Below are 57671 nucleotides of genomic sequence, written 5' to 3'. Positions count from 1 at the left end.
TCAACCTGCCGACCCACCTGCTGAACAGCCATGACCTGGCCGACCGCCTGCTGGAATTCGTCCTGCATCACCAGGGGGTGCCCGGCAAGCTCTGCTTCGAGTTGATGGAATGCTCCATTCCCGAACAGCTGAGCAACTTCTACGCGGGCGCCTGCCGGCTGCGCATGAAAGGTTTCGGCCTGTCCCAAGACGACTTCGGCAAAGGCTACAGCTCTTACATGAGCCTGGTCTCGACACCCTTCACCGAGCTCAAGATCGACCGGGCGCTGGTGCAGCGATGCGATGAAAGCGAGAGCCTGGCCTCGGCCCTGGCCAGCATCGTCGCCCTGGGCCGCAAACTGGGCCTCACCGTGGTGGCCGAAGGGGTCGAGACACCGGAGGAGCTCGAACTGCTGCGCAAGGTCGATTGCAACCAGGTACAGGGCTTTCTGATTTCCCATGCCGTGTCGGCGGAACAGTTCCAGCGCCTGCTGCACAGCGACGGCCCGCCCTCGGCCTACTGACTCGCTGTAACTCACGGCGCCGGCCGGGCATCCAAGGTAATCTACATTGGCTATCGATGCCCCCTCGGCCTTGCGGACCCTTGCATGAAACACTACAACGCCCTGCTGGAAAACCTGGCCCGCAGCTCTCTGCGCCTGAACAAAGGCATGACCGTGCTGCTGGGCCTGGCACTGCTGCTGACAGGCTTCAGCTTGTGGTCGATCGCGCGCCTGGTCGATGAACACAGCGATACCGTCAGCATCCATTTCGCCCGCCTGATGGAAAATGTCCAGGAGCAGGAAACCTTTCTTCATACCCTCGTACAACGCAGTGCCCAGGGCCAGTTGCTCGACTTCCCTCGTACGCTGGAACCGGTGCTGATACCACTGGCCGAAGAAGGGCCGGACATTTACAAGGGCGAGGTTTTCCCGTTCTCCATGCCGTTCAGCCTCAAGCTCGACCGGCGCAATTTCGCTGACCGCGACGTGTCGCAGGTCTACACCCAGGGAGCGAACCTGGCCAGTTTCTACAGCATGTTCTGGTCAGCCTCACCCTACCGCTCGCCGCAGGTGTTCCTGTTCTCGCCCGATGGCCGTTACGACATCACGGTGCCCGCTGCAGGGCGCGGGCGCGGCAAGCCCGACGAGGAACCCTTCATCGACGTGATCCGCCAGGTCATGGCGCGTCAGCCACGCGCCGAGGATTGGCGCCCGGGAGGCGAGATCATCTGGCGCAGTTATGTCGAACAGCCGGACCAGGCCTCCCCGCCGCGCGTGCTGGCCTATGCCAATGTCATCCTGCACCCGGCCAAGGCCGACAGCCAGCGCACGCAACTGGCGTCGCTGGTGGACCTGGCGCAGATCGACGATTTTGAACGCATCATGGACTGGACGGTGTATGACCACTTCAACCTCATCGCCCCGTCCGGCGAAGTGCTCATCGGCACGCCTGCCACCCTGGAGGGCCTGCACGAGGGCCTCAACATCAAACCCGAGGGCCTCGTGTTCCGCCTCCACGAACAGGCCAACGGCGGCTGGAGCGCGGTCTACACCGTGACCTACCGGCACTTCTTCCGCTACGCGTTCTGGTCGCTGACCAGCATTGCCGTCACCTTCCTCGTGCTCATCGGGCTGGGCCGGGTGGTCATCCGCTGGTATCAGCGCCAGGTCATCCTGCCGGCACGCGCCGCCCACGAAACCATCGCCGAAAGCGAAGCCTTCAGCCGGGTGGTCATCGACACCGCCCCGACCGGCCTGTGCGTGGTGCGTAGCGGCGACCAAGCAGTGCTGCTGGAGAACCAGCGGGCACAGCAATGGCAGGGTACGCGCGAACTGGTCGGCACCCTCGCCTCGGCTGTGGGCGACGCCAACAGCGGCGAACATTACCTGCAGGTCGCCGGCCGCCACCTGCAGGTGGGTTTCGTGTCGACCCGCTACCACGGCGAAGACGTGCGCCTTTATGCATTCAACGATGTTACCCGCCACGTCGAGGACGCCCAGGCGCTGGACGAGGCGCGTCGCGCCGCCGATGCCGCCAACACCGCCAAGACCCTGTTCCTGGCGACCATGAGCCATGAGATCCGCACCCCGCTGTACGGCGTGCTGGGCACCCTCGAGCTGCTCGGCCTGACGCAGCTGGATGCCCGTCAGCAAGGCTACCTGCACACCATCCAGCGCTCCTCGGCAACCCTGTTCCAGCTGATCAGCGATGTGCTCGACGTGACCAAGATCGAGTCCGGGCAGATGGCGCTCGAACCGGTAACGTTCTGCCCGCTGGACCTGCTCGAAGACACCGTGCGCACCTATCGCGCCTTCGCCGAGCGCAAGGGCCTGTTGCTGTATGCCTGCCACGACGCCCGCCTGCCGGCCGAGGTGGTGGGCGACCCGATCCGCATCCGCCAGATCCTCAACAACCTGCTGAGCAACGCCATCAAGTTCACCGATACCGGCCGGGTAGTGCTGCGTACCCGCGTGCTGACGATCGATGCCAACCAGGTCAACCTGCAGTTCCAGGTTGCCGATACCGGCATCGGCATCTCCCAGGCGCAGCAGGCCAGGCTGTTCGAATTGTTCTACCAGGTCGCCGACGCCTCCAGCGAGAGCGGCGCAGGCCTGGGCCTGCCGATCTGCGGCTGGCTGGCTGAAATGATGGGTGGCCGGATCAAGGTGGTCAGTGAGCCGGGCCTTGGCAGCAGCTTCTCGCTGACCGTCAGCCTGCCGCTGGCCGAGGGTGGGCTCGGCGACGGCCCGAGCGTCGTGCCCGACCCGACGCCGGTGTACGTGCGTGCCCCGATACCGGAACTTGCCCAGCACGGTGTCGACTGGCTGCAGCGCCTGGGCATCGCCGCGACGCTGACGGTTCCCCCCCTGGAACAGGACAACCCCCAGGCCCTGCTGGTAGACCTGCTCGACTGCCCGGACGCTGGTACCTGGCATGGCCAGCGGATCTGCGCCTGCAGCGACGGCCCGGCGCCCGGCGCATTCATCGATGGCTGCTGGCGGGTAGACCTGCATGACCTGCGCGCCATCGCCCAGGTCATCGCCCTGGTGCGCCAGGGCGGCGTGCCCGATAGTCACTCTTGCGCGCAGCCACAACGTGCCGCCCTGCGCCTGCATGTGCTGGTGGCCGAGGACAATCCGATCAACCAGGCGATCCTTCAGGAACAACTCGAGGCGCTGGGCTGCACCACGGTCGCCGCGGCCAACGGCGAACAGGCCCTGCAACGCTGGCAGCCAGGCCTGTTCGACCTGGTCCTGACGGACGTGAACATGCCACTGATGAATGGCTACGAACTGGCCCGAACCCTGCGCCAGCACGACGCCCGGCTGCCGATCATCGGTGTCACCGCCAATGCACTGCGCGAAGAGGGCCAGCGCTGCCTCGAGGTGGGCATGAACGCCTGGATGGTCAAACCGTTGAGCCTGCAGGCCTTGCGCAGCCATCTGCTGCGCCTGTGCCGGCCGGTACTGGCCGAGGGGCCCGGCCAGGCGCCAGCAACGGACACCCACCGCACCTCGCCATGGCCTGCCACCGAGGACAGCGTGCAAGTGCCCGCCAGCATGCGCGCGCTGTTCATCAGCAGCGTGCACGAGGACATGCAGCAGTTGCGCCTGGCCCTCGAACAACGCGACCATCGGCGCCTGGGTGAACGCTTGCACAGCGTTGCCGGCGCGCTGGGCGCAGTGCAGGCCAGAGCCCTGTCCGAGCGGTGCTGCGCGCTTGAGGACGCGCTGGCCCGATCGCCGCTCGACGCCACCTTGGTCGACAAGATACGGGAAGTGCTGGACAGGCTGTCAGCCCTGCTCGACAGCCTTGCATAACGGCAACTTCAGCGCTGATATCAGCATGGAAACAACCCTCCCATCCGCACCGGTTAACGGGTCGTCATTTATGGAAAAACTCAAGGTCATCATCGCCGACGATCACCCCATCGTACTGCTCGGCGTCCGCGAACTGGTCGAACGCGACCCGCGCTTTTGCGTGGTCGGCGAAGCCGTCTGCTCACAAGGGCTGATCGAACTGCTCGAACACCAACCGGTCGACATGGTCATCTCCGACTACAACATGCCGGCAGACTCACCCTACGGTGACGGCCTGAAACTGATCGAGTATCTCAAGCGCCACTATCCCGCTATTCGCATTCTCGTGCTGACCATGATTTCCAACCCACTGATATTCACGCGGTTGCAGGAGCTGGGCGTGGACGGTGTCATCCAGAAGAGCCAACTGCACGGTGAAATCGAGAAGGCCCTCAACGCGGTGGCTCGCAACCGTACCTATCGGGCACCGGAACCGGCAAGGCATTCGGTGGTGGCCTGTAATACCGCCATTGACCAACGGGTGGAAAACCTGTCGCCCAAGGAGTTCGAAATACTGCGCCTGTTCGTGGCCGGCCTCAGTGTCAGTGAGATTGCCCGCAGCCAACACAGAAGTACCAAAACCATCAGTGCACAGAAAGTTTCCGCCATGCGCAAACTTGAAGTAAACAGCGATCAGGAATTATTGGCCTATTGCCTGGCGAGCCATATCTTCAATTAACTAAACGTGATAGGCCAGGTATTAAGATTCGTCTGATGGGCCAGGGAAACCACCGGACTTATTGTGAGCGTGCATTTAGTTGCAGCACTTACTCACTTTCACGTGGACATCAATATGAATAAATTCTCCCTGGCCGCACTCACCCTTTCGCTGATTACTGCATCAGCCGGCGCACTGGCCGCCGATCCTACCGGGCCCGTCAAAGGGGGCAGCGGCAAGATCTCCTTCACCGGCGTGATCAACAATGACGCCTGTTCGGTCGACGGCGCCAATGCCGACCGGGTAATCGCCGTGGACATGGGCACCGTCTCGATCAAGGACATGGGCACCGCCGAAAACCCGGGCGCAGGCCGCGTGACCGGCAAGGACTTCAACCTCAACGTCAACTGCAACGTCGGCACCAAGGTGGCGATGGTCTTCGACGCCAACAGCGGCGGGTCGGGCCTGGTCACCGGCAAGAAGGTCCTGGCCCTGACCAAGGGTACCGGCACCGCTGCCAACGTCGGCATCGCCCTGCTTGACCCGAACGGCAACCTCATCGACCTGAGCTCGGCGGCCACTGCCAAGATCCAGAGCGACGTGCACGGCACCGGTGCCGCAGGCGGCGACGCCACCCTGAGCTTCTCCGCAGCCTACGTGACCACCGGCGCCGCCGGCACTGCCACCGCCGGTCGTGGTGACGCCACCCTGCCGTTCATCCTGCAGTACGAGTAATCGATTCGCCGCTGCTCCCTGCGCGAGGCTGCACAGCCTCGCCACTTCTTTGCCCAGAAGGTACCCCCACCATGTTGCGTCGTTCTCTGTATCCCGTTTTCGGGTTGCTGGGCATGCTCGTCGCTGCCCAGGCAACCGCCAGCATCTCCCTGAGTGCCACGCGCGTCGTGTTCGACGGTGCTCACAAGGAAGCCAATGTCACGGTGCGCAATGGCAACCAGGAAGTCCTGGTGCAGTCCTGGGTGGATGCCGGCGACAGCGCGCAGGCGCCGTTTGCCATTACTCCCCCCTTGGCCAGGGTAATGCCCAAGCAGGAACAACTGCTGCGCATTCTCTATGAGGGCCAGGGCTTGCCCTCCGACCGCGAGTCGGTGGTCTGGCTGAATGTCCAGGAAATCCCGCAAGCCAGTACCCAGGCCAATACCTTGCAGTTGGCGGTGCGCCAACGCATCAAGATTTTCTTCCGCCCGGCCAACTTGCCCGGCAATCCCCTGTTGGCACCGGAGCAATTGGTCTGGCAAGTGACCCAGCACGCCGGCAAGGCACAGCTGACCGTGAACAACCCCGGCCTGTATCACGTGTCGATGGCCGACATCGAAGTCAAACGCGGTAAACAGAGCGTGTTCAGCGCCGACTCGAGCATGATCGCCCCCGGTGAACGAAAGACCTTCAGCTCGGCCTTTTCCCAGGCTGACGGCCCGCTGACGCTCACCTTCAAGAGCATCAACGACTATGGCGCCCAGCATGGCTATTCCGTGCTGTTGAACCGTGCCCAGCCAGGTAGCGCCAAGCCTGCCGAACCCGCCATCAGCCTGTGAACGCATAACGCCCACCTCGCGCGCCCCGGTCGTGTGCGGCCTCCCCGTGCCCAGCCCGTGCCGGGACATGAAATAGGTTCCTCGTATGTCTCTGTCCATCGCCCCCCGCTCCGTAGACGGTGCCGAGGCAGGCGCGCGCACGCTCAATGGCGGCACGCCTCGTCCAGCCTGGCAGCTCAACGCCCTGTCATTGCTGCTGTGCAGCGCGCTGCCCGGCCTCGCGACGGCGCAGGACGATCCCCAGCTGCTGGGCTTCAACACCACCTTCCTGCAAGGTGCGCAATCGGCGGTCGACCTGCAGTTACTGCTGTCGGCCAGCAGCGTGCTGCCGGGCAACTATCGGGTAGACCTCTACAGCAACGAGGTACTGGTGGGCCGGCGCGACATCGATTTCAAGCGCAACCCCCACACCGGGCGCGTGGAGCCCTGCATGACCCTGGACCTGCTCGAGCAGTTGGGCATCGACATGGACAAGCTCAGGGCACAGGGGCGCCTGGAGACCGAACAGGCCTGTCACGACCTGCCCTCGCTGATCGACCAGGCCAGCCTGAGCTACGACTCTGGGCATCTGCGCCTGTCCGCCAGCATCCCGCAAGTCGCCATGAAGCGTGGGCTGCGCGGCTATGTCGACCCGCAACTGTGGGACGCGGGGGTGCCTGCCGCGTTCGTCAACTATCAATTCAACACCAGCCGTAGCGCCAGTGATGCCGATACACGCATCAACAACAACCTGAGCCTGCGCAACGGTCTCAACCTGGGCAGCTGGCGCTTGCGCAACGAGTCGAACTTCAGCAGCGGCACCGGGCGCCCGGACAGCTTCAAGAGCAACCGCAGCTACCTGCAGCACGACGTGACTGCGCTCAAGGGCCAGTTCAGCGCCGGCGACATCTTCAGCGACAGCGACCTGTTCGACAGCGTGCGCTACCGGGGCCTGAAGCTGGCTTCGGACGAAGGCATGCGCGCCGACAGCGAGCGTGGCTACGCACCGGTGGTGCGAGGCGTGGCGCAGACCAGCGCCAGGGTCGAGATCCGCCAGAACAGCTACCTGCTGTACACCGCCAACGTACCGCCCGGCCCGTTCGAGATCAGCGACATCTACCCCAGCGGCTCCAACGGCGACCTGGAAATCACCATCATCGAGGCCGACGGTCGTCGGCGGGTCAGCGTGCAGGCGTTTTCCAGCCTGCCGCTGATGGTCCGTGGCGGCCAGGTCAAGTACAGCCTGTCCGCAGGGCGCTACAACAGCAACAGCGAAGGCCTGGCCACGCCACAGATGCTCAGCTCGACGCTGGCCTACGGCCTGACCAACACCGTGACCGGCGTCATGGGCCTGCAAGCCACCGACGACTACAAGGCGCTGGCCGTCGGCAGCGGCCTGAATACCCTGGTCGGCGCCTTTTCGCTCGATGTCACCCATTCCTCGAGCAAGGCCCAGGGCCGGACCACCCAGGGCAACAGCTTGCGGGCACTCTACGCCAAGACCTTTACCGGCACCGACACCAACTTCACCCTGGCCGCCTACCGCTACTCCACCGAGGGCTTTCGCACCCTCACCCAGCATATCGAGGACATGAGCAGCGACGCGCTCAAACGCAGCGGCAACTCCAAGACCCGCACCGACCTGACCATCAACCAGAGCCTGGGCCGCGACCGTGCACTCGGTAGCCTGTATCTGACGGCCAGCGACCAACGCTACTGGAACCGCGGCGGTTCGCAGAGCCTGTCGGCCGGCTACAGCAACAACTGGGGCGATATTTCCTACAACCTTGACATCAGCCGGACCAAGGAACTGGGAACCTCAGGCCCTTCGGGGCAGGATACCCAGCTAAACCTGTCGTTATCGTTCCCGCTCGGCAGCCGCGCCCGCGCACCGCGGGCGTTCATCACCGCCAGTACGCAAAAGGGCAACGACACCACCCAGGCCGGCATCAACGGCTACCTGTCGGAGACCAGCGACACCTTCTACTCGATCCAGGGCGGTCACAGCCGAAGCAGCGGCAGCTCGGCCTCGGCCAACCTGAACACCCGCACCTCGGTCGCCGACGTCAGCCTGGGTTATAGCCAGGGGCGCGGCTACGATTCGCAGAACCTCAACGTCGCAGGCGCCGTGGTGGCCCACCCAGGCGGCATCAACCTTGGCCAGACACTCGGCGAAACCTTCGCCCTGGCCGAAGTACCGGGTGTGCAAGGGGCAAAGATCAGCAACTACAGCGGCGTGGAAACCGGGCGCAACGGCTATGCGGTGATCCCCAGCGCCCAGCCCTATCGGGTCAACTGGATCAGCCTGGATACGCGCGACCTGGGCGGCGACATCGAGATCGACAACGCCACCCAGCAGCTGGTGCCGCGCCGCGGCGCCGTGGTGCTTGCCCGCTACACCGGCAAGAGCGGGCGTCGCGTGCAGTTCGAGCTGTTTGACGAGCGCGGCCAGTTGATACCGTTCGGTGCATCGGTGGAGACCGCCGAAGGCCGCCAGCTGGCAATTTCCGACCCGAGCGGCAAAGCCTTGGTGCTGCTGGAGCAGGACCAGGGTAGCCTGAGCATCAAGTGGGGCGAGCACCAGTGCACAGCCAGCTACGATCTGCCGGAACGGGACAAGGCGGTCAACTACGAGCGCCAGCGCCTGATGTGCCGCCCGTGACTGTCGAGCCGCAGAGAATGCGCCTAGTGCCCGGCAGCTTTGGTATGATCCGCGACACGATTGTGCAAAAACGCAGTACAACGACGAGGCAAAGCTGATGAATCCAGGGTGCACCCGGTCCTGGATCTGCGCACGGCAAGCTCATTTTTAGGTAAAAGCTGAAGTTTGATGCGAAAACTCCTGGCAAGCACCCTGGCGCTGGTGATGGCCGCCGCACTCTGTGGCTATGGTTTCTGGACCCAGCAGCGCCCGGAAGGTCACTACCTGTCCGACCTGCGCATCGAACTGGCGCTCAACCATGGCGTGCCTGGCGAGCATGGCAACCTGCTTGGCATCGAGCCGCTGCTGTTCCCGAGTGACTACCAGAACCTGCAACGGCTGCACCGCAAGCTTTCCGCCTACCTGGAACAAGCGCGCGCCCAAGGCCTGGTTGGCCCCCGCACGGTCGTGGTGCTGCCGGAACACATCGGCACCTGGCTGTGGGCACGGGGCGAGAAGAACGAGCTGTTCCAGGTCACCCGCAATCGCGACGCCGAGCAATGGCTGGAGCTGAGCAACCCGCTGCGCTATGGCCTGGCCATGCTGAGCGCCAATGGCGATGACCGGCGCGCCGATGCCCACCTGCGCATGAAGGCCCGCCAGATGGCCAGCGACTACCAGCAGCTGTTCGGCGGCCTGGCCAAGGAATTCGGTGTGACCCTGGTGGCAGGCTCGATCGTGCTGCCCGCCCCCTATGTCGAACGAGGTGTGCTGCACATTGGGCAAGGGCCGCTGTTCAACAGCAGCCTGGTGTTCGCCGCGGACGGCTTGCCGCTGGGCCAACCGCAACACCAGCAATACCCCGACAGCGAGACACGGCGCTACATCCATCACGGCCGACATTTCCCGCTGCAGGTGTTGCAGACCCCCGCCGGGCGCCTTGGCGTGCTGATCGGCAGCGACAGCTGGTACCCGGAAAACCAGCGCCAGTTGCAGCAGCAACAGGCCCAACTGATCGCCAACCCGGTCTTTCTCAGCGGCAAAAACAGTTGGGATACCCCCTGGCGCGGCAATCGCCATCAGGATGCAGCTGCCGAACTGCCCCTGCAACGCGGCGAGGTCAGCGAACAGGCCGCCTGGCAACGCCTGACCCAGGCCGCAGGTGACAGCGTCAGCAGCATGAGCGTGTTCATGCGTGGGCAATTCTGGGAACAGGGCAGCGACGGCCAAGGCTTCGCCCACCAAGCAGGTGAATTGCTGGCAGGGCCTCCCAGCCGCGGCGCACGCCTGCTGAACCTGTGGCTGTAGGCACATGAGCCGCCCCCGCGTGCGCCTGGGCGACCTTTCGGTCGGTTTCATCCAGCCCCTGGCCCAGGCCCTGCGCGAGCAAGGCCATGATCCGACACCGCTGCTGCAGCAATACGGGCTCGATGCCGAACGCCTGGCCGAAGCCGGGGCTCGGCTGTCGATTCCTCGCTATATGCACCTGGGGCATGCGGCCATCGCGCTAAGCGGCGACCCGGCGCTGGGCCTGCGCATGGGCCGGCTGAGCCGCCTGGCCCAGGCCGGGCTGGCCGGTGTCACCGCAGCCCAGGCCCCTACGCTGGGCGAGGCGGCACGTACACTGCTGCGCTTCGAGCCACTGTACGCGGCCAATTACCGCGGCCATTGCAGCTATCACGAAGACGCGCACGGCGCGTGGCTGACGTTCTACTCGATCAGCCCCTACAACGACTACAACCGCTTTGTGGTCGACTCACTGCTGGGCGGCTGGCTGGCGCAGCTTGCCGCCCTGAGCGACGTCCCCGTGCAGGCCGAGCGCCTGGAAGTGGAATTCGACGCGCCTGGCTACGCTGCGCAATACCAGCCACTGTGCAGCACACCCTTGCAGTTCGGCGCCAGCGCCAATCGTCTGCGGCTGGGCCGCCGCACGCTCGACCAGGCCAACCCACAGCATTGCCCGAGCACCTTCAGCCACCTGCTGCAATTGTGTGAGGTAGAAATGCTCCAGCGCACCCGCGTGCGCAGCCTGGGCGAGCGCATTACCCATCTCCTCGGCCCGCTGCTCAATGGCGGCCGTGAACCTGACCTCGAAGAAGTGGCGCTGCGCTTGCAACTGCCCACCTGGACGCTGCGGCGCAAGCTGGCGGAAGAAGGCACGCGCTTTCGTGATCTACTCAACGACACGCGACGCGACCTTGCCGAAGCCTACATCCGCGATACGGAGTTGGCCTTTGGCGAGATCGCTTATTTGTTGGGGTTTGCATCGGCAGAGGCCTTCCAACGCGCATTCAAGCGCTGGACGGGCCTTACGCCGGGGGAGTTTCGCCGCAGCCAGCGGCGGGCAGGTTAAAGCTCCGTGGCGTCGTCTGCCGGTTCTGGCGGATCCAGTTCGTAAGCCTGAAACTCGAGCAGCTCTTCCTGATAGTCATCCATCGTCCTGCGTCCTCTTCTCATCTGTCTTCGTTGGTCATGCCTTCAACCTAAACGGGCCGGGTGAAGGAATGATGACAAGCTTATGAGTGGAAAACATAGCAGGTGTTCAGGAAGTTATCGCCGAGCATCTGTAACAGCGAATTAAAGCGACGCCGGTGCCTCCTGCGCAGGCTGCGTATCCTGCTGCACCTGGATCGGTGCGGCCTCTGCTGGCGGTGCCACCGGTTGCGAGCCCTGGCTATCATCGACCACGGGTTTGGCCGCGGCTTCACTGGCAGGTACAGCCGCCGCAGGTGCGGGAGCGGCTTCAACCAATGGCGCAGGCGCCGGCGCTGCAACGGCCGGGGCTGCCGAGGCCTGCTCCGGCAAACCCAGGTCTGGCGCCGGCTTCTCAGGCTTTGGCGCAGGCGCTTCGACCTTGGCCTTGGCGACCTTCTTCGGTTTCGGCAGGAAACTTTCGACCAGGGCGAAGTAGCGGTCATAGAACTGCGCAGCCGTCACCGTCTCGCTGGCGACCTTGACCATCGAGTCATCGCTGGAGCCGATCGGCATGGATACCGAACCGAGCACGCCGACACCCAGGCTGGCAGAGCTGTTGGACTTCTTCAGGCTGTAACGGTCCTGCAAGGCGTTGGCGAACATGGTCGAACGCTTGTCGTCGTTGACGTCTGGCGCGCAGGTCACGTTGAAGCTGATCTGCAGGTGGTTTTCGCTGTTCTGCTGGAAGCTCTTGTTGCCCATCACCTGGTTGGCACCACTGCTGGTGATGATGTACCCCTGGCTGAGCAACGCACGGCGAGCGGCTTCGCAGGAACCGGCATCGGTCACCGGAAAGCTGCGCGAGTAAGTCCCCGAGTCGTCGAAGTTCTCGTGCTCGTAGATGGCGGCTTTTTTCGAAGAGCAACCGGTCACGCCCGCCAGCACCAGGGCCAGCCCGAGCGCACCAAAGACGGAGGATCTGGTCATTGCGAATTCCGGGTAAGTCAAAAGAGGCCTATTGTGCATCACTGCAGGCAAGCACAGGAACCGTTGATCGGTGAAGAGTGTGTCAGGTTCGTGTAAATCTACTCGCCGTAAGGGCGTTAAAACGAAAAAAGCGACCCTAAGGTCGCTTTCTTGTGGCTTCAAGGCGTTCAAGGGGCCTTGAGGCGAATATGGCGCAGCGGACGGGACTCGAACCCGCGACCCCCGGCGTGACAGGCCGGTATTCTAACCGACTGAACTACCGCTGCGTATCATTCAGGCTTGCGCCCGATTGAAACCTGGGTCTACCCTTCCGGCGCGATGGCCTCAGGGCAGGCACAAAAAAAGCGACAGATGATCGCTTCATTTGTGTTTGCTTCAAGGTGTTCTAGGGACCTCGAAACGAAGATGGCGCAGCGGACGGGACTCGAACCCGCGACCCCCGGCGTGACAGGCCGGTATTCTAACCGACTGAACTACCGCTGCGTATCGTTCAGGCTTGCGCCTGATTGAAACTGGGATCAGCCTCAGGCATTTCGCCTTCGACTCCAGACCGGTGACAGGCACCCATCTGTTACTGAAAAATGGCGCAGCGGACGGGACTCGAACCCGCGACCCCCGGCGTGACAGGCCGGTATTCTAACCGACTGAACTACCGCTGCGCAGTGCGTTTCTCTCTGGCTATCGGCTTCATCGGAAGCGTCCAGCACTAGAAACAGCCTCAGGAAGTGGTGGGTGATGACGGGATCGAACCGCCGACCCTCTGCTTGTAAGGCAGATGCTCTCCCGGCTGAGCTAATCACCCTCGCGATGTTGCTTGTTGCGTTTGCTTCGCTGAGGCCGCGAAATTTACGCAGGTGCCGATGCTAAGTCAATAGCCCCGTTGAATTTTTTTCAAAAAAGGCAAAAACGCCAAAGGGACCTTTCGGTCCCCTTCGCTTACCGCTGCCTGCTCAGGTGTAGATCATCTTGCGGGTCATGCCACCGTCGACCACGAACTCCTGGCCGGTGACGAACCCGGCCTGGCGCGACAGCAGCCAGGCGACCATGGCGGCCACATCCTCCACCGTACCCACCCTGCCCGTCGGATGCTGGGCATGGTCGGCCTCGGTCAAGGGTTCGGCACGGCGCTGGGACGGGTCACGGGCATCGATCCAGCCCGGGCTCACCGCGTTGACCCGGATCTCCGGGCCCAGGCTCATGGCCAACGCATGGGTCAAGGCCACCAGGCCACCCTTGCTCGCCGCGTAGGCCTCGGTGTCCGGTTCGGACTGCCGGGCACGCGTCGAGGTCAGGTTGACGATCGCACCGTTGTGCGCGCGCAGGTACGGCGCACAATGCTTGGCCAGTAACATCGGCCCATTGAGGTTGACCGCCAGTACCCGGTTCCATTGCGCCAGGCTCAAGCTTTCGAGGGTCTGGTTGTGCGGGTTGGCAATGGCCGCGTTGCACACCAGCGCATCCAGCCGCCCGAACTGCCCGAGCACCTCGGACACCCCGGCGCTGACCTGGGCCTCGTCGGCCACGTCCATGGTGATGAACCAGGCGTTTTCGCCCAGGGCCTTGGCCACCTTGGCACCGCGCTGACGGTCGAGGTCGCTGAGCACCACTTGCCAACCTTCGCAGATCAGCCAGGCGGCAATACCCAGGCCAATGCCGCGGGCGGCACCGGTGACCAGGGCAACCCGACCATTATGGCCCGGTACACCGCCGCGGATTTCCATCAGAGAGCCGCCAGCCCACGGGCGAGGTCCCCCTGCAGGTCAGCCACGTCTTCCAGGCCCACGGCAACCCGGATCAGGCTGTCGCGGATGCCCGCCGCTTCTCGCTCCTGCGGCGTCAGGCGGCCGTGGGAGGTGGTAGCCGGGTGGGCGATGGTGGTCTTGCTGTCACCCAGGTTGGTAGTGATCGAAATCACCCGGGTAGCGTCGATGAAGCGCCAGGCACCTTCTTTGCCACCCTTGACTTCGAAGCTGACCACCGCACCGAAGCCGCTCATCTGGCGCTTGGCCAGCTCATGCTGCGGGTGGCTTGGCAGGCCGGCGTAATGCACCTTCTCCACGCCCTCCTGTTGTTCCAGCCATTCGGCCAGGACCTGGGCACTCTCGCAGTGCGCACGCATGCGCAGCTTGAGGGTTTCCAGGCCCTTGGTGAAGATCCAGGCGTTGAACGGGCTGAGGGTCGGCCCGGCAGTGCGCAGGAAGCCCACCACTTCTTTCATCTGCTCGGCACGGCCGGCGACCACACCGCCCATGCAACGGCCCTGGCCGTCGATGAACTTGGTGGCCGAGTGGAACACGATGTCGGCACCCAGCTTGAGCGGCTGCTGCAAGGCCGGGGTGCTGAAGCAGTTGTCCACCACCAGCATGGCGCCCCGGGCGTGGGCGATTTCGGCCAGTGCGCTGATGTCGACCAGCTCGGCCAGCGGGTTGGACGGGGACTCGACGATCAGCAGCTTGGTGTTGGCCTTGATGGCCTTTTCCCAGCCCGTGAGGTCGACCAGTGGCACGTAGTCCACCTGCACACCGAAGCGCTTGAAGTACTTCTCGAACAGGCTGATGGTCGAGCCGAACACGCTCTGCGACACCAGCACGTGGTCGCCGGCACTGCACAGCGACATGACCACGGCGAGGATCGCCGCCATGCCGGTGGAGGTGCCCACGGCCTGCTCGGCGCCTTCCATGGCCGCCAGGCGCTCTTCGAAGGCACGCACGGACGGGTTGGTGTAGCGCGAGTAGACGTTGCCCGGCGTTTCGCCGGCAAAACGCGCAGCGGCATCGGCCGCCGTGCGGAACACATAGCTGGAGGTCAGGAACAGCGCTTCGCTGTGCTCGGCCTCCGGTGTACGGCTTTGACCGGCGCGCACCGCCAGGGTGTCGAAACCGACACCCTCGAGGTCACTGTCCAGTCGCCCGGCATCCCATTGATCCGTCATGCCGTCGCTCCCAAATCAGTTGTTGTAGAGGTCGATGATCGCGCTGACCGCCTGGTTCTTGACCTTGGCCAGGTCGTTACGGGCCTGCTCGATACGGTCAAGGTAGGCTTCGTCGATGTCACCGGTGACGTATTCACCGTTGAACACCGCGCAATCGAAGTGATCGATCTTGATCTTGCCGCCACCGACCGAGTCGATCAGGTCCGGCAGGTCCTGGTAGACCAGCCAGTCGGCGCCGATCAACTCGGCCACCTGTTCGGTGGTACGGTTGTGGGCGATCAGTTCGTGCACACTCGGCATGTCGATGCCGTAGACGTTGGGGTAGCGCACCGCAGGGGCTGCGGAGCAGAAGTAGACATTCTTGGCGCCGGCTTCGCGGGCCATCTGGATGATCTGCTTGCACGTGGTGCCGCGGACGATCGAGTCGTCCACCAGCATCACGTTCTTGCCGCGGAACTCCAGCTCGATGGCGTTGAGCTTCTGGCGTACCGACTTCTTGCGTGCGGCCTGGCCAGGCATGATGAAGGTACGGCCGATGTAGCGGTTCTTGACGAAGCCTTCGCGGAACTTCACGCCCAGACGGTTGGCCAGCTCCAGCGCGGCAGTACGGCTGGTGTCCGGGATCGGGATGACCACGTCGATATCGTGCTCCGGGCGCTCGCGCATGATCTTGTCGGCGAGCTTTTCACCCATGCGCAGACGGGCCTTGTACACCGAGATACCGTCGATGATCGAGTCCGGGCGGGCCAGGTAGACGTGCTCGAAGATGCACGGCTGCAGCTTCGGTGCATCGGCGCACTGCTTGGTGAACAGTTGGCCTTCCTCGGTGATGTACACCGCTTCGCCCGGCGCCAGGTCACGGATCAGGGTGAAGCCGAGCACGTCGAGGGCGACGCTTTCCGAGGCGATCATGTATTCCACGCCTTCGTCGGTGTGGCGCTGGCCGAACACCACCGGGCGGATGCCGTTCGGGTCACGGAAGCCGACGACACCGTAGCCGGTGATCATCGCAACGACCGCGTAGCCGCCGACGCAACGGCTGTGCACGTGGGAAACCGCCGCGAACACGTCTTCTTCGGTCGGCTGCAGCTTGCCACGCACGGCCAGCTCATGGGCGAACACGTTCAGCAGCACTTCCGAGTCGGAATTGGTGTTGACGTGGCGCAGGTCGGACTCGTAGATCTCCTTGGCCAGCTGCTCGACGTTGGTCAGGTTGCCGTTGTGCGCCAGGGTGATGCCATACGGCGAGTTGACGTAGAACGGCTGGGCCTCGGCCGACGTCGAGCTGCCCGCAGTCGGGTAGCGCACATGGCCGATGCCGATGTGGCCGACCAGGCGCTGCATGTGGCGCTGCTGGAAGACATCGCGCACCAGGCCATTGTCCTTGCGCAGGAACAACCGGCCGTCGTGGCTGGTCACGATACCGGCAGCGTCCTGGCCGCGGTGCTGGAGGACCGTAAGCGCGTCATACAGCGCCTGATTGACGTTCGACTTACCGACGATACCGACGATGCCACACATGCGACGCAACCCCTACTTTGATAAAACTTGAACGAACAGCACTCAGGGCTTTGCCGGCCCGAGCAACTGCTCCTTGAATGGAAGATCAGCCGGAGCGCTGATCACCCCACTTGAAGACCACTGATGGGTGAAACCCAGGATCAGGTTTTTCGACCAGTCAGCGACCAATAGAAACTGTGGTATCAGGCGAGATTCCTGCCACCAGCTGTCTTGCTGCACCGGCCCCAGGCTGAGCAGGCCGACCGCTACCACCACCAGCAAGCCCCCGCGCGCGGCACCAAAGGCCATGCCGAGGAAGCGATCGGTGCCGGACAGCCCGGTCACGCGGATCAGCTCGCCGATCAGGAAGTTGAGCATGGCGCCCACCAGCAGGGTGGCGACGAAAAGAATGGCGCAGCCGGCGATGGTGCGCATCGACGGCGTCTGGATATAGCTCTCAAGGTACACCGAAAGCGAACCACCGAACATCCAGGCGACCGCCCCCGCGACGATCCAGATGAGCAGGGACAAGGCCTCCTTGACGAAGCCGCGCTTGAGACTGATCAGTGTGGAGACGGCGATGATCGCGATGATCGCCCAATCAACCAGGGTAAAGGCCACGGTGCTGCCTGCAGACGTTTGAGGCGGCGCATTTTACCAGAGCAAAAGGCTGGGAGTAAGCGGAATGTCAGGTGGATCGGCGGGTCAGGTTTTCCGGCCTGCGCCGATCCTCTGCGGGAGCGCCGCGGTTTTAGCCTTTTTCAGGCTGGAAGCGCGTCACGAAGCCATTGAGCTTCTGCTGGCGGTTGATCACGTCTTTGAGCTTGTCTGCCTCGGCACGCTCGATCAACGGCCCGACATACACCCGGTTCATGCCACCGGCCGAACGGATGTAGGCGTTGTAGCCCTGGCTGCGCAGGGTCTTCTGCAGGTTCTCGGCGCCGGCCCGGCTGGACAGGCTGGCCAGCTGGATCGACCAGCTTACCGGCAGGCCATTGGCATCGATCTTCGACGGTGCAGGTGCAGGCGCGGGTGCAGTGGCCACTGGCGCGGCCGGCTTGGCAGCGGGTGCTGGCGTTTGCACTGCCGCCTGCGGTTTGGGCTGGGCTTGCACCTGGGTCTGCGGCGACGGCGTGATTGGCTGGCTTGGCGCCTTCACCGGCGCCGTCGACTCGCTGACCACCACTGGCGGTTGCTCGGGCTGTTCAGGCTGTTCAGGCAGCGGCTGCGGCTCCGGCACCGTCACTGGCTCAACCTTGACCTCCGGCAGGGTCGGCATGGCCGGCGCCTGGGGGGCGTCGACATGTACCTGGCGCATCTCGTCCTGGCGGGTGAACAGCATTGGCAGGAAAATCACCGCCAGCGCCACCAGCACCAACGCACCCACCATGCGCTGCTTCATCCCTTTGTCCAGCACTGCCATCTAGTCACCCCTCCAGGGCCTGCCGCTCCAGCCATTCCAGGGCCTCGGCGACACAGAAAAACGAACCGAACAGCAGAATCTGATCATCCGCCGTCGCCTGCGCGCATTGCCCTTCAAGGGCTGCGTCGACGCTGGGGTAAGACTTCACCGCGGCGCCGTGGTTCGTCAAGGCAGCGGCCAATTCGCCAGCCGGACGGCTGCGCGGGGTATGCAGCGGCGCCACCGCCCACTCGTCGACCAAGCCGTGCAACGGCGCGATGACGCCGTGCAGGTCCTTGTCGGCGAGCAGGCCGAACACTGCCAGGCGCCGCCCCTTCAATGGACGCGCAGCCAGGCGGCGGGCCAGATATTCGGCGGCGTGCGGGTTGTGCCCGACATCCAGCAACAGCTCCACGCGCCTACCCTGCCAGGTCAACTGGCGACGGTCGAGACGGCCGGTGATGCGGGTGTCGAGCAAGGCCTGACGGATCTGCCCGGCCTCCCACGGCAGGCCCATCAGCAGGTAGGCCTGCAGGGCCAGGGTCGCGTTTTCCATGGGCAGGTCGAGCAGCGGCAGGCCATGCAACGCTACCGGCTTGCCATCTGCAGTGACGCCGCGCCAGTCCCAGCCACCTTCGCTGCTTGCCAGATCGAAATCACGGCCGCGCAGGAACAGCGGCGCCGCCAGTTCGGCGGCCTTGTCCAGCAACGGCTGCGGCGGGTCGAGGTCACCGCACAGCGCCGGCCTGCCCTGGCGGAAGATGCCGGCCTTCTCGAAGGCCACCTGCTCGCGGGTATCGCCAAGGTATTCGACATGGTCGACGCCGATGCTGGTGACCAGCGCCAGGTCGGCATCCACCACGTTCACGGTGTCCAGGCGGCCACCGAGCCCCACTTCGAGCACCACGGCATCCAGCTGCGACTGGTAGAACAACCAGAACGCCGCCAGCGTGCCCATCTCGAAGTAGGTCAGGGAAATCTCGCCCCGCGCCGCCTCGACGGCGGCGAAGGCCTCGCACAGGCGCTCATCGCTGGCTTGCTGGCCGTCGATCAGCACCCGTTCGTTGTAGCGCAACAGGTGGGGCGAACTGTACACCCCCACCTTCAGCCCCTGGGCCCGCAGCAGCGAGGCCACGAAGGCGCAGGTCGAGCCCTTGCCGTTGGTGCCGGTCACGGTGACCACCCGTGGCGCCAGTTTGCCCAGCGCCAGCCGGGCAAGCACCTTCTGCGACCGCTCCAGGCCCATGTCGATGGCCGAGGGGTGCAATTGCTCGAGGTAGGCGAGCCACTCGCCCAGGGATCGTTGTTTCATCACGCGACCGCAGCGACCTCACGGGCCTGTTCCGGGGTCTGCTGGCCGGTCATTTGTGCCAGCAGGCGAGCCAGACGCGGGCGCAGTTCGCCACGGGAGATGATCAGGTCGATGGCGCCATGCTCCAGCAGGAACTCGCTGCGCTGGAAGCCTTCCGGCAGTTTTTCGCGCACGGTCTGCTCGATCACGCGTGGGCCGGCGAAGCCGATCAGGGCCTTCGGCTCACCGACGATGACGTCGCCAAGCATTGCCAGACTGGCGGAAACGCCGCCGTAGACGGGGTCGGTCAGCACCGAGATGAACGGGATGCCTTCTTCGCGCAGGCGTGCCAGCACGGCCGACGTCTTGGCCATCTGCATCAGCGAGATCAGCGCTTCCTGCATGCGCGCACCGCCGGAGGCGGAGAAGCAGACCATCGGGCAGCGGTTTTCCAGGGCGTAGTTGGCGGCACGCACGAAACGCTCACCGACGATGGCACCCATGGAGCCCCCCATGAACGAGAACTCGAAGGCGCTGACCACGATCGGCATGCCCATCAGGGTGCCGCTCATGGAGATCAGGGCGTCTTTTTCGCCGGTCTGCTTTTGCGCACCGGCCAGGCGGTCCTTGTACTTCTTGCCGTCACGGAACTTCAGGCGGTCGACCGGCTCCAGATCGGCACCGAGTTCGGCGCGGCCTTCCGGGTCGAGGAAGATGTCGATGCGGGCACGTGCGCCAATGCGCATGTGGTGGTTGCACTTGGGGCAGACATCCAGGGTCTTTTCCAGCTCCGGACGATACAGCACGGCCTCGCAGGCCGGGCACTTGTGCCACAGGCCTTCCGGCACCGAGCTCTTCTTCACCTCGGAACGCATGATCGAAGGGATCAGTTTGTCGACTAACCAGTTGCTCATGCTTTATTTCTCCAGTATTGGCGGACGGGGACCGGACTGGCCGGCCATGCCCTGCCCTTGAGCTCAAATTCTTCTATGAAACGATGACGACCCGGCCACAGGGGCTGCCTGCGCACCGCACCGTCTTCAATCTGTCGTTTGGCCACGCGGCTTGCCGCTGGCCGCCCCGCAGGGCTGCGAAACCTATGGACGATGGCGCGCCGCCAGCCGTCACATCTGCCGTCACGCCTGTTTCACCGCATGCATGAAGGCTTCGATCTTCGCGGCATCCTTGATGCCCTTGGCCTGCTCCACACCGCCACTGACATCCACCGCATACGGCCGCACCTGGGCGATTGCCTGGCCGACGTTGTCGGCCGACAGCCCGCCCGCGAGGATGATCGGCTTGCTCAGCCGCGCCGGGACCAGCGACCAGTCGAAGGCCTCGCCGGTACCGCCCGGTACACCGGCCACGTAAGTGTCAAGGAGAATGCCGCGGGCGCCGGCATAGTGCTGGCAGGCGGCCTCCAGGTCATCGCCCGGGCGCACCCGCAGCGCCTTGATCCAGGGGCGATGATAGCCCTCGCAATCAGCCGGGGTCTCATCGCCGTGGAACTGTAGCAGGTCCAGGGGCACCACCTCGACGATCTCGTTCAGCTCACAACGCGAGGCGTTGACGAACAGCCCGACCGTGGTCACGAACGGCGGCAGCTCGGCAATGATCGACCGTGCCTGGCGCACGTCCACGGCACGCGGGCTCCTGGCATAGAAGACGAAGCCGATGGCATCGGCGCCCGCTTCGGCGGCGGCCAGCGCGTCTTCGATGCGGGTAATCCCGCAGATCTTGCTGCGAACGTTGCTCATGGACAGCAAACCTTGAGTGAGTGGTGAAAGGCCCGATGGTAGCAAATGACTGCTGACGCGTCAGTCGGCCAGCGCCTCGTAACCGGTCAAAAAGTGTGGGCCGATGTAACGCTGTGGCAGCTGGAATTCTGCCGGGTACTCCACTTGCACCAGGTACAGGCCATAAGGGTGCGCGGTCACCCCGCCTTCACGGCGGTTGCGCCCCTCCAGCACTTCACGGGCCCACTCGACCGGACGCTCACCTGCACCGATGGTCATCAGCACGCCGGCGATGTTGCGCACCATGTGGTGCAGGAAAGCGGTGGCACGCACGTCCAGCACGATCATCTGGCCATGGCGGGTCACACGCAGGTGGTGGATGTGCTTGATCGGCGACTTGGCCTGGCACTGGCTGGCGCGGAAGGCGCTGAAATCATGGGTACCGAGCAGGTACTGGGCGGCCTGGGCCATGCGCTCGACGTCGAGCGGGCGGTGGTTCCAGGTCACTTCCTCGGCCAGGTGCGCGGGACGGATCGGGTCGTTGTAGATCACATAGCGGTAGCGCCGGGCGCAAGCCTTGAAGCGCGCATGGAAGTCCGCCGGCATCGGCCGCGACCAGACCACGCTGATGTCGTGGGGCAGGTTGAAATTGGTGCCCAGGGTCCAGGCACGCTCGTCACGTACGGCGCGGGTATCGAAATGCACGACCTGCCCGCAGCCGTGCACGCCGGCATCGGTGCGCCCGGCGCAGATGACGCTGATCGGCTCGTCGGCCACCTTCGACAGCGCCTGCTCCAGGGCCTGCTGGACGCTGGGTACGCCGCTGGCCTGGCGCTGCCAGCCGCGATAGCGCGAGCCTTTGTATTCCACACCCAGGGCAATGCGGGTGAAGCCTTCGGCGGCCGATTCGGAGGCGGCAGTATCGATGATGTCCAAGAGCGTGAAACCTGTGGGTGATACGGAATGGCGGGATTATAACGACAATGGCAGCCGTGCAGGGCTGCCATTGATTTTGCATGAGTTTCCAGGGCCTGTTCGCGGCTTCAGCCGCGAACAGGCCCTGGAAGGCGCACTCAGACCAGACGCGAGAGCATCTCTTCGGCTTCCTGACGCTGGCCGTCATCACCGTCCTTGACCACTTCATCGAGGATGTCACGAGCCCCTTGATGGTCGCCCATGTCGATGTAGGCACGCGCGAGGTCAAGCTTGGTCGCGACTTCGTCGGCACCGGAGAAGAAGTCGAAGTCCAGGTCATCCAGCGGCTCGGGTTCGGCTGCGGCGTCCTCGGCGGTGAAGTGTGGCTCCAGGGACGGGGACTCCAGGCTCTGCGACAGCTTGTCCAGCTCGGCGTTGACGTCGTTCAGCTCCGAGGCAAAGCTCTTGGCCGCCGGCGAGTCGTCCTCCAGTGACAACGACAGATCGAAGTCTTCCGGCAGTTCCAGTTCGGAAATCGGCTCGAATTCCGGGAGCGTGTCGAAGGCTGCCAGTTCGGCGGCGACATCCACCGGTTCTTCTTCCGCCGCAGCCGGGGCAGCCGCCTCGCCACTGTCGAGATCGAAATCGGACAGGTCGAAATCGGCCAGGTCGTCGACGCTCTGCGGCTCGGCCTGGGCTTGGGCCAGCAAGGCTTCGAAATCGGCATCGGCATCGGTTTCCGGCGCCACGGCAGCCGGCTCAGCGGGCCCCTGCGCTTCAGCCAGTGACGCCTCATCCAGCGTCGGCGGCTCAAGCTGATCATCCAACGGCAGATCATCCCCGAGGCTCAGGTCGAAGGCGCTGTCCAGGTCGTTATCATCGAGCACCGAGGTCTCGGTAAACGCCTCGGCGGCTGCTTCCAGATCAGGCTCAGTTGCCGGCTCCGGCTCGACCACCGCCTGCGGCTCAGGTTGCGCTGCAGCTGGCGCTTGCGGCTGTTCCTGCAGCAACTCCTGGACATACTGCTCGTCCATCTCCGCGGCCAGTGCCGCAGCCCCGACGCCAGCGGCGGCAGCGGCGGCAGCAAGCCCCAGCATGGCCGGGTAGCGCTCCTTGAGGCTGTTGACCTGCGCCGTGTTCGCTTCGCTGCCAGGCAGCTTGCGCTCCTGCTCGACGAAAGCGCTGTGGTCGCCCTGGCGAGCGTAAACGTCCATCAGCTTGAGGCGCAGGGTGTCATTCTCCGGCTGCGCCGCCACTGCTGCTTCCAGCAGGTCGGCCGCGTGGTTCAGGCGACCACGCGACAGGCTCAGATCCACCTCAGCCAGCAATTCGGCATTCGGGTCCTGTACCGGCTCGGGCTCGGCAACCGCGGCCGCAGGTGCGGGGGCGGCCGGTTTTTCCGCAGCCACGGCAGCGGCAGCAGAAGCCGCCACCACGGCAGGCGATAGGGTGACGCTCGGCGCGGACACTTCCAGCCCATCGAAGCTGCTCGGTGGCAGGTCGAGGTCCGGGCTGCGCTCGCCTTCCTCGGCCAGCGCGCGGGCCATGCGCAGGTGTTTTTCCGCCTCTTGCTGCGCCTTGCGCTTGCGCGCCAGCAGCAACAGCAGGAGCAACAGCACGAGGAACGCGGAGCCGGCGATCAGGCCCAGCACCACAGGATTGGCCAGCATCTCGTCGATGGCACCTGGCTGCGCAGGCGCAACCTCGTCGACGGGAGCTGCAGCCGGGGCCGTATCGACTGCTGCCGGCGCTGGCGCGACCACCGGTTCGGCCGGGGCCAAACCTGCCGCAGGTGGCTGCGCAGGGGCCGGCTCACCCGGCAACGCGCCCGCAGGCGGTGCTTCAGCGGCCGCCCCCTGGGCTTCGAGGCGCGCCAACTGGTCATTCTTCAGCTGAATCAGCTTCTGCAGCTTGTCCATCTGACTCTGCAGGTCACTCACCCGGCTTTTCAATTCTTCGTTGTCACGACGGCTGGTATCCAGGCTTTCCTGGGCCACCGCCAGCTTGTCGCTGATGGCCTTGGCACGGTTGCCGCCAGCCTGCGTCCCGGGGCTGACCAGGCGCAGGTTGTCGCCCTGGGCGATACGCTCGGGCGCGGCATCGGCGGCACCGCGGCGGGTGGCATCCAGCTGCCGTGCACGCGGCCCCAGGCGCCGGCCTTCACGCCAGGCGGCATACTGCTCGGCCACTTCACGATTGGCTTCGCCCTGAGGAATGCTCTGGACCTGCTGCTGATCGGGCAGACGCAGGACCTGGCCCACCTTCAGCTGGTTGATGTTGTTGCCGATAAAGGCATCCGGGTTGAGTGCCTGGATGGCGATCATGGTCTGCTGCACCGAGCCACCGCCCTGGGTATTGCGGGCAGCGATCTGCCACAGGGTGTCGCGGCGTTTGGTGGTGTAGCTGCCTGCGCTGCTGGTGGCCGGGTTGACATTGCCGGCAGCAGGCTGCTGGCCCTGGGCCTTGGCCTGGTCGAGCAACACGCTGTAGTCACGCAGCAGGCGGCCCTGCGGCCACATTACCTGGACCAGGAACTTGACCACCGGGCCAGGCAACGGCTGGCTGGAAGTGACCCGCAGCACGCTCTTGCCGTTGGGGTTGATCACCGGGGTGAAGGTCAGGTCTTCGAGGTAGCCTGGAAGCTCCACACCGGCCTTGCTGAACTCTTCCGGTGGCGCCAGGCTCGGCGCCACTTCGGCTGCGGTGAGGTCGCGCACATCGAGCAGTTCGATCTCGGCGTCCAGGGGCTGGTTCTGTGCCGACTTCAATGTCAGTTCACCCAACCCCAGGGCATTCGCCATGCCAGACGTCAGCGCCGAAGCTGCCGCCATGGCCAGAACCAGTTTGCGAATTCGAAGCATGACCTCTTCCCTTGTATGAATCGTCCCAAAAACCTGCGTGCGGCGTGGGACAAAAGTGCTCGCCAGTATCTTTTACACCATGTGTTTAATCAACAATTGAGCCACCTGTACGGCGTTCAAAGCAGCGCCCTTGCGCGCATTGTCGGTGGTCAACCAAAGGTTGAGCTGCTGTTTTTCGTCAATTCCATGGCGTACACGACCAACATAGACCACGTCTTGGCCGACTGCGTCACCGACCGGGGTCGGATAATCATCGTTTGCCACCAGCTCGATGCTTTCGGCCTGTTCCAGTGCCTGGTTGACCTGGCCCAGATCGACCGGGCGACGGCTCTGTACCGCTACACTGAAGCTATCGCCGAAAAACACCGGGACTTGAATGCAGCTCACGGAAATCTTCAGTTCCGGCAGGCCCAGCAGCACGCGAAGTTCACCCACCAGGCGCCGCTCTACGGCAGTATGCCCCTGCTCGTCGACGCCCCCGACCTGGGCCAGCACGTTGAAGGCCATCTGCCGATCGAAGAAGCGTGGCTCCAGTGGGCGGGCATTGAGCAGCTCGGCGGTTTGCCGGGCCAGTTCACTGACCGCTTCACGGCCTTGCGCGGACACCGCCAGGGCCGCCATGACCTGCACCCGCTCGATATCCAGCTGGCCCTTGAGCGGTGCCAGGGCAACCGCCAGGGCCACGGCGGCGCAGCTGGGGCTGGTGATGCGCGCAGGCAGGCTCAGGTTGGCGACACTGTCACCATTGGCCTCCGGTACCACGGCGAGGGCATTGTCCAGGCCGCCGGAAAGGTCGATGACCGTGCAGCCGGCCTGCTCGGCCTTGCTGGCAAAACTGCGGCTGACGGCCGGACTGGTGGCGAAGAAGGCCAGCTTGACCTGGGCGAAGTCGAAACTGTCGACCTCACGCACCTTGAGCTTCCTGCCGGCGAACATCATGCTGCTGCCCGCCGATTCCATGCTGGCCAGCAGGTGCAGGGTGCCAACCGGGAAGGCCAGTTCCTCGAGGATCTGCACAAGGGTTTCACCGACGCTGCCGGTGGCGCCGACGACGGCGATGTCCAGGGGAGTGGTCATGGTAGGGATCCTTTTGCTGAAACGGCGGGGGCGGCACTTTACTTGGATTGTAGTGATTTGTCTGTGCTGGCCTGGGTGGAGACCACCAAGTGCTCGCCATGAGATTTTTCAGCGCCCTTCAGATCGAGCGCCGCCCGCGCGGCGCTCGATCTCACAGGCGCTGAAAATCGCCCGGCGGACCGGCATAAAAAAACCCGCGCTGTCACCAGCGCGGGTTTTCGGTGCAGCCCAAGCGATCAACGCTCCAGCAGGATCCGCAGCATGCGGCGCAGCGGTTCGGCGGCGCCCCACAGCAGCTGGTCACCCACGGTGAACGCGCCCAGGTACTGCGACCCCATGTTCAGCTTGCGCAGGCGGCCAACCGGGATGTTCAGGGTACCGGTCACCTTGGTCGGGGTCAGCTCTTGCATGCTGATCTCGCGCTGGTTCGGCACCAGTTTCACCCACGGGTTGTGCTGGCTGATCATGCCTTCGATGTCGGCCAGAGGCACATCCTTGTTCAGCTTGATGGTCAGCGCCTGGCTGTGGCAACGCATGGCGCCGATGCGCACGCAGATGCCATCGACCGGGATCGGGCTCTTGAAGCGGCCGAGGATCTTGTTGGTTTCGGCCTGGGCCTTCCACTCTTCGCGGCTCTGGCCGTTCGGCAGCTCCTTGTCGATCCACGGGATCAGGCTACCGGCCAGCGGCACGCCGAAGTTCTCGGTCGGGAACCCATCGCCACGCATGGTTTCGGCCACCTTGCGGTCGATGTCGAGGATGGCGCTGGCCGGATTGGCCAGGTCATCGGCAACGGCTGCATGGGTAGCCCCCATCTGCTTGATCAGCTCGCGCATGTTCTGAGCGCCGGCACCGGAAGCCGCCTGGTAGGTCATGGCGCTCATCCACTCGACCAGGCCGGCTTCGAACAGGCCGCCCAGGCCCATCAGCATCAGGCTGACCGTGCAGTTGCCGCCGATGTAGTTCTTGGTACCGGCATCGAGCTGCTGGTCGATGACCTTGCGGTTGACCGGGTCCAGCACGATCACCGCATCGTCCTGCATGCGCAGCGACGAAGCGGCATCGATCCAGTACCCCTGCCAGCCGGCTTCACGCAGCTTGGGGAACACCTCGTTGGTATAGTCGCCGCCCTGACAGGTCAGGATCACGTCGAGGGTCTTGAGTTCTTCAATCGAATAAGCGTCCTTGAGCGGAGCAATATCCTTGCCCACGTTCGGGCCCTGGCCACCTACGTTGGAGGTGGTGAAGAACACCGGCTCGATAAGGTCGAAATCCTGCTCCTCCAGCATCCGCTGCATGAGCACGGAACCGACCATACCGCGCCAACCGATCAGACCTACACGTTTCATCGCAACTACACCTTTGCTAAAAGTGGGCCGCCACCTCGAGTTTTTGGTGGCGGGCCAGAGAGATTACAGATTCCGCAGCGCTGCGACTACTGCGTCGCCCATTTCCTGCGTGCCTACTTTGTTGCAGCCGGCCGACCAGATGTCACCGGTGCGCAGGCCCTGGTCCAGCACGACGCTGACCGCCTTCTCGATCGCCTCGGCTGCGGCCTGCTGGTTGAAGCTGTAACGCAGCATCATCGACACCGACAGGATGGTCGCCAGCGGGTTGGCGATGCCCTGCCCGGCGATGTCCGGGGCCGACCCGTGGCAAGGCTCGTACATGCCCTTGTTTTCGGCGTCCAGGGAGGCCGAAGGCAGCATGCCGATGGAACCGGTCAGCATGGAAGCCTCATCCGACAGAATGTCACCGAACATGTTGTCGGTCACTACCACGTCGAACTGTTTCGGTGCGCGAACCAGCTGCATGGCAGCGTTATCGACGTACATATGGCTCAGTTCGACGTCCGGGTAGTCCTTGGCCACGTCTTCGACCACTTCACGCCACAGCTGGCTGGAGGCCAGGACGTTGGCCTTGTCCACCGAGCACAGCTTCTTGCCACGCACGCGGGCCATGTCGAAGCCGACCCGGGCGATACGGCGCACTTCGCTTTCGCTGTAGGGCAGGGTGTCGTAGGCCTGGCGCTCGCCACCTTGCAGCTCGCGCTGACCACGCGGGGCACCGAAGTAGATGCCGCCGGTCAGCTCACGGACGATGAGGATATCCAGGCCCGAGACGATTTCCGGCTTCAGCGAAGATGCATCGGCCAGTTGCGGGTAGAGAATGGCCGGGCGCAGGTTGGCGAACAGGCCCAGTTGCGAACGGATTTTCAGCAAGCCGCGTTCCGGGCGGATGTCACGCTCGATCTTGTCCCATTTCGGGCCGCCCACGGCGCCCAGCAGCACGGCGTCGGCCTTGCGGGCACGCTCCAGGGTCTCGTCAGCCAGCGGTACGCCGTGCTTGTCGATGGCGGCGCCGCCGATCACGTCGTGCTCGAGGCTGAAGCCGAGCTGGAACTTGTCGTTGGCCAACTCCAGCACCTTGACCGCCTCGGCCATGATTTCCGGACCAATGCCATCACCTGGGAGAATCAGAATCTGCTTGCTCATGCTTTCCTCTATCCATTCACGCGGTGCGGCCATTCGGGCCTCACCGAAAAGTTCTTATCGCTCGGCCCACAACACCAGCACATCGGTGCTGAACGAGCCATCGGCCTCGATCTGGTAATACTGCCGTACTTCTGCGCCCATGGCTTGCTGCAATTGGAGAATGGCAACGCGCATCGGCTCGGGGGTGCGCATGCGCTCGACCCAGCTGCTGAATTCCAGGCGCAGTGGCTGGCGCGTGTGGCTGCGCACGTGCAGGCCGGCTTCGCTGACCTGGCGTTGCCATTCGGCGGCCGAGTAGTCGCGCACGTGACTGGTGTCGCGCAGCACTTCCACGGCCTGCAGGTAGGTGTCGAGCAACGGGCTGCCCGGCGACATCACGTCGATGAACGCTGCCACGCCGCCCGGCTTGAGCACCCGGCGCACTTCGCGCAGGGCCACGCCCAGGTCGCTCCAGTGATGCGCCGAATAGCGGCTGAAGACGAAGTCGAACGAAGCGTCGGCGAACGGCAAGCGTTCGGCCGCACCGCATTCGGTGGTGATATTGCCCAGGTCGCGCTCGCTGGCGGCGCTGGCAACCACGTCGAGCATCGATTGCGAGAGGTCGTAGGCGACCACTTCAGCGACCAGGGGCGCGACGTGGAAACTGACATGACCGGCACCGCAGCCCAGGTCCAGCACGCGGGCATCGCCCTGCCCTGCCAGCGCGGCCTGCAACAGGGCGAACTCGCTGCCCTGGGCATGCACGGCGCTGCTGAGGTAGGCGCTGGCCTGTTCGCCGAACTGGCGTTGGACCACATCGGTATGGGTGGTGCTGGTCATGGGTATCGATCCTTGGGTGGTGTGTTGCCTTCACCGGCCTTTCGCGGATGAATCCGCTCCTACAAGGATCACGCATGGTCTGTAGGAGCGGATTTATCCGCGATGAGGCCAGCCGCTCAATCAGGCATCCCGGAACAACCAGGGCTGCGCGGCACGGTGCTTCTGTTCAAACGCCTTGATCGCGTCGCTGTCCTGCAGGGTCAGGCCGATGTCGTCCAGGCCATTGAGCAGGCAGTGCTTGCGGAACGCGTCGATTTCGAAGTGCAGCACCTTGCCATCCGGGCGGGTCACCGCCTGCGCCTGCAGGTCAATGGTCAACTGGTAGCCCGGGTTGGCTTCGACCTGCTTGAACAGCTCGTCGACTTCCTCGTCGCTGAGGATGATCGGCAGCAGGCCGTTCTTGAAGCTGTTGTTGAAGAAGATGTCGGCGAAGCTCGGTGCGATCACGCTACGGAAGCCGTATTCGTCCAGTGCCCAGGGCGCGTGCTCACGGCTCGAACCGCAACCGAAGTTCTCCCGCGCCAGCAGTACGCTGGCCCCCTGGTAACGCGCGTGGTTGAGCACGAATTCCTGGTTCAGCGGGCGCTTGCTGTTGTCCTGGTATGGCTGACCGACATCCAGGTAACGCCATTCGTCGAACAGGTTGGGGCCGAAACCGGTGCGCTTGATCGACTTGAGGAACTGCTTGGGGATGATCTGGTCGGTGTCGACGTTGGCACGATCCAACGGCGCGACGAGACCGGTGTGCTGGGTAAAGGCTTTCATGCTGCGCTCCCTTGGATCAACTCGCGGACATCGATGAAGTGGCCAGTCACCGCGGCGGCGGCGGCCATGGCCGGGCTGACCAGGTGGGTACGGCCACCGGCGCCCTGACGGCCTTCGAAGTTGCGGTTGGACGTGGACGCACAGTGCTCGCCGCTTTCCAGGCGATCCGGGTTCATTGCCAGGCACATCGAGCAGCCGGGCTCACGCCATTCGAAGCCGGCTTCGAGGAAGATCTTGTCCAGGCCTTCACGTTCGGCCTGGGCCTTGACCAGGCCCGAACCTGGCACGACCAGCGCCTGCTTGACCGTCGCGGCAACCTTGCGGCCCTTGGCGATCTCGGCGGCGGCGCGCAGGTCTTCGATGCGCGAGTTGGTGCACGAACCGATGAATACGCGGTCGAGCTTGATGTCGGTAATCGCCTGGTTGGCGGCGAGGCCCATGTACTTGAGGGCGCGCTCGATCGAACCACGCTTGATCAGGTCTGGCTCGGCAGCCGGGTCCGGCACGCGCTGGTCGACAGCCAAGACCATTTCCGGCGAAGTGCCCCAGCTGACTTGTGGCTTGATCTGCGCAGCGTCGAGTTCGACCACGGTGTCGAACACGGCATCGTCGTCGGAAACCAGGTCCTTCCATGCCTCGACGGCACGCTTCCAGTCCTCGCCCTTGGGCGCATACGGGCGGCCTTCGACGTAGGCGATGGTGGTGGCGTCGGTCGCTACCAGGCCCACACGGGCACCGGCTTCGATGGACATGTTGCAGATGGTCATGCGCCCTTCCATGGACAATTCACGGATGGCGCTGCCAGCGAACTCCATGGCGTGGCCATTACCACCGGCCGTGCCGATCTTGCCGATCACGGCAAGGACGATGTCCTTGGCGGTGACGCCGGCTGGCAACTGGCCTTCAACCCGTACCAGCATGTTCTTCATCTTCTTGGCAACCAGGCACTGGGTGGCGAGCACATGCTCCACCTCGGAGGTACCGATGCCATGGGCCAAGGCGCCGAAAGCGCCGTGGGTGGAGGTGTGCGAGTCACCGCAGACCACGGTCATGCCCGGCAAGGTGGCGCCCTGCTCCGGGCTGATGACGTGGACGATGCCCTGGCGTTCGTCGTTCATCTTGAATTCGACGATGCCATATTCGTCACAGTTCTCATCGAGGGTCTGCACCTGCAGGCGCGACACCTGGTCGGCGATGGCTTCGATGCCGCCCTTGCGCTCCGGCGTGGTCGGCACGTTGTGGTCCGGGGTGGCGATGTTGGCATCGATGCGCCACGGCTTGCGATTGGCCAGGCGCAGGCCTTCGAAGGCCTGGGGCGACGTCACTTCGTGAATGATATGGCGGTCGATGTAGATCAAGGACGAGCCGTCATCACGGCGCTTGACCTCATGGGCTTCCCAGAGTTTGTCGTAGAGCGTTTTGCCAGCCATCAGACTGTTCCTCATCAGCGTCTTTCTATGCCAAAGACCCCTTGGCTTGTACGGACGATGCTATGGGGTTAGATTGAATAACTCAAATTCATAATTTTTATGCTTTGGATAACCAAGAGGAATCCGAAATCGTGGACCTGGCCAACCTCAGCGCATTCATTGCCATTGCCGAGACCGGCAGCTTCTCGGGCGCCGGCGAGCGCCTGTTCCTGACCCAGCCAGCGATCAGCAAACGTATCGCTGGCCTGGAACAGCAACTGGACGTGCGCCTGTTCGACCGCCTGGGCCGCGAAGTGACCTTGACCGAGGCCGGCCGCGCATTGCTGCCGCGTGCCTACCAGATCCTCAACGTCCTCGATGATACCCGACGGGCGCTGACCAATTTGACGGGGGAAGTGAGCGGTCGACTCACCCTGGCCACCAGCCACCACATCGGTTTGCACCGCCTGCCCCCGCTTTTACGGGCTTTTACCCGGCAGTACCCGGCTGTGGCGTTGGATATTCAATTCATGGATTCGGAACAGGCCTACGATGAAGTCCTCCATGGCCGCGCTGAAATTGCCGTCATCACCCTCGCCCCCGAGCCTCACCACCTGGTCAAGGCCGCACCGGTGTGGGACGACGCCCTGGACTTCGTGGCGGCGCCCGAGCATCCACTGGCCAGCAACCAGGCGGTGAACCTGGCCGATGTCGCCCGGCACCCGGCGGTCTTCCCCGGTGGCAATACCTTCACCCACCATATCGTCCAGCGCCTGTTCGAAAGCCAGGGCCTGACACCGAACATCGCCATGAGCACCAACTACCTGGAAACCATCAAGATGATGGTGTCGATCGGCCTGGCGTGGAGCGTGCTGCCCCGGACTATGCTGGATGATCAGGTTGCACCCATCGCCTTGCCCGGCATACAGCTGTCGCGCCAGCTAGGCTACATTTTGCACACGGAGCGAACGCTATCGAACGCTGCCAGGGCCTTCATGGCCCTGCTCGACAGCCACGCAGGGTCCGCCTGACCGGTCGTCAGCTCGGCATTTCCAACTTCATGGACGCGTCACACGCCAAAGGTCTGGTACCAATGCCCAAATCAGCAAAACGTTTTCCGCGCCTGCCGCGCATCCCAGCGGCCGACCCGCAGGAATCGGAACAGGCCTGGCAGAACGCCCCGCAGCTGCTGGCCGCCCTCAACGGCGCACGCCTGGGCGCCTGGCTGTGGGATATCGACACCGGCAGGATCAGCTGGTCACGGGGCACCCAGGCGCTGTTCGGCTTCGACCCGCAACGCCCGCTGCCCAACGACATCGATTACCTCGACCTGCTGCCGGAGGAAGACCGTGCGCGTACCCGGCAACTGTTCCACGCGGTGGTCAATGGCGAGCCGGTGGAACAAGCCATGCGCCATCGCATCCGGTGGCCGGATGGCACCCTGCACTGGCTGGAGATCAACGGCAGCCTGACCCATGATCCTCACGGCCGACGCCAGATGATCGGGGTGATCCGCGAGATCACCCGCCAGCGCGAACGGGAAACCGCGTTGATCAACTCGGAAAAGCGCTTCGCCACGCTGTTCCACCTGAGCCCCAACGCCATTTTGCTGAGCCGCCGCCAGGACGGCATGATCATCGAAGTCAACCAGCACTTCGAAGACATGTTCGGCTGGCCCGGCGGCCAGGTGATCGGCAAGACCAGTCTCGAGCTGGGCTTGTGGGTGAATCCCGAACAGCGTCACCAGGTCATCGAGGCCACCCGCGGCAACCACGGGCCGGCGATCATGGAAGTGCAGTTCCGCGCCAGCACCGGCAAGCTCCACGACGGCATCCTGTGCACCCAGAGCATCGAGATGGAGGGCGTGACCTACCTGATCAGCACCTTTGTCGACACCACCGAGCGCAAACGCGCCGAACAGGCCCTCAAGGACAGCCAGGAACGCCTGGACCTGGCGCTGGACTCGGCGCAACTGGGTACCTGGGACTGGCACATCCCCAGCGGCATGCTCTACGGCTCGGCCCGCGCTGCGCAATTGCACGGGCTGGACCCGGTGCCGTTCCACGAGTCGTTCGATTCGTTCTTCGAAGGCGTGCCGGAACACGAACGCTCCAGCATGCGCCAGGCCTACCGCAGCCTGCGTGAAGGCCCGGCGGGCAACTACCAGATCACCTACCGCGTGCAGCTGGAAAACGGCACTTCGCGCTATATCGAAAGCCGTGCTCGCCTGTACCGCGATGAGCAGGGCAACCCGTTGCGCATGGCCGGTACCTTGCTGGATATCACCGAGCAGGTAGAGCGCGAACAGCGCCTGAGCGCCTCGGAAGAAAAATTCGCCAGCCTGTTCCAGGTCAGCCCCGACCCGATCTGCGTGACCCGCCAGGACACCGGCCAGTTCATCGAGATCAACCCGGCCTTCACCCAGACCTTCGGCTGGAGCGCCGAACAGGTGATCGGCCGCACCGCCGAAGAGATCGGCCTGTGGGCCGAGTCGATCGAACGCGCCCAGCGCATCGAGCGGGTGATCCGCGAACAGGCACTGAGCAATGTGGCGGTGGTGGTCAACCACCGCAATGGCGCGCCACTGACCTGCGTCATTGCCAGCCGCCTGATCAGCGTCGATGACCAGCCGTGCAGCGTCACCACGCTGCGCGACATCACCCAGCAGCAACGCGCCGAAGCGGCGCTCAAAGCCAGCGAAGAGAAGTTCGCCAAGGCCTTCCACTCCAGCCCGGACGCCATCACCATCACCGAACGCCGCAGCGGCCGCTACCTGGAGGTCAACGACGGCTTCTGCCGGCTGACGGGCTACAGCGCTGACGAAGTGATCGGCCGCAGCGTCTACGAAATCGGCATCTGGGCCGACGACAAGCAGCGCAGCGCACTGCTCAGCGAGCTCAAGGAGCGTGGCCGGGTGCACCACCGGGAGATGCTCGGGCGCAACAAGCGCGGCGACATCCTCACCGTCGAGGTGTCGGTGGAGCCGATCAGCCTCAACGAGGCGGACTGCCTGCTGCTGACTGCCCGCGATGTCAGCCAGCTGAAGAACGCCCAGGCGCAGATCCGCCACCTCGCCTACCACGACCCGCTGACCAACCTGCCCAACCGCGCCTTGCTGATGGACCGCCTGAGCCAGCAGATCGCCCTGCTGCGCCGCCACAACCTGCGCGGCGCGCTGCTGTTCCTCGACCTCGACCACTTCAAGCACATCAACGACTCGCTCGGGCACCCGGTGGGCGACACCGTGCTGAAGATCATTACCGCCCGCCTGGAAGCCAGTGTGCGCCTGGAAGACACCGTGGCGCGCCTGGGCGGCGATGAGTTCGTGGTGCTGCTCAGCGGCCTGGAAGGCAGCCGCGAGGCCGTGGAAGGCAAGGTCCGCGAACTGGCCGATACCCTCCGCGAACTGCTGGCCGAACCGATGTCGCTGGATGGCCAGCGCCTGCAGGTGACGCCGAGTATCGGCGTGGCATTGATCCCCGACCACGGCACCACGCCGGCCGACTTGCTCAAGCGCGCCGATATCGCCCTGTACCGGGCCAAGGACTCCGGGCGCAATACCACCGAACTGTTCCATACCACCATGCAGAAGGCCGCCAGCGAGCGCCTGCGCATGGAGAGCGACCTGCGCCTGGCCCTGGCGCGGGGCGAACTGGCCTTGCATTTCCAGCCCCAGGTCGATGCCCGCGACAATCGCATCGTCGGTGCCGAAGTGTTGCTGCGCTGGCATCATCCGCAACTGGGCCAGCAACCGCCGGCGCAGTTCATCCAGGTGCTGGAAGAAAGCGGCCTGATACTGGAAGTTGGCAGCTGGATTCTCGACGAAGCCTGCGATGCCTGCGCGCACATGCTCGAAGACGGCCTGATCGACGCCAATGATTTCAGCCTGTGCGTGAACATCAGCCCACGGCAGTTCCGCCAGAACGATTTCGTCGAGCGGGTACTGCGCAGCCTGGATGACTACCGCCTGCCACGGCAGATGCTGAAGCTGGAGATCACCGAGGGCATCGTCATCCAGAACCTGGAAGACACCATCAGCAAGATGCGTGAACTCAAGCGCTATGGCGTGAGCTTTGCCATGGACGACTTCGGCACCGGCTATTCCTCGCTCACCTACCTCAAGCGCCTGCCGGTGGATGCCTTGAAAATCGACCAGACGTTTGTCCGCGACGCTCCCGATGACCCCAACGATGCCGAGATTGTCCGTGCCATCGTGGCCATGGCCCGCAGCCTGGACCTGGCGGTGATTGCCGAAGGGGTCGAACTGACCGAACAACTGGCGTTTCTCGAACGCCTGGGCTGCTACCTGTACCAGGGCTACCTGCACAGCCGGCCATTGCCGCTGCCGGAGTTCAGGCAGATGTTGCTGGAAGCACCGGCAGATTACTGAAACGAAAAAAGGGCACCCGAAGGTGCCCTTTCTTCATACTGAACTCAGTTCAGTGCTGGCTGGTCGCCATTGATCGGGATGCGCTTGGCCTTGGCTTCTTCCGGCACGATGCGCAGCAGGTCGATGCTGAGCAGGCCGTTGGCCAGGCCAGCCGACTTGACCTCGATATGGTCGGCCAGGCGGAACGACAGCTTGAAGGCACGCTGGGCAATGCCCTGGTGCAGATAAGTCACTTCAGCAGTGCCGTTCTCTCGTTTGCCACCGGTTACGGTCAGGACACCTTTTTCGACTTGCAGGTCGAGGTCCTGCTCCTGGAAGCCGGCTGCGGCAACCACGATGCGATAGTGATCATCGCCATGTTTTTCCACGTTGTAGGGAGGGTAGCTGCTACCCGCCTCATTGCGCGCCGCAGACTCGAACAGGTCGTTGAAACGGTCGAAGCCAACGGAATGGCGGAACAGTGGAGCGAGAGAGAAAGCGGTAGTCATGGTCATAAACTCCTGAGTTTCAGCAAGTAAAGTCACTGCGCGACCCGACTTCGGCATCGCGTACTCAAAGAGATAGGGCCTACGGAAAAGCTTTCAAGGGCAGCGCTGAAAAAATTTTGAGTCGCTGCTGGCCTCGTCGCAGGCATGCCCGCCCCCAGGGATAACACGGGCCTTGAGAGCAGCGCTGGACCTGTAGAAGCGGGTTTACCCGCGAAGAGGCCCGTTCAGGCAACACATGCCTCTTCGGTGGTCGCCTCGACCCCAAGCAACCGGCTGATGCGGGCGCAATCGTCCTCTCGGCGCAACTCGGCAAACAGCACCACCGCCTCGGGATAACTGCGTGTCAGCATTGCCAGCCACTGCTTCATCCGCCCCGGCGCATAGCGCGGCGACAGCTTGGCCTGGGCCTGGCGCCAGAATTCGCGCAACAACGGCAGCAGCTCAACCCAGCTCATCGGCTGGTATGGCTGCCCATCGCGCGCCGCGGCGATCTGCAGGGCCAGGTCCGGGCGCGACACCAGCCCGCGCCCCAGCATGATGCCTTCAGCACCGCTGACCTCGCGGCAACGCCGCCAGTCGTCAACGCTCCAGATTTCACCATTGGCAAACACCGGCACCCGCACGACATCCTGCACCCGCGCCACCCACTCCCAGTGGGCCGGTGGCTTGTAGCCTTCGACCTTGGTCCGCGCATGCACCACCAGGTGCGCCGAACCGCCCTCGGCCAACGCCGTGGCACACTCCAGCGCCCCATCCGGGCTATCGAAACCCAGGCGCATCTTGGCAGTGACCGGGATGTGCGCGGGCACCGCACGGCGCACTTCGCGAACGATGGCATGCAACAACTCCGGCTCCTTGAGCAGCACCGCGCCGCCACGCGACTTGTTCACGGTCTTGGCCGGGCAGCCGAAATTCAGGTCGATGACCGGCGCCCCCAGCTCGCAGGCCAGCGCGGCGTTCTCCGCCAGGCACACCGGGTCCGAGCCCAGCAACTGCACACGCATCGGCACGCCAGCGGCCGTGCGCGCGCCCTGGCGCAGCTCAGGGGCGAGCTTGTCGAACGAGGAGGCCGGCAGCAGGCGGTCGCACACGCGGATGAACTCGGTGACGCACCAATCGATGCCGCCCACTCGGGTCAGGACGTCGCGCAGGATGTTGTCGACCAGCCCCTCCATGGGGGCCAGGGCAATTTGCATGTCGGGGTCTCGGCGGAAAAGGCGGCAGTCTAGCAAAAAAAACCGTGGTTTCAGTGGCCGATCAGCGCCGGCCCGTAACCCTCGAGAAACTCCGCTGGCATGCGTTTGGGCTTGCCGCTGGACAGCTCGATGCAGGCGAAGGTGGTCTGTGCACGCAGCAAGGTCACACCATCACGTGGACGCTTGAGCTGGAAACGCCGGGTCATGCGCAGGCGCTGGTCCCAGTCGATGATCCAGGTGGCCAGTTGCAGCTCATCGTCCTCGTAGCCTGCAGCAAGGTAGTCGATTTCGTGGCGCACCACCGCCATGGCCCGGTCCAGGCGCCGGTACTCGGCCAGGTCCAGCCCCAGGCGCTGGGAGTGGCGCCAGGCGCAACGCTCCAGCCAGGTGACGTAGACCGCATTGTTGGCGTGACCAAGGCCGTCGATGTCCTCGCTTCCGACGCGCAGGTCGATGATGAATGGTGTTGCCAGGTCCCAGCTCATACCTGCTTCCTTGAAGGAAAACTGGGATTTAGCATGGCCAAGCCGGCAAATGTCCAGCCTTTGTGGTGGATGACCCGGCCTCTTCGCGGGCAAGTCGGATCGCCGCACCGCCGCACACAGTCAGGCACTCTGCCGCGAAGGTTCACGGGCCAGCAGCTCCAGCACCGCCTCGCTCAGACGCGGGTCAGCCAGCAGGCGCTGATGCCCACCCTCCTCCAGCAGCATCAGCCGGCTGTCGAACCAGGCCTTGTGGATGACCTGCGCCTCACCTGCGGGCACCAGCGCGTCATCCGCAGCATGCACCACCAACCCGGGCAGCTCCAGCTGGTAGCCACTGACATCGAGGCGAGCGATCTGCATGCCGACATCGCGCTCGACCTGGCGGATGAACGCCGCCCTGGCCCGCGCCGGCAACCCCAGGCGCTGGGCAAAGCCACGCAACACACCCAGCAGCTGCGCTGGCGCCGCAATGCTCACTGCGGCCTCGGCGCGCAGCCCCATCTGCAGCGCCAGCAACACGCTGGCACCGCCCATGGAGTGACCGATCACGGCACGTAGCGGCGGCAACTCGGCAGCCGCTTCCAGCAGTGCCCGGGCAAACAGCACCACATGCGCCTGCTGGCCGGGCGAGCGACCGTGGGCCGGGCCCTCCAGCGAGACCACGGTGTGCCCGGCCCGCACCAGCGTTTCGATCAGCGCCGCGAACTGGGTCGGGCGCCCTTCCCAGCCGTGCATCAGCAGCACCGTCGGACCTTTGCCCCAACGCAAGGCCGACAAGCCGAAGCGCAAGGTGATGCGCTCGGCACTGGCCAGCAGCGGCAACTCCCACTGCCGGGGCGGCAGGTTGCGCGGGGTCATGAAGGCACGGCGCATCTTGCCGGCGACATGCTCGGGGGCCAGTCGACCCAAGGCGCCATTTACGCCACGAATCCAGCTCAGGGTAGTCATCGCCTTGCTCCAGGACCAGGGGGGTATCAGAGAACTGCCGACTTGGCGGCACGCAAAATGCGATCGGACAACTCGCCCGGGCCCAAGGCCCGCGCCAGGGCCAGGCCACCGATCATCAGGGCCAGGTCAGCCAAGGCCTTGTCGGCGTCTTCCGGGCGGTCGACCATCGCCGCCGTCATCAGCTCGATGTGCTCGGCCAGCACTTCACGGAAGGCTGCAGGCAGTCGCTGCATCTCGCCGAGCGAGTTCGGCAGCGGGCAGGCATGCACCTCGGCGTCACGGTGCTTGCGCGACAGGTAGAAGGCGCTCGCCAGGGCACGGCGCCCTTCCCCATCGAGGTTCGGGTCTATCTGGGCGAGCAAGGCACGCCGTTCGCCCAGCAACTGGCGGAAGGCTTCGAGCATGAGTTCGTCCTTGCTCTCGAAGTGCGCATAGAAACCACCCACGGTCAGGCCTGCCGCGCCCATTACCTGGCTGACGCTCGGCTCGGCCGGGCCATGCTGGATCAACGCGCTGCGGGCGGCTTCGAGAATGCGTTCGCGGGTCTTGCTCTTCTTGTCGCTCATTGGCCGGCTGCCGATCAAAATATGATGATCGAAATATTATTCCCATCATATTTTTTGGCAAGCAGAATTTGCCACCGCTTGTCGGCAGCAGCTTTTTTGCGGTGGGAGAAAAACAAAAGGCCCATTCAATAATCGAATGAGCCTTAAAAGTCCCGCAAAACGCGGGTAAAAATGGCGTCCCCTAGGGGACTCGAACCCCTGTTACCGCCGTGAAAGGGCGGTGTCCTAGGCCACTAGACGAAGGGGACGTAACCTTCGCGAAGATTCGACGTATCGAACCCTGGCAGAATTGGTGGAGCTAAGCGGGATCGAACCGCTGACCTCCTGCATGCCATGCAGGCGCTCTCCCAGCTGAGCTATAGCCCCGAAACAAAAGACTCATTCAATATGCGAACGAGCCTTTTTAAGTCCCGCAAAACGCGGGTAAAAGTGGCGTCCCCTAGGGGACTCGAACCCCTGTTACCGCCGTGAAAGGGCGGTGTCCTAGGCCACTAGACGAAGGGGACGTAACCTTCGCGAAGGTTCGACGCATCGAACCCTGGCAGAATTGGTGGAGCTAAGCGGGATCGAACCGCTGACCTCCTGCATGCCATGCAGGCGCTCTCCCAGCTGAGCTATAGCCCCGGATTTCTAGCCTCTCGGCCCAGCGACATCCTGAAACATCGCTTGTGCAAAACTGGCGTCCCCTAGGGGACTCGAACCCCTGTTACCGCCGTGAAAGGGCGGTGTCCTAGGCCACTAGACGAAGGGGACGAACCTTCTTACCTTCAAGACCGGGTTGCTGGACCCGCTCTTGCTCGACAGCCACGGCTGTCAAGCGGAATTTGGTGGAGCTAAGCGGGATCGAACCGCTGACCTCCTGCATGCCATGCAGGCGCTCTCCCAGCTGAGCTATAGCCCCACAATGTCGCTCTGAACAGAAGCGCTGGCTGGGTGCCTGGCGTTTCGTTTTCGTTCATCGCTGTGGACGGGGCGCATATTAAGATCGGATTGCAGGGCTGTCAAACTAAATTTTGAAAATATTCAAAATTTTTTTCACAGATAACAATCACTTACCGCCCTGCCCCATGCAAACCTGAACATCGAGCCCTATAGGAACGGGTTTACCCGCGAATGCTGCGGTGAATGCATCAGCGTATTCGCAGGTGAACCCGCCCCCACAGGTTCAGTTATGGCTTCGCAAGGCAGTCAGGCGATGTTCGCCAGCAGCTTTTCCCATTCCTTGTTTTCTTTCTTCGACACACCACCGAGCAGGTCCAGGGCCTGGCGCAGACGGTAGCGGGTCAGGTCGGGGCCAAGGATTTCCATGGCATCGAGCACCGACACCGAGCTGGCCTGGCCGGTAATGGCGGCGAACATCAGTGGCATGGCATCACGCAGCTTCAGTTCAAGCGCTTCGACCACGGCCTGGATGCAGCCGGTGATGCGCTCTTTCTCCCACTGGCGCAGGCTTTCCAGTTTCCACAGGATCAACTGCATCACCTGGCGCACCTGGTCGGCGGACAGCTTCTTGCTTTCGAACAGCTTGGCATCGAGCTTGAGCGCGCCCTCGAAGAAGAAGCCACCCAGCGGGGCGATCTGGCTGAAGGTCTCGACACGGCCCTGCACATGCGGGGCGATTTTCATCATGTAGTCGCTGTTGAATGCCCACTTCTGCACACGTGCGGCGAATTCTTCTACCGGCAGCTCGCGCAGCCACTGGCCATTGAGCCAAGACAGCTTCTCGATGTCGAAGATCGGGCCCCCCAGGGAGATACGCGACAGGTCGAAGTGCTCGACCATCTCGGCCAGGGAGAACTTCTCGCGCTCGTCCGGCATCGACCAGCCCATGCGGCCCAGGTAGTTGAGCATGGCCTCGGGCATGAAGCCCATGCGCTCGTAGAAGGTCACCGAGGTCGGGTTCTTGCGCTTGGACAGCTTGGACTTGTCCGGGTTGCGCAGCAGCGGCATGTAGCAAAGCTTCGGCTGCTCCCAACCGAAGTACTCATACAGCTTGATCAGCTTCGGTGCCGACGGCAGCCACTCTTCGCCGCGCAGGACATGGGTGATGCCCATCAGGTGGTCATCCACCACGTTGGCCAGGAAGTAGGTCGGCAGGCCGTCATTCTTCATCAGCACCTGCATATCCATGCGGTCCCATGGAATTTCGACGTCGCCACGGAGCATGTCCGGAACCACGCAGACACCTTCGCTCGGCACCTTCATGCGGATCACATGTGGCTCGCCAGCGGCCAGGCGGCGCTGCACTTCTTCAGCGCTCAGCAGCAGGGCACGGCCGTCATAGCGCGGGGTTTCACCACGGGCCATCTGCTCGGCACGCATCTGCTCCAGCTCTTCGGCAGTGCAGAAGCAGTAGAAGGCATGGCCGGCATCGACCAGCTCCTTGGCGTACTTGGCGTAGATCTCGCCACGCTCGCTTTGCCGGTACGGACCGTGCGGGCCACCGACATCCGGGCCTTCGTTCCATTCGATGCCAAGCCAGCGCAGGGCGTCGAAGATCTGCTGCTCCGACTCGCGCGTGGAGCGCAGCTGGTCGGTGTCTTCGATACGCAGGATGAACTCACCGCCGTGCTGCTTGGCAAAGCAGTAGTTGAACAGGGCGATGTAGGCGGTGCCGACATGGGGGTCGCCAGTGGGCGATGGCGCGATACGCGTGCGAACGGTGGTCATGAGAGTCTCGAACGAAAGATGAAACAAAGGCGGGATGTTAGCAGGGAGCAGGCACCGGGCTCCAGCAATGGCGCGAACGTCACTTGTCGGCTGGCCATGTGCCGCTGTTAAATTTAATTACATTTCTGGAACGATAGTCCCCATGCCTGCCCAACTCAAACGCCGCCTGGCGATCTTCTTCACCTTGGTGGCCCTCATCGCCCTCGCCTTCCTGGCCGAGTGGTATTCCAGAGGCCGCTTCTTCGAGAGCACCGACAATGCCTACGTGCAGGGTGAGATCACCCGTATTTCCAGTCAGCTCGGCGCACGCATCGACGAGGTCCGGGTCGACGACAATCAGCACGTGAACAAAGGCGACCTGCTGGTGCGTCTGGAGGCCGCCGACTTCGAGCTGGCCGTGGAACGCGCCCGCGCCGCCCTCGCCACCCGCGAGGCCGAATATGCCCAGGCCCAGAGCCGGCTGACCCAGCAAGGCAGCCAGATCGCCGCAGGGCAGGCGCAGGTCGCCGCCAACCAGGCCACGTTCGACCGCGCGCGCCTGGACCTGAGCCGTGCCGAAAAGCTGCGCAAGCCCGGCTTCGTCTCCGAAGAGCGGGTGACCACCCTGTCGGCAGACAGCCATGTGGCCGGTTCCCAGGTCGACAAAGCGCGTGCCGACCTGCAAAGCCAGCGCCAGCAGGTCAACGCCTTGACCGCCGACCTCAAACGCCTCGACGCGCAGATCGCCAATGCCCGCGCCGACCTGGCCCAGGCGCAACTGAACCTGACCCGCTGTGAGATTCGCGCGCCACTCAGCGGCACCATCGGCCAGCGCAATGCCCGCAGTGGCCAGATCGTACAGGCCGGCGCCTACCTGTTGTCGATCGTGCCCGATGAGAACATCTGGGTGCAGGCCAACTTCAAGGAGACCCAGATCGGCAAGATGCAACCCGGTCAGCGCGCCGAATTACTGTTCGACAGCTACCCCGACACCCCGATCGAAGGCCGCGTCGATAGCCTGTTCGCCGCGTCGGGCGCGCAGTTCAGCCTGCTGCCGCCAGACAATGCCACCGGCAACTTCACCAAGGTGGTGCAGCGCATCCCGGTGAAGCTGACGTTCGCCGCCGACAACCCGTTGCATGGGCGCATTCGCCCCGGCATGTCGGTCACCGCCACCGTCGACCTGCGTCACCAAGACGAAGGCCACGATGGCCGGTGATCAACTGCTCCGCCCGACTGCGGAGCCGACCCGGCGCGACTGGATCGCGGTGATGAGCGTGATGCTGGGGGCCTTCATGGCCGTGCTGGACATCCAGATCACCAACTCCTCGCTCAAGGACATCCAGGGCGCGCTTTCAGCGACCCTGGAGGAAGGCTCATGGATATCCACTTCCTACCTGGTGGCGGAAATCATCATGATTCCGCTGACCGCCTGGCTGGTGCAGCTGCTCTCGGCGAGGCGCCTGGCGGTGTGGGTGTCTGGCGGTTTCCTGGTGTCCTCGTTGCTCTGCTCGATGGCCTGGAACCTCGAAAGCATGATCCTGTTCCGTGCCCTGCAGGGCTTCACCGGCGGCGCGCTGATCCCGCTGGCATTCACCCTGACCCTGATCAAATTGCCCGAGCATCACCGTGCCAAAGGCATGGCCATGTTCGCCATGACTGCCACCTTCGCCCCGTCGATCGGCCCGACCCTTGGCGGCTGGCTGACCGAGAACTGGGGCTGGGAATACATCTTCTACATCAACATCCCGCCCGGGCTGGTGATGATTGCCGGCCTGCTCTATGGCCTGGAGAAGAAAGAAGCACACTGGGAACTGCTGAAAAGCACCGATTATGCCGGCATCGTCACCCTCGGCGTGGGCCTGGGCTGCCTGCAGGTCTTCCTTGAGGAAGGCCATCGCAAGGACTGGCTGGAGTCGAACCTGATCGTCGGCTTGGCGACTGTCGCTGCGATCAGCCTGGCCACCTTCGTCATCCTGCAGTTGTCCAAACCGCACCCCTTGATCAACCTGCGTATCCTCGGCAACCGCAATTTCGGCCTGTCGAGCATTGCCAGCCTGGGCATGGGCGTGGGGCTTTATGGCTCGATCTACCTGCTGCCGTTGTACCTGGCACAGATCCAGGGCTACAACGCCCTGCAGATCGGCGAAGTGATCATGTGGATGGGCATTCCGCAGCTGTTTCTGATTCCGCTGGTGCCGCAACTGATGAAGGTGGTGTCGCCCAAGCTGTTGTGCGCCCTCGGTTTTTGCCTGTTCGGGGTCGCCAGCTTCGGCTCGGGGGTGTTGAACCCGGACTTCGCCGGGCCGCAGTTCAACCATATCCAGATCATCCGCGCCCTCGGCCAGCCGATGATCATGGTGACCATTTCGCTGATCGCCACGGCGTATATCCAGCCGCAGGATGCCGGGTCTGCGTCGAGCCTGTTCAACATCCTGCGCAACCTGGGCGGCGCGATCGGCATCGCCTTGCTGGCCACCTTGCTGGATGCGCGGACCAAGGTGTATTTCGACTACCTGAGGGAGTCGGTGGTGCCGAGCAACCCGCAGGTGGCGGAGCGGCTGGCGCAGTTGACGGAACGGCTGGGCAATGACAATGCGGCGCTGGGCAAGCTGAGCGAAATTGCCCACCAGCAGGCGCTGATCATGGCCTACAACGATGCCTTCCACTTTGTCGGCATCGGGCTGGCGGTGAGCATGGTGGCGGTGTTGTTGACCCGCAAGCTGCCGGAGGGGTTGAAGGCAGGGGAAGCTCATTAGCCGGTACTGGCCTCTTCGCGGCTAAACCCGCGAAGAGGCCAGTACCGGCAACAGATCAATCAGCTGGTGATCAGGCGCTCGCGCAGTTGGGTAATCTCGTCACGCAACTGCGCGGCGGCTTCGAATTCGAGGTCGCGGGCAAGCTGCATCATCTTCTCTTCCAGCTGCTTGATGCGCTTGGTGATCTCGCCCGGCGTTCGCAGCTCGGCCTCGTAACGGGCGCTCTCCTCCGCCGCCTTGGCCATGCCCTTGCGTTTCTTGCTGCGCGCGCCGGGCACGGTGGCGCCTTCCATGATGTCGGTGATGTCCTTGACCACACCCTTGGGCACGATGCCGTTGGCCTGGTTGAACGCGATCTGCTTCTCGCGGCGCCGCTCCGTCTCATCGATGGCGCGCTGCATGGAGCCTGTGATGTTGTCGGCATACAGGATCGCCCGGCCATTGAGGTTACGTGCGGCACGGCCAATGGTCTGGATCAGCGAGCGCTCGGAACGCAGGAAGCCTTCCTTGTCGGCATCCAGAATGGCCACCAGCGACACCTCAGGCATGTCCAGGCCCTCGCGCAGCAGGTTGATGCCCACCAACACATCGAAGGTGCCCAGGCGCAGGTCACGGATGATTTCCACGCGCTCCACCGTGTCGATGTCCGAGTGCAGGTAGCGTACCCGCACATCATGGTCGGCCAGGTAGTCGGTCAGGTCTTCGGCCATGCGCTTGGTCAGCGTGGTCGCCAGCACCCGGTCGCCCTGGGCGACGCGCTTGCGGATCTCCGACAGCAGGTCGTCGACCTGGGTCAGCGCCGGGCGCACTTCTACTTGTGGGTCGACCAGGCCGGTCGGACGCACCACCTGCTCCACCACCCGGCCGGCATGCTCGGCTTCATAGGGGCCAGGGGTGGCAGACACGAAGATGGTCTGCGGGCTGACAGCCTCCCATTCGTCAAAGCGCATCGGCCGGTTGTCCAGTGCCGAGGGCAGGCGGAAGCCGTATTCGACCAGGGTCTCCTTGCGCGAGCGGTCACCCTTGTACATGGCGCCAACCTGCGGAACGCTGACGTGGGACTCGTCGATCACCAGCAGGGCATCGGCGGGCAGGTAATCGTAGAGCGTGGGCGGCGGCGCGCCGGCCGGGCGCCCGGACAGGTAGCGCGAGTAGTTCTCGATGCCGTTGCAGTAACCCAGTTCGAGGATCATCTCCAGATCGAAACGGGTGCGTTGCTCCAGGCGCTGGGCTTCGACCAGCTTGTTGGCCTTGTGCAGGTACTCGAGCCGGTCCTGCAGCTCTTCCTTGATGCCCTCCACCGCCTCCAGCAGGGTTTCCCGCGGGGTCACGTAGTGGCTCTTGGGGTAGAAGGTGAAGCGTGGCAGCTTGCGGAAGACCTCGCCGGTCAGCGGGTCGAAGGCGGCGATATTCTCGACCTCGTCATCGAACAGCTCGATGCGGATGGCCTCGAGGTCGGATTCGGCCGGGAAGATGTCGATCACGTCGCCACGCACACGGAATGTGGCACGGGCGAAGTCCATCTCGTTGCGGGTGTATTGCAGGTCGGCCAGCCGGCGCAACAGGGCGCGCTGGTCGAGCTTGTCGCCCCGGTCGACGTGCAGGACCATCTTCAGGTAGGTCTCGGGGCTGCCGAGGCCGTAGATGCACGACACGGTGGTGACGATGATCGCATCGCGCCGTTCCAGCAGCGCCTTGGTCGCCGACAGGCGCATCTGTTCAATGTGGTCGTTGATCGAGGCATCCTTCTCGATGAAGGTGTCCGAGGACGGCACGTAGGCCTCTGGCTGGTAGTAGTCGTAGTAGGAGACGAAGTACTCCACCGCGTTGTTCGGGAAGAACGCCTTGAACTCGCCATACAACTGCGCCGCCAGGGTCTTGTTCGGCGCCAGCACCAGGGTTGGCCGCTGCACCTGCTGGATGACATTGGCGATGCTGAAGGTCTTGCCCGAACCGGTCACCCCTAGCAGGGTCTGGTGCGACAGGCCTGCGTCGATACCCTCGACCATCTGGCGGATGGCCTCGGGCTGGTCGCCGGCCGGCTGGAAACGGGTGACGAGCTGGAACTCGGACATGACGGACCTCGCGGTAACGCAGTAACTGTAAATTTAGCCAGTAGTCTATACCCAAATGCGCCCGCCAGGGGCCGGAATCAAGGCCAAGCTGTGAGCGCGCATTACGGTGGACCGGGCATTTCGACCAATGGTCGAAAAATATTTGCGCAAATCGCCGGAAAACCTGCGCCCGACTGTCGCAGTGACCGGTCGGTATCACTATACTGACTCCCCGTTTGTGCACCGCTTCAGTGCATTCGGCTGGAGCGTGTACGCCCTATCACTCTCCAATCAGAGCCGAAGTAACAATGAGCCTGTTTTCCGCTGTCGAGCTGGCACCCCGCGACCCTATCCTGGGCCTCAACGAAGCATTCAACGCCGACCCACGTACCGACAAGGTCAACCTGGGCGTAGGCGTGTACTGCAATGAGGAAGGCCGCATTCCGCTGCTGCGCGCCGTGATCGAAGCCGAAACCCAGCGTGCAGCCCAGCACGCCTCGCGCGGCTACCTGCCGATCGATGGTATCGCCACCTACGACCAGGCCGTGCAGAAACTGCTGTTCGGTGCCGAATCACCACTGCTGGCCGCTGGCCGCGTGGTCACCGTGCAGGCCGTGGGCGGCACTGGCGCTCTGAAGATCGGCGCCGACTTCCTCAAGCGCGTTTCGCCGAATGCCGTGGTTGCCATCAGCGACCCGAGCTGGGAAAACCACCGGGCGCTGTTCGAAAGCGCGGGTTTCCCGGTGCAGAACTACCGTTACTACGACGCGCCGAGCAACGACGTCAACCGCGCCGGCATGCTCGAAGACCTCAACGCCCTGCCATCCGGTTCGATCGTCGTGCTGCACGCCTGCTGCCACAACCCGACCGGCGTCGACCTGACCCTGGACGACTGGAAGAATGTTCTGGAAGTGGTCAAGGCCAAGGGCCACGTGCCATTCCTCGACATGGCCTATCAGGGCTTCGGTGATGGCATCGGCGAAGACGCCTTTGCCGTGCGCCTGTTCGCCGAGTCGGGCATGGAGTTCTTCGTATCCAGCTCGTTCTCCAAGTCGTTCTCGCTGTACGGCGAGCGCGTCGGCGCACTGTCGATCGTCACCGCCTCGAAAGACGAAAGCACCCGCGTCCTCTCGCAGGTCAAGCGTGTGATTCGCACCACCTACTCCAACCCGCCGACCCACGGCGCGACAATCGTCGCCACCGTGCTCAACAGCGCCGAGCTGCGCCAGATGTGGGAAGCGGAGCTTGGCGAGATGCGCGAACGCATCCACGGCATGCGCAAGCAGATGGTCGCGCTGTTGGCCGAATACGGTGCCAAGCGCGACTTCAGCTTCGTCGGCCGCCAGGTGGGCATGTTCTCCTACTCGGGCCTGACCGTTGAGCAGGTTGCCCGCCTGAAGAACGACTTCGGCATCTACGCGCTGGACACCGGCCGCATTGCTGTCGCCGCGCTGAACCAGAGCAACATCCACGTGGTCACCAAGGCCATCGTTGAAGTGCTGTAACTGATTGATTTGTCAGGAGGTCGCTTGACTTCCTCCTGGCAATCGGTAAGATACGCGCAGATTCCGCGATAGCTCAGTCGGTAGAGCAAATGACTGTTAATCATTGGGTCCCTGGTTCGAGTCCAGGTCGCGGAGCCAAACACTGAGAAAGCCCCCGTATGCGCAAGCATCGGGGGCTTTTTCGTTGTCTGGCGGAAGATCTTTGGCGCCGGTGAAATCGAGCGCCGCGCGGGCGGCGCTCGATCTCACCGGCGCTGAAGATCTCCAGCCAGGCATCTCAGGGCCCACACATCACTTCCTGACCGGCTCAGTCACCGGCTTGCCTTCATCCACCAGGCTCCATACGAGCAATTTGGCAGGCCGGGTCTTGCTGGCGTTTCGCGAAACGCTGTGCTCGGTGCCGGGCGCTTCGTACCAGTACTCACCGGCCGTGTAGGTTTTTTCCTGCTCATCGTTGAGTTTCGATACCACCGCCCCTTCCAGCACATAGGCCATTACCGCCCCCGGATGCTGGTGGGCAGGTGAAGCTTGCCCGGGGGCATAGCTGACCGTGAGCATGACGGCGCTCTTGCCTGGGGCGTTCGAGGGCTGTTGTTGCTGAAGGACTTTTACTGGGTCTGCGGCGTCGCCGTGGGCCCAGGCAGTGGCCTGGCCACCCAGCAATCCAGCGGCAATAAGCAAGGCAAACGAAAAGTTGGCAGATTTCACGGGCTTTCTCCTGACTGGCGATTGCCTGCAGGTTAGGCCCGGCGGCACAGGGTGCAAACGGCCAATCAGAAGGAAAAGCAGGGGGCCAGCCGGAACGCTCTCAGCAATTGCGCCCGATCGGATAGAACACGCCATGGCTCCACACCCCGAGCCACTCCTCGCCATCGATTACCCGTGGCACCGCCAGGTCGACCAATTGGTAGAACACATTGCGGTGGATCAATGCCTCGAGATTGCTGCGCATCAGTACATAAGGCGACGGCTCCTGGGTCTGTGGATCGATCTCGACCCGCAACGGGTTCTGCGGCCCGGCCTCAGCCTGATCCTCGACATTGCTGGTAAAGCGCAGCACCTGTGCCTCACCACTCCCTAGCACCTCAAGCGTCACGGCCACGAATGGCGCATCATCAACGCGGATGCCGACCTTCTCCACCGGGGTAATCAGGAAATAGTCATCGCCATCGCGGCGTATGATTGTCGAGAACAGGCGAACCATTGGTTTCCGCCCGATGGGCGTACCCAGGTAGTACCAGGTCCCATCGCGGGCAATACGCATGTCGATATCGCCGCAGAAATCCGGGTTCCACAGATGCACCGGCGGCAGCCCCTTGTGCTTGGGAACTTGCGCCAATAGATCGTTGGCCTTGCCGGAATCCGTCATCGCCCTGCCCTCACTCGCTCATGCCCAGAAGGCTACGAGCGTACTCGCGCATCGGTGCGCCAAGCAAATCCTGGGGCGACTGGTCGTGGAACGTCAACAAACCGCCGCGGCTCTTGATGCGTACCGTGTCGATCAGGTAGCGCGTGTTGGTCTCGATCAGCATCATCTGTACGACACCGGTGTCCCAACCCACGCGGTCGACGGCCTGCTCGTCATACCATTGGTCGCCGTTACCGATACGGTCATCCGTGCGAGCGAAGCGGGTATACAGGACATAGTCGGCGCCCACCGAGCGGGCCTGGGTAATCGCTTCTTCGAGCCCCAGCGGCGCTTGGGCGCGACGCACCAGCGGGAAATACTCGATGAAGCTCTTGAATGCCTCCTCGGCCACCACGTTCTGCTTCGGCAACGGCCCCTTGCCTGGCGGCATGAACGCGCCTTGGCCGATGAAGATGAACGAATCAGGCTGCAGACGAATCGACAAGCTACGACGGGTATCGCTGTGGTCGAGCAAACCGGCGTCGCTCATGTGGTAACGGACGCCTTCGCCCATATCGCTGACATTCATGCAACCGCCCAACGCCATCAGCGTCAGCAGCAAGACCAAGCTACGCATCTTTCCTCCAGTGACCGGTGACGAAAAACCGGCGAATAGCCGGCGGATGCAGCTTTTGCGCCAGCTTCAACCGCCGATCACCTTCATCACCATCACCCCTCCTGAAAACGCCAGTTCCTGCTTGTCTGCCAAGGCTTTTACCAGCAGCCGCTGCAAGCCAGGGAGCGCCTGATGACGGGGTTTCTCCAACAGGTCGCCGATAAAGTGACGATTGCCGGAGGACAGGCAGCCGTGCAGCCAGCCGGTAGAGGACAGGCGCAGCCGCGAGCAGGTACGGCAGAACGGCACGCTTTCATTGGCGATGACGCCGAAATGGCCATGCCCCGGGATCTGGTAGCGCAGCGCCGTAGCATCCGGCGGTGCGTCGACCGGCTGGTAGGCATGACGGCCGCCGATCACATCGAGCAAGGCATCGAGCCCGACAAACTGCTGCAGGAACGCATTGTTGTCCCGGGCCAGGTGGCCCATGCGCATCAGCTCGATGAAACGCAGCTCGAACCCCCGCGCCATGCAGTAATCGAGCATCGGCAGCACCTGATCGAGGTTCTGCCCACGCATCGGCACCATGTTGACCTTGATCCGCATGCCCATGGCGCTGGCCTGATCCATGCCCGCCAACACGCTGGCCAGGTCACCGCCACGGGCGATGCGGCGGAACGCATGGGGATCGAGGGTATCGAGGGACACGTTCAAGCGGCGAATACCGGCCGCCTGCAGTCGTGGCAGCTTGCGGGTGAGCAGCTGCCCATTGGTGGTCAGCGTGATGTCGTCAAGGTCGAGCTTGGCTACCGCCGCCAGAAAGGCATCCAGTCGGGGACTGACCAACGGCTCGCCACCGGTAATGCGCAAGCGCTCGATACCAGCAGCTTCGATAAGGTAGGCCACGCCCCGCGCCAGGGTATGCGCGGACAGTTCATCCTGGGCTGCTACCAGGCGCTTGCCGTCCGGCACACAGTAGCTGCAGGCGTAGTTACAGGCAGCCGTCAGGCTGACGCGCAGGTTGCGAAAACGCCTGCCTTGACGATCGACGATCATGGATGACTCCGGCATGGATGAATCGGGGCTGGCAAAACTTGACTCATGGTTCAAGTTTTTGCAAGTCCCCTTTACACCCCGGGCTCACCCGCTGACGACAAGTGCCTTTAGTGAGTGGCTTCCGGATCACGCTTGCGCTTGTTGCCCATGCGCACGCCGATATCCATGAGGAACTGGAAGAAGCCTTCCTGATCTTCCAGCACGTTGCTCCAGAACGGCGAGTGGTACAGCGCCACGGCGCCATGTACCAACGCCCAGGCGGCGCAGTAGTGGAAGTACGGCGGCACGTCTTCAAGCTTGCCTTCGCTGATGCGGCCCTTGATCAGCTGGGTCAGGCGGTCAAAGTTGGAAGCGCGGATGCTGTGCAACTGCTCGACCATTTCCGGGACCTGATTGCCCTTGACCACCTTCTCCTCCAGGCGGTCGAACAGCCGGTAGCGCTGCGGGTCGCGCATGCGGAACTCGAAGTAGGCGCGCGACAGCGCCTCCTTGTCGCGATCGACATCGGCCGAGTGCAACAGCGCGTTCAGGTCACGCTCATAGTCGAGCATCAGGCGCAGGTAGATCTCCGCCTTGGACTTGAAGTGCTTGTAGATCGTGCCTTTGCCGATCCCCACGGCGTCGGCGATCATCTCGACAGTGACGCTGTCTTCACCCTGTTCGAGGAACAGCTTCAAGGCTGTATCGAGGATTTCCTGTTCGCGACGGCGAAACTCACGGACCTTACGAGGTTCTTTCTGCATAGGAAGGACTGGATGACATTGAAGCGGTTTATTATGCCTAACTTGCAGCAAATTGCACGGATCATCCAACCATGTCTATGTTTCTCGATGAGTTTGCCCAGGCGCCGGGGCTGCGTTACCTGAACCACGCCGCCATCGCGCCCTGGCCACGCCGGGCCAGCGAGGCCGTGGCACGCTTTGCTCAGGTCAACGTGCGCCTGGGTGCGAGTGACTACCCGGCATGGCTGGCCACCGAACGCAGGCTGCGGGAAAGGCTGGCACGCCTGGTCAACGCCCCATCCCAGGCAGACATCGCGTTGGTGAAAAACACGTCAGAGGCGCTTTCGCTGGTCGCGTTCGGCCTCGACTGGCAAGCCGGTGACCAGGTGGTGATCAGCGACGAGGAATTTCCGTCCAACCGGGTCGTCTGGGAAGCCTTAGGCGTGCATGGCGTCGAGGTAACCAAGGTGAGCCTGGCCGGGCCTGACCCTGAAGCGGCACTGCTCGCGGCCTGCGGCCCGCGTACACGCCTGCTGGCAGTGAGCGCCGTGCAGTTCGCCAGCGGCCTGCGCCTGGACCTGCCCCGCCTTGGCGAGGGGTGCCGGGCACGTCATGTCCTATTCTGCGTCGATGCCATCCAGCAGATCGGCGCCCTGCCTTTCGACGTGCAGCACGCTCAGTGCGACTTCGCCATGGCCGACGGCCACAAGTGGATGCTGGGCCCCGAGGGCATGGGCTTGTTCTATTGCCGGGCGGCACTGCGCCCGCAGTTGAAGCTGCACGCTTATGGCTGGCATATGCTCGAACGGTTGGGCGACTTCGACCGCCGCGAGTGGCAGCCGGCACGCAGCGCAAGGCGTTTTGAATGCGGCAGCCCGAACATGCTGGGCGCGTGCGCCCTGGAGGCCAGCCTGTCATTGCTGGAGGAGCTAGGCATGGCAGAGGTCGGCCGGCACTTGCAACTGCGGGTCGAGCAACTGCTTCAGGGCCTGGCCAGTATTCCCGGCGTACACCTGCATAGCCCGGTATCCCCGGAAAAACGTGCGGGCATCGTCACTTTCAGCCTTGCGGGGCAGGACAGCACGGCTGTCTATCGAAGCCTGATGGCGGAGCAGACGATCTGCGCACTAAGAGGGCCAGGTATACGGTTTTCGCCACATTTCTATACCAGTGAGCAGCTGATCGACGAAGCTGTCCAGCAAATACGGCGCTTGGCCATGCGCTGAGGGAGGAAGGGACAGCGGGCGTATTCCAAATCTGTTTAAAAAACGAACAGAGAAGCACTGGCACTGCGCCAAAGCTGACCAATACTTGAAGTGTTGGCGCGGCGCATCCCCCCCAAGTGGCGCGCCAATAAAGGTGCTCAGGGACCGCGTACCTTTGTTTTACTCCTAATGGTCTTAACCCGGATTCCCCCCCCAGAACCCGGGTTTTTTTTATCCGGGGAGAAGCAGCAAGATTGCAATTGGGCCGGGAAGTGCCTGCCCTGCCCCTCAGGCCACTCGCGCCAGCGGGAACAGGCGCTTGAAGTTGCCCGTGGTCTGCTCCGCCAACTGCTGGTAACTGACCCCACGCAACGATGCCACATACTCCGCCACCTCCCGTACATACTGCGGCAGGTTCGGCTTGCCACGATGCGGGATCGGTGCCAGGTACGGCGAATCGGTTTCCACCAGCAGGCGATCAACCGGCACTTGCCGCGCCACATCGCGCAAAGCTTCGGCATTGCGGAAGGTGACAATACCGGACAACGAGATGTAGTAGCCCAGGTCCAGCGCCGCCCTGGCCATGTCCCAGTCTTCAGTGAAGCAGTGCAACACGCCCGCCTGCGGCAGGTTCGCTTCACGCAACAGCGCCAGGGTATCGGCCCGCGCCGCACGGGTATGCACGATTACCGGTTTGCCGGTCTGCCGCGAGGCCTCCAGGTGCAGGCGGAACGACGCCTGCTGCAACTCGGCGGCTTCCGGCTCGTAGTGGTAGTCCAGGCCGGTTTCGCCAATCGCCACCACATGCGGGTGCGCCAACTCGCGCAGCAGCCACTCCAGCGCCGGCGTCTCGCCCGGCGCAAGGTCCAGCGGGTGCACACCCACCGAGCAGTCGACATCGGCGTACTGCTCGCTCAGCGCCTTCACCGCCCCGGCATTTTCGGCGCTGACGCCAATGCACAGGAAATGCCCTACCCCACGCTCGCGCGCTGCCTGCAGGGCTGCATCGAGGGAGCCCTGATGGGCGCTCAGGTCAAGACGGTCGAGATGGCAATGGGAATCTACGAGCATGGGAGGCGGCACACATGAAAAGATGGAAAGTCAGCGGGAACCGGGCAGCTGCAGCCAGTGGCCCAGCAGCGCTTCCAGCAGCAATACACGATTGAGGTTGGCTTTGCCGAGCACCTTCTGGCGCTGTTCGAGGATCCATGCCTGGACCTCCAGCACCTTGCCCTGACGAGCCTTCTGCGCGAGGTACTGCACCACCTTGCGCATGTCGGCCAAGCCCAACCCCGCTTCATCCTGGGTCAACTGGTAGCGCAGGATCAAGTGCGACCAGTCGCAAAACCAGTCGAACAGCAACAGCAACGGCACATTGCTCCAGGCCTCGGCCAGCTGACTGGGCGATTGCTGCTGCTTGAGCAGCTTCTTCACCCCGTCAGTCACCAAGGCCCGTTGCTCACGCACACCTTGCGCTTGCAGGCTGACCGCCATCAGCGGCGAACCGGCGGCGAGGGTCAACAGCTCTTCGCGCTCGGCCTCGTCGCTCTCGGGCAATGCCGTGGCCAGCCAGGCCTGGCTCTGCGCCAGGCTGGGCTGTGGGCAGACGACTTGCTGGCAGCGGCTCTTGATCGTCGGCAACAGGCGGCTGGGCTGATGACTGACCAGCAGCAGCACGGTATCGCCCGAAGGCTCCTCCAGGCTCTTGAGCAAGGCGTTGGAAGCATTGACGTTCATCGCCTCGACCGGCTCGATCAGCACCACTTTACGCCCGCCCAGCTGCGCCGTCTGCACCACGAACGACACCAATTCGCGCACCTGATCGACCTTGATCGGCTTGTCGGCCTCCTCCGGCTCCAGCACGAAGTTATCCGGGTGGCTGCCCGCCTTGAGCAACAGGCACGACTTGCACTGCCCGCAGGCATCCAGCGCCTGCGGCTGCTGGCACAGCAGACGCGCCATCAGCCGTTCGGCCAGGGCGCGCTTGCCGATGCCCTGCGGCCCGTGCAGCAGATAAGCGTGGGCGTGGCGGGCGCGCCCGGCCAGTTGCTGCCACAGCGCTTGCTGCCAGGGGTAGGCCTCAGCCACGGCAACGCTCCACGATGCCCGGCTGCAGCGCATCGATGGCGCGCTGCACGGCCTCCAGTGGCTGGGCGGCGTCGAGCAGGCTGTAGCGCTGCGGCTCGCCGTGGGCGCGTTGCAGATAGGCCTGGCGCACGGCTTCGAAGAAGGCCTGGCCTTCCTGCTCGAAACGGTCCAGGCGACCGCGAGCGGCAGCACGGGCCAGGCCGACCTCCACCGGCAGGTCGAAGACCAGGGTCAAGTCCGGACGCAGGTCGGCCTGGACGAATTGTTCCAGCGCAGCGATACGCTCCACCGACAGGCCGCGGCCGCCGCCCTGGTAAGCATAGGTGGCATCGGTGAAACGGTCGCAAAGCACCACCGCGCCACGGGCAAGCGCCGGGCGAATCACTTCGGCCAGGTGCTGGGCACGGGCAGCGAATACCAGCAGCAGTTCGGTGTCTGCGGCCATCACTTCAGCGCTTGGCGCCAGCAACAGCTCGCGGATTTTTTCAGCCAGCGGCGTACCGCCAGGCTCGCGGGTCAACACCACGTCCAGGCCCTGCTCACGCAGGCGCGCAGCCAGGTAATCGCGATTGGTGCTCTTGCCCGCGCCTTCGGGGCCTTCTAGGGTAATAAACAAGCCGCTCACTGGCAGTCCTTAATGTTGTTCGTCGGGCGTTGCCGCGTCGGCCGGCGCGGCGTCGCTGGCAGGATCCTGCTCGGCGGGTTCGGCCGCGTCTGCAGGCGCACTTTGCGGCGCCGGGCTGGACCGGTAATCCGCTCGACGCTTGAGCTGAAACTCACGCACCGCCGAGTTGTGATCGTCCAGGTCATCGGAAAACACGTGGCTGCCATCGCCACGGGCCACGAAGTACAGGCTGGTGCCATCGGCCGGGTTGAGCGCGGCATGGATCGCCTCCCGCCCGACCATGGCGATCGGGGTCGGTGGCAGGCCGGTCATGGTGTAGGTGTTGTAAGGCGTCGGCTCACGCAGGTCGGCGCGGGAAATCTTGCCGTTGTAGCGCTCCCCCATGCCATAGATCACCGTCGGGTCGGTCTGCAGCATCATGCCCAGGCGCAGGCGGCGGATGAAAACCCCGGCGATTTGCCCGCGCTCCTGAGGAATGCCGGTTTCCTTCTCCACCAGCGAGGCCATGATCAAGGCCTGGTAGGGATCACGGTAAGGCAGGTCAGTGGCGCGCTCGGCCCATTCCTTGGCCAGTACTTCGTCCAGGCGCATGTAGGCCTGCTGCAGCAGCTCGACGTCACTCATGCCACGCACGAAGCGATAGGTATCGGGGAAGAAGCGGCCTTCAGGGAACACGCCGGTGTGGCCGAGCTTGTCCATCACTTCAGCGTCGGAAAGGCCATCCAGGGTGTGCTTGAGCTTTTCATGCCTGGCCACCGCCGAACGCACCTGGCGGAAGGTCCAGCCTTCGACCAGGGTCAGGTTGTACTGCACTACATCGCCACGGCGCCAGACGTCGAACAGTTGTTCCACGGTCATGCCGGGGGTGAGGCGATACTCGCCGGTATGCAACTGCGTGCCGGCCATGTTGAAGCGCCAGTACAGACGCAGCCAGACGGCGTCATCGAGCAAGCCTTCAGCCTGCATGCGATAGAACATGCGGTTGGGGTTGGTGCCACTGGGCACGTCGAGCAGGCGCTCTTCGGCCACATGCAGGGGCTGCTCCAGCACCGAGTTGATCTTCCAGGCCGACCAGCCCAGGGCCAGGCCGGCGAGGATCAAGCCCATTTCCAGCAGCAGCAGGAATTTGCGTCTCACGAATTCAGGTATCCAGTAACGTACGGGCAACGGCCTGCAGTTTACGGGTGAGTGGGCCCGGCGACCAGTTCAGCGCGGCAATTCCGCGCACGGGCCAGACGCCATAGACACTGTTGCAGACAAACACTTCGTCCGCCTGTTGCAATTCGTCGAACCCGATATCTCGCACCTGTACCGGGATGCCCAACCGCTGCGCCTGCTCCAGCAGGGCACCGCGCATCACGCCAGCCACGCCGCAACGGCTGAGGTCAGCCGTGAGCAGCACGCCATCGCGCACCAGGAACAGATTGCTGTATACACCTTCGACCACCCTGCCCTGCCCGTCACGCATCAGGCCTTCGGCATGTTCGCTGTCCTGCCATTCGGCACGGGCCAGCACCTGCTCCAGGCGATTGAGGTGTTTGAGACCGGCTAGTAACGGTTGTTCCCCAAGCCGGGTCAGGCAGGGAAAAAGCCGCACGCCGTGCTCGGCATGTTCGACAGGATAGCTGGGCAAAGGGCTGCCCTGGAGAATCCGCCGCGGTGCAACGCCGGCAACCGGCGCGTAGCCCCGCTGG

Annotated in this window: 48 protein-coding genes and 11 tRNA genes (2 of these 59 cut by a window edge); 15 read left to right on the top strand and 44 right to left on the bottom strand. The window is 63.7% G+C overall.

Annotated elements, in window-relative coordinates; all coding sequences use genetic code 11:
• The 8 genes from pvrR to HU738_RS01800 form a co-directional block, all read left to right on the top strand.
• Positions 1 to 503, top strand: partial view of a response regulator cyclic di-GMP phosphodiesterase PvrR gene (gene pvrR, locus HU738_RS01835; RefSeq protein ID WP_186603796.1) — the end only. It extends 685 nt beyond the left edge of the window; only the last 503 of its 1188 coding nucleotides appear in the window; its start codon lies beyond the left edge, outside the window; its stop codon occupies positions 501 to 503.
• A gap of 84 nt (positions 504 to 587) precedes the next feature.
• Positions 588 to 3803: a hybrid sensor histidine kinase/response regulator gene (locus HU738_RS01830; RefSeq protein WP_186603797.1), complete on the top strand. Its 3216-nt coding sequence runs from the start codon at positions 588 to 590 to the stop codon at positions 3801 to 3803.
• A gap of 70 nt (positions 3804 to 3873) precedes the next feature.
• Positions 3874 to 4521, top strand: coding sequence for a response regulator (locus tag HU738_RS01825; protein WP_186603805.1), 648 nt, complete (start codon positions 3874 to 3876; stop codon positions 4519 to 4521).
• 114 nt (positions 4522 to 4635) lie between these two features.
• Positions 4636 to 5235, top strand: a complete 600-nt coding sequence (locus tag HU738_RS01820; protein ID WP_186603798.1) for a fimbrial protein — start codon at positions 4636 to 4638, stop codon at positions 5233 to 5235.
• A 71-nt stretch (positions 5236 to 5306) separates the two neighbouring features.
• Positions 5307 to 6053, top strand: a complete 747-nt coding sequence (locus HU738_RS01815) for a fimbrial biogenesis chaperone (RefSeq protein WP_186603799.1) — start codon at positions 5307 to 5309, stop codon at positions 6051 to 6053.
• A gap of 85 nt (positions 6054 to 6138) precedes the next feature.
• Positions 6139 to 8694 (top strand): fimbria/pilus outer membrane usher protein, encoded by a 2556-nt coding sequence (locus HU738_RS01810; protein WP_186603800.1) that lies wholly within the window; start codon positions 6139 to 6141, stop codon positions 8692 to 8694.
• Between the two features lie 168 nt (positions 8695 to 8862).
• The gene (locus tag HU738_RS01805; protein WP_186603801.1) at positions 8863 to 9981 is read left to right on the top strand and encodes a nitrilase-related carbon-nitrogen hydrolase; all 1119 of its coding nucleotides are present in this window, start codon (positions 8863 to 8865) and stop codon (positions 9979 to 9981) included.
• A 4-nt stretch (positions 9982 to 9985) separates the two neighbouring features.
• The gene (locus HU738_RS01800; protein WP_186603802.1) at positions 9986 to 11026 is read left to right on the top strand and encodes an AraC family transcriptional regulator; all 1041 of its coding nucleotides are present in this window, start codon (positions 9986 to 9988) and stop codon (positions 11024 to 11026) included.
• A gap of 224 nt (positions 11027 to 11250) precedes the next feature.
• Here HU738_RS01800 and HU738_RS01795 read toward each other — a convergent pair whose 3' ends face one another.
• The 21 genes from HU738_RS01795 to leuC all read right to left on the bottom strand — a co-directional run bounded on the left by HU738_RS01795 (position 11251) and on the right by leuC (position 31298).
• Entirely contained in the window at positions 11251 to 12075 is an 825-nt protein-coding gene (locus HU738_RS01795) for a DUF2242 domain-containing protein (protein WP_054885757.1), read from the bottom strand.
• Between the two features lie 189 nt (positions 12076 to 12264).
• Positions 12265 to 12341 (bottom strand) — tRNA-Asp (locus HU738_RS01790).
• Between the two features lie 140 nt (positions 12342 to 12481).
• Positions 12482 to 12558: transfer RNA gene (locus HU738_RS01785), tRNA-Asp, on the bottom strand.
• A gap of 99 nt (positions 12559 to 12657) precedes the next feature.
• Positions 12658 to 12734, bottom strand: a tRNA-Asp gene (locus HU738_RS01780).
• Between the two features lie 67 nt (positions 12735 to 12801).
• Positions 12802 to 12877: transfer RNA gene (locus HU738_RS01775), tRNA-Val, on the bottom strand.
• 148 nt (positions 12878 to 13025) lie between these two features.
• Positions 13026 to 13796: an SDR family oxidoreductase gene (locus HU738_RS01770; protein ID WP_165837365.1), complete on the bottom strand. Its 771-nt coding sequence runs from the start codon at positions 13794 to 13796 to the stop codon at positions 13026 to 13028.
• On the bottom strand, positions 13796 to 15007 hold the full coding sequence (locus tag HU738_RS01765; RefSeq protein ID WP_186604858.1) for an O-succinylhomoserine sulfhydrylase: 1212 nt from the start codon (positions 15005 to 15007) through the stop codon (positions 13796 to 13798). Before HU738_RS01765 ends, HU738_RS01770 begins: the two co-directional genes overlap by 1 nt.
• 15 nt (positions 15008 to 15022) lie before the next feature.
• Entirely contained in the window at positions 15023 to 16528 is a 1506-nt protein-coding gene (gene purF / locus HU738_RS01760) for an amidophosphoribosyltransferase (protein WP_176510184.1), read from the bottom strand.
• 42 nt (positions 16529 to 16570) lie between these two features.
• On the bottom strand, positions 16571 to 17128 hold the full coding sequence (locus tag HU738_RS01755; protein ID WP_054885753.1) for a CvpA family protein: 558 nt from the start codon (positions 17126 to 17128) through the stop codon (positions 16571 to 16573).
• 130 nt (positions 17129 to 17258) lie between these two features.
• Positions 17259 to 17930 (bottom strand): SPOR domain-containing protein, encoded by a 672-nt coding sequence (locus tag HU738_RS01750; protein ID WP_186604856.1) that lies wholly within the window; start codon positions 17928 to 17930, stop codon positions 17259 to 17261.
• Positions 17931 to 17934: 4 nt separating this feature from the next.
• Positions 17935 to 19221: a bifunctional tetrahydrofolate synthase/dihydrofolate synthase gene (gene folC / locus HU738_RS01745; protein WP_186604854.1), complete on the bottom strand. Its 1287-nt coding sequence runs from the start codon at positions 19219 to 19221 to the stop codon at positions 17935 to 17937.
• Entirely contained in the window at positions 19221 to 20114 is an 894-nt protein-coding gene (accD, locus tag HU738_RS01740) for an acetyl-CoA carboxylase, carboxyltransferase subunit beta (protein WP_085675574.1), read from the bottom strand. Before accD ends, folC begins: the two co-directional genes overlap by 1 nt.
• Positions 20115 to 20336: 222 nt before the next feature.
• Positions 20337 to 20957 carry a phosphoribosylanthranilate isomerase gene (locus HU738_RS01735; protein ID WP_186604852.1) on the bottom strand — a complete coding sequence of 207 codons (621 nt, stop codon included), beginning with the start codon at positions 20955 to 20957 and terminating at the stop codon, positions 20337 to 20339.
• A 60-nt stretch (positions 20958 to 21017) separates the two neighbouring features.
• A complete protein-coding gene (truA, locus tag HU738_RS01730; protein ID WP_186604850.1) occupies positions 21018 to 21872 on the bottom strand; it encodes a tRNA pseudouridine(38-40) synthase TruA in 855 nt (284 codons plus the stop codon).
• A gap of 137 nt (positions 21873 to 22009) precedes the next feature.
• On the bottom strand, positions 22010 to 24712 hold the full coding sequence (locus HU738_RS01725) for a motility hub landmark protein FimV (protein ID WP_186604848.1): 2703 nt from the start codon (positions 24710 to 24712) through the stop codon (positions 22010 to 22012).
• Positions 24713 to 24784: 72 nt separating this feature from the next.
• Positions 24785 to 25789 carry an aspartate-semialdehyde dehydrogenase gene (locus HU738_RS01720; protein ID WP_176510190.1) on the bottom strand — a complete coding sequence of 335 codons (1005 nt, stop codon included), beginning with the start codon at positions 25787 to 25789 and terminating at the stop codon, positions 24785 to 24787.
• A 236-nt stretch (positions 25790 to 26025) separates the two neighbouring features.
• Positions 26026 to 27138 carry an aspartate-semialdehyde dehydrogenase gene (gene asd, locus HU738_RS01715; protein WP_176510191.1) on the bottom strand — a complete coding sequence of 371 codons (1113 nt, stop codon included), beginning with the start codon at positions 27136 to 27138 and terminating at the stop codon, positions 26026 to 26028.
• Between the two features lie 63 nt (positions 27139 to 27201).
• Positions 27202 to 28284: a 3-isopropylmalate dehydrogenase gene (gene leuB, locus HU738_RS01710; protein ID WP_176510192.1), complete on the bottom strand. Its 1083-nt coding sequence runs from the start codon at positions 28282 to 28284 to the stop codon at positions 27202 to 27204.
• A gap of 54 nt (positions 28285 to 28338) precedes the next feature.
• On the bottom strand, positions 28339 to 29103 hold the full coding sequence (locus HU738_RS01705) for a class I SAM-dependent methyltransferase (RefSeq protein WP_186604846.1): 765 nt from the start codon (positions 29101 to 29103) through the stop codon (positions 28339 to 28341).
• 120 nt (positions 29104 to 29223) lie between these two features.
• Positions 29224 to 29868, bottom strand: coding sequence for a 3-isopropylmalate dehydratase small subunit (gene leuD / locus HU738_RS01700; RefSeq protein WP_176510194.1), 645 nt, complete (start codon positions 29866 to 29868; stop codon positions 29224 to 29226).
• A complete protein-coding gene (gene leuC, locus HU738_RS01695) occupies positions 29865 to 31298 on the bottom strand; it encodes a 3-isopropylmalate dehydratase large subunit (protein WP_176510195.1) in 1434 nt (477 codons plus the stop codon). Before leuC ends, leuD begins: the two co-directional genes overlap by 4 nt.
• A gap of 131 nt (positions 31299 to 31429) precedes the next feature.
• On the opposite strand from leuC, the gene HU738_RS01690 reads away from it, so the two are divergent.
• Both HU738_RS01690 and HU738_RS01685 read left to right on the top strand, forming a co-directional pair.
• A complete protein-coding gene (locus tag HU738_RS01690) occupies positions 31430 to 32308 on the top strand; it encodes a LysR family transcriptional regulator (RefSeq protein WP_186604844.1) in 879 nt (292 codons plus the stop codon).
• 62 nt (positions 32309 to 32370) lie between these two features.
• Positions 32371 to 35667: a PAS domain S-box protein gene (locus HU738_RS01685; protein WP_176510197.1), complete on the top strand. Its 3297-nt coding sequence runs from the start codon at positions 32371 to 32373 to the stop codon at positions 35665 to 35667.
• 44 nt (positions 35668 to 35711) lie between these two features.
• Here the strand turns inward: HU738_RS01685 and HU738_RS01680 are convergent, their stop codons facing one another.
• The 12 genes from HU738_RS01680 to gltX form a co-directional block, all read right to left on the bottom strand.
• Complete coding sequence (locus HU738_RS01680) at positions 35712 to 36155, bottom strand: Hsp20 family protein (RefSeq protein WP_176510198.1); 444 nt, start codon at positions 36153 to 36155, stop codon at positions 35712 to 35714.
• 224 nt (positions 36156 to 36379) lie between these two features.
• Positions 36380 to 37351: a tRNA dihydrouridine synthase gene (locus tag HU738_RS01675; RefSeq protein WP_186604842.1), complete on the bottom strand. Its 972-nt coding sequence runs from the start codon at positions 37349 to 37351 to the stop codon at positions 36380 to 36382.
• 50 nt (positions 37352 to 37401) lie between these two features.
• Entirely contained in the window at positions 37402 to 37836 is a 435-nt protein-coding gene (locus HU738_RS01670) for an acyl-CoA thioesterase (protein WP_186604840.1), read from the bottom strand.
• Positions 37837 to 37956: 120 nt separating this feature from the next.
• Positions 37957 to 38784, bottom strand: a complete 828-nt coding sequence (locus tag HU738_RS01665) for an alpha/beta hydrolase (RefSeq protein WP_176510201.1) — start codon at positions 38782 to 38784, stop codon at positions 37957 to 37959.
• A gap of 26 nt (positions 38785 to 38810) precedes the next feature.
• Positions 38811 to 39350 (bottom strand): TetR/AcrR family transcriptional regulator, encoded by a 540-nt coding sequence (locus HU738_RS01660; RefSeq protein ID WP_176510202.1) that lies wholly within the window; start codon positions 39348 to 39350, stop codon positions 38811 to 38813.
• A gap of 172 nt (positions 39351 to 39522) precedes the next feature.
• Positions 39523 to 39598, bottom strand: a tRNA-Glu gene (locus HU738_RS01655).
• Between the two features lie 42 nt (positions 39599 to 39640).
• A tRNA-Ala gene (locus HU738_RS01650) sits at positions 39641 to 39716 on the bottom strand.
• 64 nt (positions 39717 to 39780) lie between these two features.
• Positions 39781 to 39856 (bottom strand) — tRNA-Glu (locus HU738_RS01645).
• A 42-nt stretch (positions 39857 to 39898) separates the two neighbouring features.
• Positions 39899 to 39974: transfer RNA gene (locus HU738_RS01640), tRNA-Ala, on the bottom strand.
• 53 nt (positions 39975 to 40027) lie between these two features.
• Positions 40028 to 40103: transfer RNA gene (locus HU738_RS01635), tRNA-Glu, on the bottom strand.
• Between the two features lie 72 nt (positions 40104 to 40175).
• Positions 40176 to 40251: transfer RNA gene (locus HU738_RS01630), tRNA-Ala, on the bottom strand.
• 287 nt (positions 40252 to 40538) lie between these two features.
• A complete protein-coding gene (gene gltX, locus HU738_RS01625) occupies positions 40539 to 42020 on the bottom strand; it encodes a glutamate--tRNA ligase (RefSeq protein WP_186604090.1) in 1482 nt (493 codons plus the stop codon).
• 142 nt (positions 42021 to 42162) lie between these two features.
• On the opposite strand from gltX, the gene HU738_RS01620 reads away from it, so the two are divergent.
• Positions 42163 to 43218 (top strand): HlyD family secretion protein, encoded by a 1056-nt coding sequence (locus HU738_RS01620; protein WP_186604088.1) that lies wholly within the window; start codon positions 42163 to 42165, stop codon positions 43216 to 43218.
• Complete coding sequence (locus HU738_RS01615) at positions 43208 to 44758, top strand: MDR family MFS transporter (RefSeq protein ID WP_189660721.1); 1551 nt, start codon at positions 43208 to 43210, stop codon at positions 44756 to 44758. The genes HU738_RS01620 and HU738_RS01615 overlap by 11 nt, the downstream gene beginning before the upstream one ends.
• A gap of 59 nt (positions 44759 to 44817) precedes the next feature.
• On the opposite strand, the gene uvrB is transcribed toward HU738_RS01615, so the two are convergent.
• Positions 44818 to 46833 carry an excinuclease ABC subunit UvrB gene (gene uvrB, locus HU738_RS01610; RefSeq protein WP_176510205.1) on the bottom strand — a complete coding sequence of 672 codons (2016 nt, stop codon included), beginning with the start codon at positions 46831 to 46833 and terminating at the stop codon, positions 44818 to 44820.
• Positions 46834 to 47120: 287 nt separating this feature from the next.
• Here uvrB and HU738_RS01605 point away from each other — a divergent pair, with 287 nt between their 5' ends.
• A complete protein-coding gene (locus HU738_RS01605) occupies positions 47121 to 48317 on the top strand; it encodes an amino acid aminotransferase (RefSeq protein WP_054883765.1) in 1197 nt (398 codons plus the stop codon).
• A 62-nt stretch (positions 48318 to 48379) separates the two neighbouring features.
• Positions 48380 to 48455 (top strand) — tRNA-Asn (locus HU738_RS01600).
• Between the two features lie 153 nt (positions 48456 to 48608).
• Here the strand turns inward: HU738_RS01600 and HU738_RS01595 are convergent.
• From HU738_RS01595 to HU738_RS01575, 5 genes are all read right to left on the bottom strand, one after another.
• Complete coding sequence (locus HU738_RS01595; RefSeq protein ID WP_186604086.1) at positions 48609 to 49025, bottom strand: cupin domain-containing protein; 417 nt, start codon at positions 49023 to 49025, stop codon at positions 48609 to 48611.
• A gap of 100 nt (positions 49026 to 49125) precedes the next feature.
• On the bottom strand, positions 49126 to 49686 hold the full coding sequence (locus HU738_RS01590; RefSeq protein ID WP_186604084.1) for a DUF1285 domain-containing protein: 561 nt from the start codon (positions 49684 to 49686) through the stop codon (positions 49126 to 49128).
• A 10-nt stretch (positions 49687 to 49696) separates the two neighbouring features.
• Complete coding sequence (locus HU738_RS01585; protein ID WP_176510208.1) at positions 49697 to 50302, bottom strand: DUF4823 domain-containing protein; 606 nt, start codon at positions 50300 to 50302, stop codon at positions 49697 to 49699.
• A 66-nt stretch (positions 50303 to 50368) separates the two neighbouring features.
• Positions 50369 to 51337 (bottom strand): GTP 3',8-cyclase MoaA, encoded by a 969-nt coding sequence (locus tag HU738_RS01580; RefSeq protein ID WP_186604082.1) that lies wholly within the window; start codon positions 51335 to 51337, stop codon positions 50369 to 50371.
• 107 nt (positions 51338 to 51444) lie between these two features.
• Positions 51445 to 52080 carry a TetR/AcrR family transcriptional regulator gene (locus HU738_RS01575; RefSeq protein ID WP_054883760.1) on the bottom strand — a complete coding sequence of 212 codons (636 nt, stop codon included), beginning with the start codon at positions 52078 to 52080 and terminating at the stop codon, positions 51445 to 51447.
• 71 nt (positions 52081 to 52151) lie between these two features.
• Here HU738_RS01575 and HU738_RS01570 point away from each other — a divergent pair, with 71 nt between their 5' ends.
• Entirely contained in the window at positions 52152 to 53285 is a 1134-nt protein-coding gene (locus HU738_RS01570; RefSeq protein ID WP_186604081.1) for an aminotransferase class V-fold PLP-dependent enzyme, read from the top strand.
• 267 nt (positions 53286 to 53552) lie between these two features.
• Here HU738_RS01570 and HU738_RS01565 read toward each other — a convergent pair whose 3' ends face one another.
• The 5 genes in view from HU738_RS01565 to pabC are tightly spaced (at most 30 nt apart) and all read right to left on the bottom strand, a layout consistent with a single transcriptional unit that may run on beyond the window.
• Positions 53553 to 54335 carry a TatD family hydrolase gene (locus HU738_RS01565; RefSeq protein ID WP_186604079.1) on the bottom strand — a complete coding sequence of 261 codons (783 nt, stop codon included), beginning with the start codon at positions 54333 to 54335 and terminating at the stop codon, positions 53553 to 53555.
• Between the two features lie 30 nt (positions 54336 to 54365).
• Entirely contained in the window at positions 54366 to 55352 is a 987-nt protein-coding gene (locus HU738_RS01560) for a DNA polymerase III subunit delta' (RefSeq protein WP_176507622.1), read from the bottom strand.
• Complete coding sequence (tmk, locus tag HU738_RS01555) at positions 55345 to 55977, bottom strand: dTMP kinase (protein ID WP_186604077.1); 633 nt, start codon at positions 55975 to 55977, stop codon at positions 55345 to 55347. The genes HU738_RS01560 and tmk overlap by 8 nt, the downstream gene beginning before the upstream one ends.
• Positions 55978 to 55986: 9 nt before the next feature.
• Positions 55987 to 57114: an endolytic transglycosylase MltG gene (mltG, locus tag HU738_RS01550; RefSeq protein ID WP_186604076.1), complete on the bottom strand. Its 1128-nt coding sequence runs from the start codon at positions 57112 to 57114 to the stop codon at positions 55987 to 55989.
• 4 nt (positions 57115 to 57118) lie between these two features.
• Positions 57119 to 57671, bottom strand: the 3' portion of a protein-coding gene (pabC, locus tag HU738_RS01545) for an aminodeoxychorismate lyase (protein WP_186604074.1). It continues 263 nt past the right edge of the window; the window shows 553 of its 816 coding nt (coding positions 264-816); the start codon falls outside the window, past its right edge — the gene reads right to left on this strand; it ends in the stop codon at positions 57119 to 57121.

Origin of the sequence: Pseudomonas vlassakiae (genome assembly GCF_014269035.2) — a bacterium.
Classification (GTDB): domain Bacteria; phylum Pseudomonadota; class Gammaproteobacteria; order Pseudomonadales; family Pseudomonadaceae; genus Aquipseudomonas; species Aquipseudomonas vlassakiae.
This window is presented reverse-complemented; position numbering and strand designations above follow the sequence as displayed.

Excerpts from the sequence above, each read along its gene's own strand:
- HU738_RS01830 (WP_186603797.1), top strand. The coding sequence starts at position 588 with ATGAAACACTACAACGCCCTGCTGGAAAACCTGGCCCGCAGCTCTCTG.
- HU738_RS01825 (WP_186603805.1), top strand. The coding sequence starts at position 3,874 with ATGGAAAAACTCAAGGTCATCATCGCCGACGATCACCCCATCGTACTG.
- HU738_RS01820 (WP_186603798.1), top strand. The coding sequence starts at position 4,636 with ATGAATAAATTCTCCCTGGCCGCACTCACCCTTTCGCTGATTACTGCA.
- HU738_RS01815 (WP_186603799.1), top strand. The coding sequence starts at position 5,307 with ATGTTGCGTCGTTCTCTGTATCCCGTTTTCGGGTTGCTGGGCATGCTC.
- HU738_RS01810 (WP_186603800.1), top strand. The coding sequence starts at position 6,139 with ATGTCTCTGTCCATCGCCCCCCGCTCCGTAGACGGTGCCGAGGCAGGC.
- HU738_RS01805 (WP_186603801.1), top strand. The coding sequence starts at position 8,863 with ATGCGAAAACTCCTGGCAAGCACCCTGGCGCTGGTGATGGCCGCCGCA.
- HU738_RS01800 (WP_186603802.1), top strand. The coding sequence starts at position 9,986 with ATGAGCCGCCCCCGCGTGCGCCTGGGCGACCTTTCGGTCGGTTTCATC.
- HU738_RS01795 (WP_054885757.1), bottom strand. The coding sequence starts at position 12,075 with ATGACCAGATCCTCCGTCTTTGGTGCGCTCGGGCTGGCCCTGGTGCTG.
- HU738_RS01770 (WP_165837365.1), bottom strand. The coding sequence starts at position 13,796 with ATGGAAATCCGCGGCGGTGTACCGGGCCATAATGGTCGGGTTGCCCTG.
- HU738_RS01765 (WP_186604858.1), bottom strand. The coding sequence starts at position 15,007 with ATGACGGATCAATGGGATGCCGGGCGACTGGACAGTGACCTCGAGGGT.
- purF (WP_176510184.1), bottom strand. The coding sequence starts at position 16,528 with ATGTGTGGCATCGTCGGTATCGTCGGTAAGTCGAACGTCAATCAGGCG.
- HU738_RS01750 (WP_186604856.1), bottom strand. The coding sequence starts at position 17,930 with ATGGCAGTGCTGGACAAAGGGATGAAGCAGCGCATGGTGGGTGCGTTG.
- folC (WP_186604854.1), bottom strand. The coding sequence starts at position 19,221 with ATGAAACAACGATCCCTGGGCGAGTGGCTCGCCTACCTCGAGCAATTG.
- accD (WP_085675574.1), bottom strand. The coding sequence starts at position 20,114 with ATGAGCAACTGGTTAGTCGACAAACTGATCCCTTCGATCATGCGTTCC.
- HU738_RS01735 (WP_186604852.1), bottom strand. The coding sequence starts at position 20,957 with ATGAGCAACGTTCGCAGCAAGATCTGCGGGATTACCCGCATCGAAGAC.
- HU738_RS01725 (WP_186604848.1), bottom strand. The coding sequence starts at position 24,712 with ATGCTTCGAATTCGCAAACTGGTTCTGGCCATGGCGGCAGCTTCGGCG.
- HU738_RS01720 (WP_176510190.1), bottom strand. The coding sequence starts at position 25,789 with ATGACCACTCCCCTGGACATCGCCGTCGTCGGCGCCACCGGCAGCGTC.
- asd (WP_176510191.1), bottom strand. The coding sequence starts at position 27,138 with ATGAAACGTGTAGGTCTGATCGGTTGGCGCGGTATGGTCGGTTCCGTG.
- leuB (WP_176510192.1), bottom strand. The coding sequence starts at position 28,284 with ATGAGCAAGCAGATTCTGATTCTCCCAGGTGATGGCATTGGTCCGGAA.
- HU738_RS01705 (WP_186604846.1), bottom strand. The coding sequence starts at position 29,103 with ATGACCAGCACCACCCATACCGATGTGGTCCAACGCCAGTTCGGCGAA.
- leuD (WP_176510194.1), bottom strand. The coding sequence starts at position 29,868 with ATGAAAGCCTTTACCCAGCACACCGGTCTCGTCGCGCCGTTGGATCGT.
- leuC (WP_176510195.1), bottom strand. The coding sequence starts at position 31,298 with ATGGCTGGCAAAACGCTCTACGACAAACTCTGGGAAGCCCATGAGGTC.
- HU738_RS01685 (WP_176510197.1), top strand. The coding sequence starts at position 32,371 with ATGCCCAAATCAGCAAAACGTTTTCCGCGCCTGCCGCGCATCCCAGCG.
- HU738_RS01680 (WP_176510198.1), bottom strand. The coding sequence starts at position 36,155 with ATGACTACCGCTTTCTCTCTCGCTCCACTGTTCCGCCATTCCGTTGGC.
- HU738_RS01675 (WP_186604842.1), bottom strand. The coding sequence starts at position 37,351 with ATGCAAATTGCCCTGGCCCCCATGGAGGGGCTGGTCGACAACATCCTG.
- HU738_RS01670 (WP_186604840.1), bottom strand. The coding sequence starts at position 37,836 with ATGAGCTGGGACCTGGCAACACCATTCATCATCGACCTGCGCGTCGGA.
- HU738_RS01665 (WP_176510201.1), bottom strand. The coding sequence starts at position 38,784 with ATGACTACCCTGAGCTGGATTCGTGGCGTAAATGGCGCCTTGGGTCGA.
- HU738_RS01660 (WP_176510202.1), bottom strand. The coding sequence starts at position 39,350 with ATGAGCGACAAGAAGAGCAAGACCCGCGAACGCATTCTCGAAGCCGCC.
- gltX (WP_186604090.1), bottom strand. The coding sequence starts at position 42,020 with ATGACCACCGTTCGCACGCGTATCGCGCCATCGCCCACTGGCGACCCC.
- HU738_RS01620 (WP_186604088.1), top strand. The coding sequence starts at position 42,163 with ATGCCTGCCCAACTCAAACGCCGCCTGGCGATCTTCTTCACCTTGGTG.
- HU738_RS01615 (WP_189660721.1), top strand. The coding sequence starts at position 43,208 with ATGGCCGGTGATCAACTGCTCCGCCCGACTGCGGAGCCGACCCGGCGC.
- uvrB (WP_176510205.1), bottom strand. The coding sequence starts at position 46,833 with ATGTCCGAGTTCCAGCTCGTCACCCGTTTCCAGCCGGCCGGCGACCAG.
- HU738_RS01605 (WP_054883765.1), top strand. The coding sequence starts at position 47,121 with ATGAGCCTGTTTTCCGCTGTCGAGCTGGCACCCCGCGACCCTATCCTG.
- HU738_RS01590 (WP_186604084.1), bottom strand. The coding sequence starts at position 49,686 with ATGACGGATTCCGGCAAGGCCAACGATCTATTGGCGCAAGTTCCCAAG.
- HU738_RS01585 (WP_176510208.1), bottom strand. The coding sequence starts at position 50,302 with ATGCGTAGCTTGGTCTTGCTGCTGACGCTGATGGCGTTGGGCGGTTGC.
- HU738_RS01580 (WP_186604082.1), bottom strand. The coding sequence starts at position 51,337 with ATGATCGTCGATCGTCAAGGCAGGCGTTTTCGCAACCTGCGCGTCAGC.
- HU738_RS01575 (WP_054883760.1), bottom strand. The coding sequence starts at position 52,080 with ATGCAGAAAGAACCTCGTAAGGTCCGTGAGTTTCGCCGTCGCGAACAG.
- HU738_RS01570 (WP_186604081.1), top strand. The coding sequence starts at position 52,152 with ATGTCTATGTTTCTCGATGAGTTTGCCCAGGCGCCGGGGCTGCGTTAC.
- HU738_RS01565 (WP_186604079.1), bottom strand. The coding sequence starts at position 54,335 with ATGCTCGTAGATTCCCATTGCCATCTCGACCGTCTTGACCTGAGCGCC.